This is a genomic window from Klebsiella oxytoca (assembly GCF_009707385.1).
Lineage (GTDB): Bacteria > Pseudomonadota > Gammaproteobacteria > Enterobacterales > Enterobacteriaceae > Klebsiella > Klebsiella oxytoca_C.
In genome coordinates this window covers 3,677,459-3,735,129 of the sequence record NZ_CP046115.1, presented here as the reverse complement: position 1 = coordinate 3,735,129, position 57,671 = coordinate 3,677,459, and the positions used below count along the sequence as shown (strand labels likewise).

At 53.7% G+C, this 57,671-nt stretch carries 51 protein-coding genes, 1 tRNA gene and 1 pseudogene (2 of these 53 running past the window's edge); 27 read left to right on the top strand and 26 right to left on the bottom strand.

Annotated elements, in window-relative coordinates; genetic code table 11:
* From GJ746_RS17340 to mgtE, 6 genes are all read left to right on the top strand, one after another.
* A protein-coding gene (locus GJ746_RS17340) for a porin OmpC (protein ID WP_154681316.1) crosses the window boundary here: on the top strand, positions 1-779 show its 3' portion. 349 nt of this gene lie to the left of the window's left edge; the window shows 779 of its 1,128 coding nt (coding positions 350-1,128); its start codon lies beyond the left edge, outside the window; its stop codon occupies positions 777-779.
* Between the two features lie 104 nt (positions 780-883).
* Positions 884-1,936 (top strand): FAD:protein FMN transferase ApbE, encoded by a 1,053-nt coding sequence (apbE, locus tag GJ746_RS17335; RefSeq protein WP_154681315.1) that lies wholly within the window; start codon positions 884-886, stop codon positions 1,934-1,936.
* 72 nt (positions 1,937-2,008) lie between these two features.
* Positions 2,009-3,073, top strand: coding sequence for a bifunctional DNA-binding transcriptional regulator/O6-methylguanine-DNA methyltransferase Ada (gene ada / locus GJ746_RS17330; protein WP_154681314.1), 1,065 nt, complete (start codon positions 2,009-2,011; stop codon positions 3,071-3,073).
* Positions 3,073-3,723: a DNA oxidative demethylase AlkB gene (gene alkB, locus GJ746_RS17325; protein ID WP_154681313.1), complete on the top strand. Its 651-nt coding sequence runs from the start codon at positions 3,073-3,075 to the stop codon at positions 3,721-3,723. Before ada ends, alkB begins: the two co-directional genes overlap by 1 nt.
* Positions 3,724-3,799: 76 nt before the next feature.
* Positions 3,800-5,443: a multidrug ABC transporter permease/ATP-binding protein gene (locus GJ746_RS17320; RefSeq protein WP_154681312.1), complete on the top strand. Its 1,644-nt coding sequence runs from the start codon at positions 3,800-3,802 to the stop codon at positions 5,441-5,443.
* 168 nt (positions 5,444-5,611) lie between these two features.
* The gene (gene mgtE, locus GJ746_RS17315) at positions 5,612-7,048 is read left to right on the top strand and encodes a magnesium transporter (RefSeq protein WP_154681311.1); all 1,437 of its coding nucleotides are present in this window, start codon (positions 5,612-5,614) and stop codon (positions 7,046-7,048) included.
* Here the strand turns inward: mgtE and GJ746_RS17310 are convergent.
* On the bottom strand, positions 7,011-8,186 hold the full coding sequence (locus GJ746_RS17310) for a SulP family inorganic anion transporter (protein WP_195908874.1): 1,176 nt from the start codon (positions 8,184-8,186) through the stop codon (positions 7,011-7,013). The genes mgtE and GJ746_RS17310 overlap by 38 nt on opposite strands.
* Before the next feature lie 349 nt (positions 8,187-8,535).
* Here GJ746_RS17310 and mqo point away from each other — a divergent pair, with 349 nt between their 5' ends.
* Positions 8,536-10,170 carry a malate dehydrogenase (quinone) gene (mqo, locus tag GJ746_RS17305; RefSeq protein WP_154681309.1) on the top strand — a complete coding sequence of 545 codons (1,635 nt, stop codon included), beginning with the start codon at positions 8,536-8,538 and terminating at the stop codon, positions 10,168-10,170.
* A 44-nt stretch (positions 10,171-10,214) separates the two neighbouring features.
* Here mqo and eco read toward each other — a convergent pair whose 3' ends face one another.
* Positions 10,215-10,706, bottom strand: coding sequence for a serine protease inhibitor ecotin (gene eco, locus GJ746_RS17300; RefSeq protein ID WP_154681308.1), 492 nt, complete (start codon positions 10,704-10,706; stop codon positions 10,215-10,217).
* 337 nt (positions 10,707-11,043) lie between these two features.
* Between eco and GJ746_RS17295 the strand changes: the two genes are divergently transcribed.
* Complete coding sequence (locus GJ746_RS17295) at positions 11,044-11,466, top strand: hypothetical protein (protein ID WP_154681307.1); 423 nt, start codon at positions 11,044-11,046, stop codon at positions 11,464-11,466.
* A 65-nt stretch (positions 11,467-11,531) separates the two neighbouring features.
* Here GJ746_RS17295 and GJ746_RS17290 read toward each other — a convergent pair whose 3' ends face one another.
* Entirely contained in the window at positions 11,532-12,638 is a 1,107-nt protein-coding gene (locus GJ746_RS17290) for an AI-2E family transporter (RefSeq protein ID WP_154681306.1), read from the bottom strand.
* 234 nt (positions 12,639-12,872) lie between these two features.
* On the opposite strand from GJ746_RS17290, the gene GJ746_RS17285 reads away from it, so the two are divergent.
* Both GJ746_RS17285 and GJ746_RS17280 read left to right on the top strand, forming a co-directional pair.
* Complete coding sequence (locus GJ746_RS17285; RefSeq protein WP_154681305.1) at positions 12,873-13,298, top strand: VOC family protein; 426 nt, start codon at positions 12,873-12,875, stop codon at positions 13,296-13,298.
* Between the two features lie 145 nt (positions 13,299-13,443).
* Positions 13,444-13,992 carry an AAA family ATPase gene (locus tag GJ746_RS17280; protein WP_154681304.1) on the top strand — a complete coding sequence of 183 codons (549 nt, stop codon included), beginning with the start codon at positions 13,444-13,446 and terminating at the stop codon, positions 13,990-13,992.
* 74 nt (positions 13,993-14,066) lie between these two features.
* On the opposite strand, the pseudogene GJ746_RS25455 reads toward GJ746_RS17280, so the two are convergent.
* The 4 genes and pseudogenes from GJ746_RS25455 to GJ746_RS17265 form a co-directional block, all read right to left on the bottom strand.
* Positions 14,067-14,219, bottom strand: a pseudogene (locus tag GJ746_RS25455) (SOS response-associated peptidase family protein); the annotation flags it as partial.
* A gap of 203 nt (positions 14,220-14,422) precedes the next feature.
* Positions 14,423-14,499, bottom strand: a tRNA-Pro gene (locus GJ746_RS17275).
* A gap of 77 nt (positions 14,500-14,576) precedes the next feature.
* Positions 14,577-16,337, bottom strand: coding sequence for an LPS biosynthesis-modulating metalloenzyme YejM (gene yejM, locus GJ746_RS17270; RefSeq protein ID WP_154681303.1), 1,761 nt, complete (start codon positions 16,335-16,337; stop codon positions 14,577-14,579).
* A gap of 19 nt (positions 16,338-16,356) precedes the next feature.
* Positions 16,357-16,584 carry a YejL family protein gene (locus tag GJ746_RS17265; RefSeq protein ID WP_004133900.1) on the bottom strand — a complete coding sequence of 76 codons (228 nt, stop codon included), beginning with the start codon at positions 16,582-16,584 and terminating at the stop codon, positions 16,357-16,359.
* 178 nt (positions 16,585-16,762) lie between these two features.
* On the opposite strand from GJ746_RS17265, the gene yejK reads away from it, so the two are divergent.
* Positions 16,763-17,770: a nucleoid-associated protein YejK gene (gene yejK, locus GJ746_RS17260; protein ID WP_154681302.1), complete on the top strand. Its 1,008-nt coding sequence runs from the start codon at positions 16,763-16,765 to the stop codon at positions 17,768-17,770.
* 49 nt (positions 17,771-17,819) lie between these two features.
* Here yejK and GJ746_RS17255 read toward each other — a convergent pair whose 3' ends face one another.
* Positions 17,820-18,578 (bottom strand): DeoR/GlpR family DNA-binding transcription regulator, encoded by a 759-nt coding sequence (locus GJ746_RS17255; RefSeq protein WP_154681301.1) that lies wholly within the window; start codon positions 18,576-18,578, stop codon positions 17,820-17,822.
* A gap of 80 nt (positions 18,579-18,658) precedes the next feature.
* Between GJ746_RS17255 and GJ746_RS17250 the strand changes: the two genes are divergently transcribed.
* Positions 18,659-19,255 (top strand): NUDIX domain-containing protein, encoded by a 597-nt coding sequence (locus tag GJ746_RS17250; protein ID WP_154681300.1) that lies wholly within the window; start codon positions 18,659-18,661, stop codon positions 19,253-19,255.
* A 58-nt stretch (positions 19,256-19,313) separates the two neighbouring features.
* Here the strand turns inward: GJ746_RS17250 and rplY are convergent, their stop codons facing one another.
* Both rplY and GJ746_RS17240 read right to left on the bottom strand, forming a co-directional pair.
* Positions 19,314-19,598 (bottom strand): 50S ribosomal protein L25, encoded by a 285-nt coding sequence (gene rplY / locus GJ746_RS17245; RefSeq protein WP_154681299.1) that lies wholly within the window; start codon positions 19,596-19,598, stop codon positions 19,314-19,316.
* Positions 19,599-19,735: 137 nt separating this feature from the next.
* Positions 19,736-21,493: a DEAD/DEAH box helicase gene (locus tag GJ746_RS17240; protein WP_154681298.1), complete on the bottom strand. Its 1,758-nt coding sequence runs from the start codon at positions 21,491-21,493 to the stop codon at positions 19,736-19,738.
* Between the two features lie 148 nt (positions 21,494-21,641).
* Here GJ746_RS17240 and rsuA point away from each other — a divergent pair, with 148 nt between their 5' ends.
* The 3 genes from rsuA to GJ746_RS17225 all read left to right on the top strand — a co-directional run bounded on the left by rsuA (position 21,642) and on the right by GJ746_RS17225 (position 24,228).
* The gene (gene rsuA, locus GJ746_RS17235; protein WP_154681297.1) at positions 21,642-22,361 is read left to right on the top strand and encodes a 16S rRNA pseudouridine(516) synthase RsuA; all 720 of its coding nucleotides are present in this window, start codon (positions 21,642-21,644) and stop codon (positions 22,359-22,361) included.
* Positions 22,358-23,554, top strand: a complete 1,197-nt coding sequence (locus GJ746_RS17230; protein WP_154681296.1) for a Bcr/CflA family multidrug efflux MFS transporter — start codon at positions 22,358-22,360, stop codon at positions 23,552-23,554. Before rsuA ends, GJ746_RS17230 begins: the two co-directional genes overlap by 4 nt.
* Before the next feature lie 329 nt (positions 23,555-23,883).
* Positions 23,884-24,228 (top strand): YejG family protein, encoded by a 345-nt coding sequence (locus GJ746_RS17225; protein WP_154681295.1) that lies wholly within the window; start codon positions 23,884-23,886, stop codon positions 24,226-24,228.
* Positions 24,229-24,231: 3 nt separating this feature from the next.
* On the opposite strand, the gene yejF is transcribed toward GJ746_RS17225, so the two are convergent.
* The 10 genes from yejF to yeiP all read right to left on the bottom strand — a co-directional run bounded on the left by yejF (position 24,232) and on the right by yeiP (position 36,776).
* On the bottom strand, positions 24,232-25,821 hold the full coding sequence (gene yejF, locus GJ746_RS17220) for a microcin C ABC transporter ATP-binding protein YejF (RefSeq protein ID WP_154681294.1): 1,590 nt from the start codon (positions 25,819-25,821) through the stop codon (positions 24,232-24,234).
* Position 25,822: 1 nt separating this feature from the next.
* Positions 25,823-26,848, bottom strand: coding sequence for an ABC transporter permease (locus GJ746_RS17215; protein ID WP_154681293.1), 1,026 nt, complete (start codon positions 26,846-26,848; stop codon positions 25,823-25,825).
* Positions 26,848-27,942 carry a microcin C ABC transporter permease YejB gene (locus GJ746_RS17210; protein WP_154681292.1) on the bottom strand — a complete coding sequence of 365 codons (1,095 nt, stop codon included), beginning with the start codon at positions 27,940-27,942 and terminating at the stop codon, positions 26,848-26,850. The genes GJ746_RS17215 and GJ746_RS17210 overlap by 1 nt, the downstream gene beginning before the upstream one ends.
* Positions 27,943-27,951: 9 nt before the next feature.
* On the bottom strand, positions 27,952-29,757 hold the full coding sequence (locus GJ746_RS17205) for an extracellular solute-binding protein (RefSeq protein ID WP_154681291.1): 1,806 nt from the start codon (positions 29,755-29,757) through the stop codon (positions 27,952-27,954).
* A gap of 70 nt (positions 29,758-29,827) precedes the next feature.
* On the bottom strand, positions 29,828-31,390 hold the full coding sequence (locus GJ746_RS17200; protein ID WP_154681290.1) for a cyclic di-GMP phosphodiesterase: 1,563 nt from the start codon (positions 31,388-31,390) through the stop codon (positions 29,828-29,830).
* 188 nt (positions 31,391-31,578) lie between these two features.
* The gene (gene mepS / locus GJ746_RS17195; RefSeq protein WP_154681289.1) at positions 31,579-32,148 is read right to left on the bottom strand and encodes a bifunctional murein DD-endopeptidase/murein LD-carboxypeptidase; all 570 of its coding nucleotides are present in this window, start codon (positions 32,146-32,148) and stop codon (positions 31,579-31,581) included.
* A 425-nt stretch (positions 32,149-32,573) separates the two neighbouring features.
* Positions 32,574-33,287: a phosphatase PAP2 family protein gene (locus GJ746_RS17190; RefSeq protein ID WP_195908873.1), complete on the bottom strand. Its 714-nt coding sequence runs from the start codon at positions 33,285-33,287 to the stop codon at positions 32,574-32,576.
* 36 nt (positions 33,288-33,323) lie between these two features.
* Complete coding sequence (locus tag GJ746_RS17185) at positions 33,324-34,301, bottom strand: CobW family GTP-binding protein (protein WP_154681287.1); 978 nt, start codon at positions 34,299-34,301, stop codon at positions 33,324-33,326.
* 118 nt (positions 34,302-34,419) lie between these two features.
* Positions 34,420-35,886 (bottom strand): mannitol dehydrogenase family protein, encoded by a 1,467-nt coding sequence (locus GJ746_RS17180; protein ID WP_154681286.1) that lies wholly within the window; start codon positions 35,884-35,886, stop codon positions 34,420-34,422.
* 317 nt (positions 35,887-36,203) lie between these two features.
* A complete protein-coding gene (gene yeiP, locus GJ746_RS17175) occupies positions 36,204-36,776 on the bottom strand; it encodes an elongation factor P-like protein YeiP (RefSeq protein ID WP_004103935.1) in 573 nt (190 codons plus the stop codon).
* Positions 36,777-36,924: 148 nt separating this feature from the next.
* Between yeiP and GJ746_RS17170 the strand changes: the two genes are divergently transcribed.
* Complete coding sequence (locus GJ746_RS17170) at positions 36,925-37,176, top strand: YkgJ family cysteine cluster protein (protein ID WP_154681285.1); 252 nt, start codon at positions 36,925-36,927, stop codon at positions 37,174-37,176.
* A gap of 23 nt (positions 37,177-37,199) precedes the next feature.
* Here GJ746_RS17170 and GJ746_RS17165 read toward each other — a convergent pair whose 3' ends face one another.
* Complete coding sequence (locus GJ746_RS17165) at positions 37,200-37,898, bottom strand: transcriptional regulator YeiL (protein ID WP_154681284.1); 699 nt, start codon at positions 37,896-37,898, stop codon at positions 37,200-37,202.
* A gap of 135 nt (positions 37,899-38,033) precedes the next feature.
* On the opposite strand from GJ746_RS17165, the gene rihB reads away from it, so the two are divergent.
* Together rihB and GJ746_RS17155 are read left to right on the top strand one after the other, a co-directional pair.
* On the top strand, positions 38,034-38,966 hold the full coding sequence (gene rihB / locus GJ746_RS17160) for a ribosylpyrimidine nucleosidase (RefSeq protein ID WP_154681283.1): 933 nt from the start codon (positions 38,034-38,036) through the stop codon (positions 38,964-38,966).
* A gap of 140 nt (positions 38,967-39,106) precedes the next feature.
* The gene (locus GJ746_RS17155) at positions 39,107-40,357 is read left to right on the top strand and encodes a NupC/NupG family nucleoside CNT transporter (protein WP_064362385.1); all 1,251 of its coding nucleotides are present in this window, start codon (positions 39,107-39,109) and stop codon (positions 40,355-40,357) included.
* A 46-nt stretch (positions 40,358-40,403) separates the two neighbouring features.
* Here the strand turns inward: GJ746_RS17155 and setB are convergent, their stop codons facing one another.
* Positions 40,404-41,585, bottom strand: coding sequence for a sugar efflux transporter SetB (gene setB / locus GJ746_RS17150; protein WP_154681282.1), 1,182 nt, complete (start codon positions 41,583-41,585; stop codon positions 40,404-40,406).
* A 331-nt stretch (positions 41,586-41,916) separates the two neighbouring features.
* Between setB and fruB the strand changes: the two genes are divergently transcribed.
* From fruB to GJ746_RS17120, 6 genes are all read left to right on the top strand, one after another.
* Positions 41,917-43,047 carry a fused PTS fructose transporter subunit IIA/HPr protein gene (fruB, locus tag GJ746_RS17145; RefSeq protein ID WP_154681281.1) on the top strand — a complete coding sequence of 377 codons (1,131 nt, stop codon included), beginning with the start codon at positions 41,917-41,919 and terminating at the stop codon, positions 43,045-43,047.
* The gene (gene fruK, locus GJ746_RS17140; protein ID WP_154681280.1) at positions 43,048-43,986 is read left to right on the top strand and encodes a 1-phosphofructokinase; all 939 of its coding nucleotides are present in this window, start codon (positions 43,048-43,050) and stop codon (positions 43,984-43,986) included. It abuts the gene before it with no gap.
* Positions 43,987-44,002: 16 nt separating this feature from the next.
* Positions 44,003-45,688, top strand: a complete 1,686-nt coding sequence (gene fruA / locus GJ746_RS17135; protein ID WP_154681279.1) for a PTS fructose transporter subunit IIBC — start codon at positions 44,003-44,005, stop codon at positions 45,686-45,688.
* 315 nt (positions 45,689-46,003) lie between these two features.
* Positions 46,004-46,939, top strand: a complete 936-nt coding sequence (locus GJ746_RS17130; RefSeq protein WP_154681278.1) for a pseudouridine kinase — start codon at positions 46,004-46,006, stop codon at positions 46,937-46,939.
* Positions 46,932-47,867 carry a pseudouridine-5'-phosphate glycosidase gene (locus GJ746_RS17125; RefSeq protein ID WP_154681277.1) on the top strand — a complete coding sequence of 312 codons (936 nt, stop codon included), beginning with the start codon at positions 46,932-46,934 and terminating at the stop codon, positions 47,865-47,867. The genes GJ746_RS17130 and GJ746_RS17125 overlap by 8 nt, the downstream gene beginning before the upstream one ends.
* Positions 47,868-47,963: 96 nt before the next feature.
* Positions 47,964-49,214, top strand: a complete 1,251-nt coding sequence (locus tag GJ746_RS17120) for a NupC/NupG family nucleoside CNT transporter (protein ID WP_154681276.1) — start codon at positions 47,964-47,966, stop codon at positions 49,212-49,214.
* Between the two features lie 36 nt (positions 49,215-49,250).
* On the opposite strand, the gene GJ746_RS17115 is transcribed toward GJ746_RS17120, so the two are convergent.
* The 3 genes from GJ746_RS17115 to GJ746_RS17105 all read right to left on the bottom strand — a co-directional run bounded on the left by GJ746_RS17115 (position 49,251) and on the right by GJ746_RS17105 (position 52,340).
* Positions 49,251-50,339 (bottom strand): sugar kinase, encoded by a 1,089-nt coding sequence (locus GJ746_RS17115; protein WP_154681275.1) that lies wholly within the window; start codon positions 50,337-50,339, stop codon positions 49,251-49,253.
* 1 nt (position 50,340) lies between these two features.
* Positions 50,341-51,198: a deoxyribonuclease IV gene (gene nfo, locus GJ746_RS17110; protein WP_154681274.1), complete on the bottom strand. Its 858-nt coding sequence runs from the start codon at positions 51,196-51,198 to the stop codon at positions 50,341-50,343.
* Between the two features lie 92 nt (positions 51,199-51,290).
* Entirely contained in the window at positions 51,291-52,340 is a 1,050-nt protein-coding gene (locus GJ746_RS17105) for a YeiH family protein (protein WP_154681273.1), read from the bottom strand.
* Positions 52,341-52,512: 172 nt separating this feature from the next.
* On the opposite strand from GJ746_RS17105, the gene yieE reads away from it, so the two are divergent.
* The 3 genes from yieE (at position 52,513) to cirA (ending at position 57,283) form a co-directional block, all read left to right on the top strand.
* Positions 52,513-53,379 (top strand): DNA-binding transcriptional regulator YeiE, encoded by an 867-nt coding sequence (yieE, locus tag GJ746_RS17100; RefSeq protein ID WP_154681272.1) that lies wholly within the window; start codon positions 52,513-52,515, stop codon positions 53,377-53,379.
* Between the two features lie 159 nt (positions 53,380-53,538).
* Positions 53,539-55,008: an amino acid permease gene (locus tag GJ746_RS17095; RefSeq protein ID WP_154681271.1), complete on the top strand. Its 1,470-nt coding sequence runs from the start codon at positions 53,539-53,541 to the stop codon at positions 55,006-55,008.
* A gap of 301 nt (positions 55,009-55,309) precedes the next feature.
* Positions 55,310-57,283, top strand: a complete 1,974-nt coding sequence (gene cirA / locus GJ746_RS17090; RefSeq protein ID WP_154681270.1) for a catecholate siderophore receptor CirA — start codon at positions 55,310-55,312, stop codon at positions 57,281-57,283.
* 239 nt (positions 57,284-57,522) lie between these two features.
* On the opposite strand, the gene fghA is transcribed toward cirA, so the two are convergent.
* Positions 57,523-57,671, bottom strand: the 3' end of a protein-coding gene (gene fghA, locus GJ746_RS17085; RefSeq protein ID WP_154681269.1) for an S-formylglutathione hydrolase. The gene runs 688 nt beyond the window's last position; 149 of the gene's 837 nt are visible here — the last part of the coding sequence; the start codon falls outside the window, past its right edge; its stop codon occupies positions 57,523-57,525.

Below are 57,671 nucleotides of genomic sequence, written 5' to 3'. Positions count from 1 at the left end.
GCGTTGTTTACGACGTAACTTCCTGGACCGACGTTCTGCCGGAATTCGGCGGCGACACCTACGGTTCCGACAACTTCCTACAGTCTCGTGCGAACGGCGTTGCAACCTACCGTAACTCTGACTTCTTCGGTCTGGTTGACGGCCTGAACTTTGCTCTGCAATACCAGGGTAAAAACGGCAGCTCAAGCGGTGAGTACGATGTGACTAATAATGGTCGCGATTTCCAGAAACAAAACGGCGACGGTTTCGGTACCTCTCTGACCTATGATATCTACGACGGTATCAGCGCTGGTTTTGCGTACTCTCACTCTAAACGTACTTATGATCAGAGCAACAGCAGATATAATGATGAGAACAATGTTTCTCGCCGCGTTTTGGGTGAAGGCGACAATGCTGAAACCTACACCGGCGGTCTGAAATATGACGCCAACAATATCTATCTGGCAACTCAGTACACTCAGACCTACAATGCGACTCGTACTGGTAAGATCGGTTTTGCAAATAAAGCGCAGAACTTCGAAGTTGTTGCCCAGTATCAGTTCGACTTTGGCCTGCGTCCGTCCGTGGCTTACCTGCAGTCTAAAGGTAAGGACCTGGGCCGTTATGGCGACGAAGATCTGCTGAAATATGTTGATGTAGGCGCGACCTACTACTTCAACAAAAACATGTCCACCTACGTTGACTACAAAATCAACCTGCTGGACGCAAACAACTTCACTCGCACCGCCGGTATCTCTACCGACGACATCGTTGCTCTGGGCCTGGTTTACCAGTTCTAAGCACGCTGAAGTTTGAAAAAAAGGCGCCGATGGCGCCTTTTTTTATGCCCGGTTTAATCTTGCTGGTGTACTCTTTGGGTCCCAGAAAGAGGAAGCCAATTTTTATGGATATCACTTTTTTCCGCGCCGCCCTGTTAGGCGCCTGCGTATCGCTTTTCGGCTGTGATTCAGCCACTACTCCACAGACGCCAAAACCCGTTGCTACCGTGATGGATGGTAAAACCATGGGCACATTCTGGCGGGTCAGCGTGATAAACATGGATGAGGCGAAGGCCGAGACGCTGCGTCAGAAAGTTCAGGCTCAGCTGGATGCTGACGATCGCCTGCTTTCCACCTGGAAGAACGATTCAGCGCTGATGCGCTTTAATCATTCACCGAGCACCGCGCCCTGGCCGGTTAGCGAAGCAATGGCGGATATCGTTACGCTGTCGCTGCGTATTGGCGCTAAAACCCATGGTGCAATGGATATTACCGTCGGGCCGTTAGTCAATCTATGGGGCTTTGGCCCGGATAAACAGCCGGTAAAAACGCCGGATGAGCAGCAAATTGCCGCCGCGAAAGCGCGCAGTGGGCTACAGCATCTGACGGTAATTAACCAGGCTAATAAGCAGTTTCTGCAAAAAGATATTCCGGATCTGTTTGTCGATCTCTCTACCGTCGGTGAAGGCTATGCCGCCGATCACCTGGCGCGTCTGATGGAGCAGGAAGGGATCGCGCGCTATTTGGTTTCGGTGGGTGGGGCGCTGGTGAGTCGGGGCATGAACGCGGAAGGACAGCCGTGGCGTGTGGCGATCCAGAAACCCACCGATCGTGAAAACGCGGTACAGGCGATCGTTGATATTAACGGCCACGGCATCAGCACCTCCGGCAGCTATCGCAATTACTTTGAGCTGGACGGTAAGCGCATCTCGCACGTTATCGATCCGCAAACCGGGCGACCTATCGAGCATAAACTGGTTTCGGTTACCGTTATCGCCCCCACGGCGCTGGAGGCCGACGGCTGGGATACCGGGCTGATGGTGCTGGGGCCGGAAAAAGCCCAGAACGTGGTTCGTGAACAGGGGCTCGCAGCCTATATGATTATCAAAGAAGGAGACGGGTTTAAAACCTGGATGTCGCCGCAGTTCCGCGCTTTCCTCATCGGTGAGAAAAATTAAACAGCAAGATTTCGGGTTTTTGCTAACGGACTTCGGCGCAGAGTGAGGATACACTTATAGCAGGAGTCCGTTATGAAACCGAGAATGATTGATACCGATGAGCATCGCTGGCAGGCGGTATGCGAACGCGATGCTTGTGCTGACGGTCAGTTTGTTTTTGCCGTGCTGACCACCGGCATTTGTTGCCGCCCGTCCTGCCGCTCGCGTCGTGCTTTGCGCGAAAATGTGCGTTTTTATCCTGACGTAGAAACCGCGCAGGCGGAGGGCTTTCGCCCCTGCAAACGTTGCCAGCCGGAGAAAATCGCTCCCCAGCAGCAGAAGTTAGAGAAAGTCGCCGCCGCCTGTCGTCTTCTGGAGCAGGAGGCGCCGATAACTCTGGAAGCTCTGGCGCGCCAGCTTGCAGTCAGTCCCTATCATTTTCATCGCATCTTTAAGTCCGTTACCGGCATGACTCCTAAAGCCTGGCAGCAGGCATGGCGCGCCCGGCGTTTACGCGAAGCGCTGGGACAGGGGGAGAAAATTACCGATGCGGCTCTTGCCGCCGGTTTCCCGGATAACAGCAGCTATTATCAGCAGGCTGATGCCATGCTGGGGATGACCGCCCGCCAGTTTCGGCGCGGTGGAGAGAATACCGATATTACCTGGGTATGCGACGACAGCCCGCTAGGACGCTGCCTGGTGGCTGAGAGCGTACGGGGAGTATGCGCAGTGCTGCCGGGCAATGACGATGCTTCGCTCTATGAAGAGTTAGCCAGTATATTCCCTAATGCGCGCCTGCATCCGGGCGATGACGCTTTTCGCCTGCGGGTGGCGCAGGTGTTCTCTCATCTTGCGGATCATCGACATCCCGTTTCTCTGCCGCTGGATCTGCGCGGTACGGCTTTTCAGCTTCAGGTCTGGCAAATGCTGCGCCAGATCCCGGCGGGAGAAACCCGCAGCTATCGTCAGGTGGCGCAAAGTATTGGCCGCCCTGGAGCGGTCAGGGCGGTGGCAAGCGCCTGCGCCGCCAATAAGCTGGCGCTGGTTATCCCATGCCACCGGGTGATTCGCGAGAACGGGGCGCTATCCGGCTATCGCTGGGGAACGCCACGAAAGGCGCAGCTGCTGGCGCGAGAAGCGCAGTCCGAGGAGAACTAATGCTCGATCTTTTTGCCGATACGCCGCCATGGCAGGAGCCGCTGGCCCCGGGGGCGATAATTTTACGCCGCTACGCCCGTGGGCGCGCCGTACAACTCCTGCAGGCAATCGGCGATATTGCCAATCGTTCTCCTTTTCGCCAGATGGTTACTCCCGGCGGCTATACGATGTCGGTGGCGATGACCAACTGCGGCAAGCTGGGCTGGAGCACGGATCGGCGCGGCTATCTTTACGCTGCCGACGATCCGCTGACGGGCAAGCGGTGGCCGCCGATGCCGCTACTTTTCCACGAGCTGGCGGCGGAGGCTGCGGCTGCGGGCGGCTATACGCGCTTTAACCCGGATGCTTGTCTTATCAATCGCTATCAGCCCGGTACAAAGCTGTCGCTGCATCAGGATAAAGATGAACGCGACCTGCGGGCGCCAATCGTGTCCGTCTCGCTGGGGCTTCCGGCGATATTTCAGTTTGGCGGCCTGCGGCGTAACGATCCGCTACAGCGGGTGCTGCTGGAGCACGGCGACGTGGTGGTCTGGGGAGGCGAGTCCCGGCTGTTTTACCATGGTATTCAGCCGCTAAAAGAGGGGATCCATCCAGATACCGGCTCCTGTCGTTACAATCTCACTTTCCGTCTGGCTGGTAATGAAGAATAAAAATAAGAATTATTCTTGCTGTCATCGCCGGGCAGTTTAAACTGCTGGCTGTTTTTGCTTGCCCGGATTATGCGTTATGGAACTTCTTCTTCTTGTCTGGCGCCAGTATCGCTGGCCGTTTATCTCCGTTATTGCCCTGAGTTTGCTGAGCGCGGCGCTGGGGATTGGGCTTATCGCCTTTATTAATCTGCGCCTTATTACTATTGTCGATACCTCCTTGACGGTGCTGCCGGAGTTTCTGGGACTGCTATTACTGTTGATGGCGGTTACACTTGGCTCGCAGCTGGCTTTGACCATCCTTGGGCACCATTTTGTTTATCGCCTGCGCGGCGAATTTATTAAGCGCATCCTGGATACGCAAATTGAGAAGATTGAGAAGATCGGCAGCGCATCGCTGCTGGCCGGATTAACCAGCGATATCCGCAATATCACGATTGCGTTCGTGCGTCTGCCGGAGCTGGTGCAGGGAATTATTCTGACTTTAGGCTCCGCCGCTTACCTGGCCTGGCTTTCGGGAAAAATGATGCTGGTCACCGCGCTCTGGCTGGCGTTGACCATCTGGGGCGGTTTTATACTGGTATCGCGGGTCTATCGGCATATGGCGTCGCTGCGGGAGACTGAAGATAAGCTGTATCAGGATTACCAGACGGTTCTTGAAGGGCGTAAAGAGCTGACGCTTAACCGCGAGCGCGCTGAATATGTGTTTAACCAGCTCTATCTCCCGGATGCGCGCGAATACCGGCACCATATTGTTCGCGCCGATACTTTCCATCTGAGCGCGGTCAACTGGTCGAATATTATGATGCTGGGCGCGATTGGTCTGGTCTTCTGGATGGCCAATAGCCTGGGATGGGCCAATACTGCGGTGGCGGCGACCTACTCTCTGACGTTGTTATTCCTGCGTACGCCGCTGCTATCCGCGGTTGGCGCATTGCCTACCTTGCTCAGCGCGCAGGTGGCATTCAACAAGCTGAATAAGTTCTCTCTTGCGCCGTATCGCGCTGAATTCCCGCAGGCGCAGGGGCATCCCGGCTGGCATACTCTCGAGCTGCGCGATGTGACGTTTCATTATTCCGATAATAGCTTTGCGGTAGGGCCGATTAACTTGACCCTCAAACGCGGCGAGCTGGTGTTTCTGATTGGCGGCAACGGTAGCGGAAAATCGACGCTAGCTATGCTGTTAACCGGCTTGTATCAGCCGGTTTCCGGACAGATACTCGTCGACGGTCAGCCCCTGGCAGCGGATAAACCGGAAGATTATCGTAAGCTATTCTCAGCGGTATTCACCGACGTCTGGCTGTTCGACCGGCTGCTGGGGCCGGAAGGGAAGGCGGCCGACACGGCGCTGGTGCGTAAGTGGCTGGATTACCTGAAAATGAACCATAAGCTGCAGTTGGATGACGGCAAAATCCTCGATCTGAAGCTGTCAAAAGGGCAGAAAAAGCGCGTGGCGCTGCTGCTGGCGTTAGCGGAGGAGAGAGATATCATCATGCTTGATGAATGGGCGGCGGATCAGGACCCGCATTTCCGCCGTGAATTCTATCAGGTGCTGCTGCCGCTCATGCAGCAGATGGGTAAAACTATCTTCGCCATTAGCCATGACGATCACTACTTTCAGCATGCCGACAGGCTGCTGGAAATGCGCGGCGGCCAGCTGTCGGAACTGAGTGGTAAAGAGCGCGAGCTGGCGACCCGCGATGCCGTCGCCCGTACCGCCTGATCGCATTAGTCCAGCCCGGAGGCATTTGCCACCCTCCGGGTTTCCCGCTGGCTGCTGTTTTTTCCGTCGACTAAATTCATAACGGTTATTATTTCTGCCTCCTCGCGCTATGCTTATGGCTTCCGGCCTGCTGGTCTGACAGATATTTTTACAAGGATTGCCTGACCGATGTCCGTTTTGCACAAAAAAAGCGCCAGATTGCGTGACGAAGAGCGCGCCCGTCTCATATGGCTACTCAGTACCGATAAAGCTGTCACCTCTTCACTGCTGGGTAAATTAACCCTGGCTGAACGCTATGATGACAGTACGCTTGATGACGATCTGGCAGAAGTGGAAGTGCTGGTTTCACACCTACCGCCGCCTGACCTTGCGGATGCGCTCGAAGCGCTACCCTATGACGCGCGTAACGCGCTCTGGCGGCTGGTGGCCGACGATAAACGCGGTGAAGTGCTGCTGGAAGCGTCGGAAAGCGTCTGGGGCGACCTCATCGAAGAGATGAGCGATCACGACCTGCTGTTTGCATTACAAAACCTTGATATTGACGAACAGGTCTACCTGCTGCAACACCTGCCGCGCGATTTGACCGGTCGTCTGCTGGCGACGCTACCAGCCGATAAGCGCGCGCGTATTCGCCAGATGATGCGCTATGCCGACAACACCGTCGGCGCGATCATGGAATTTGAAGTCATCACCGTTCGGCCGGAAGCCACCCTCGCGGCGGTACAGCGCTACCTGCGACGGCTAGGCAAAATGCCGGAAAACACCGACAAACTGTTTGTGACGACCCGCAATAAGCTGCTGCTTGGAGAGCTCGAGCTGCAAACCATTCTGCTTAACGATGCGCAGAAGCGGGTAGGGGAGGTGATGGAGGGCGATCCGGTGACCTTCCAGCCGACCGAAGAGGCGGAAAAAGTCGCGCGTACGTTTGAACGTGATGACCTGCTGAGCGCCGCGGTCATTGACGCTGACGGCAAGCTGATGGGGCGTCTGACCATCGATGAGATCGTTGATGTGGTGTATGAAGAGACGGATAACGATTTACGCCGGATGGGCGGACTGAGTAACGATGACGACGTATTCGCTCCGGTGAGCAAAGCGGTGAAGACCCGCTGGGCCTGGCTGGCGGTGAATCTGTGTACCGCTTTTATCGCTTCCCGCGTTATTGATGGTTTCGAGCACACCATTTCTCAGCTGGTGGCGCTGGCGTCGCTGATGCCGATTGTCGCCGGAATCGGCGGTAATACCGGCAACCAGACGATCACCATGATCGTGCGGGCAATGGCGTTACAGCATATTCAACCGGGAAGCTTTACCTTTTTGATCCTGCGAGAGATGGGCGTAGCGCTGATCAACGGCATCGTCTGGGGCGGTATCATGGGGGCCATTACCTGGTGGCTATATGACGACCCGCAGCTTGGCGCGGTGATGACGCTGGCGATGATGCTTAATTTGCTCATGGCAGCGATGATGGGGGTGATTATCCCAATGGTGATGGTCAGGCTCGGACGTGACCCGGCGGTCGGCTCCAGCGTAATGATTACCGCCATTACCGACACCGGTGGATTCTTTATTTTTCTTGGGCTGGCGACGATTTTTCTGCTGTAGCCCGCGCCTGAGTACGCAGACGGCGGGGGATCAGGACCATGGAGATCAGTCCCGCCAGGACGCCTATCGCCAGATTGCTGGTACCGACGGTTGCGCCGACGGTCACCAGCATCACCAGCGTTTCTGGCCATGGATTGTGCGCCAGTTCCGCCGGACGAATGCTGTGCCAGCTGAATGTTTTTACCGCTACTATCACCATTACACCAGCGAGGACGGCCATCGGAATTTTCGCCATCACTTCGCTTAATCCGGTCACCAGCAGTAGCAGAACCACTCCTGCGACAATGGTCGAGATGCGGCTGCGCGCTTTGCCCATTTCAACGTTAACGATGGTCTGACCGATCATTGCGCATCCGGCTATACCGCCATAAAACCCGGCGAGGATGTTGGCGATGCCCAGACCGGCGCTTTCGCGTGCTTTACTGGACGGAGTATGGGTCAAATCATCGACCAGCTTTGCCGTCAGAAGCGATTCCATCAGGCCGACAAAAGCGATGCTCAGCGCGCAGGGCCAGATAATGTTTAGGGTAGTGAAGTTCAGGGGCACCATCAGGCCGTTGAGTCCGGGCAATCCGCCGCTCATCGAGCCTTCATCGCCGACGGTCGGCAGCAGCTGGCCGCTGAAAACGGTAAACAGCGTCAACAGAACAATAGCAATCAGCGGAGAAGGTATAGCCTTAATATAGCGCGGCGCCCACAGCACAATTAGCAGCGTTAACACAAACAGGCCGATAATCAGCGGCTGCTTGCTCCAGAAATGCGGTACCTGGGCAAAAAAGATGAGAATACCCAGCGCGTTAACAAACCCGGTCATCACCGGCTGCGGGATAAAGCGCATCAGGCGCGCCATGCCGCAAATGCCAAACAAAATTTGAATAACGCCGGCCATTATGACCGCCGGGAGAATATAGCCGGCACCGTATTGATGCACCATCGGACCGATAACCAGCGCCACCGAACCGGCGGCGGCGGTAACCATCGCCGGTCTGCCGCCGAGAACCGACATTGCCAGGCACAGTACTACGGAAGCGATAAGGCTAACTTTCGGGTCAACGCCAGCGATGACGGAGAAAGAGATGACTTCAGGAATCAGAGCCAGCGCGGTGAGCACGCCGGCCAGCGTTTCACGTGTCAGCATCGCGGGCGAACGCAGTATCTGGCCTAATGAGCCATGGTGAGCGGAAACAGCGGAATCAGAAACTGGAGGCATAAAAAAAATTCGCGCAATTTAAAATTTTGTGGACAGCTTCCACCGACTTAACGTGCGGTTGGTCACAAAACAGGGGATGATAGCGCGTTAATCTGGCCGATACCAGTACAAAATGTGATTTGTGATACACATTTATTAAACATTTTTATAACAGATCTCAAAACTCAACTTAAAATTTAAACAATATTTAAATTTTTTTTCTTCAGTGTTACCTTTGAAGCCGAGAATCGTTTCACCTGCGCTAAATATAAAGCGAGTAAAGTAAGGCTCAAATCCGATGAAGAAAAAGATGGCCGTACCCAGCTCACAGGCGGTTGGTTCCAATAACACTCGGACCAACACCCGCCATGAGCAAGAGACGGATGTATTGTTGATTGGCGGCGGTATCATGAGCGCCACGTTGGGAACCTGGCTACAGGAACTGGAGCCAGATTGGTCTATTACCATGGTCGAGCAGATGTCCAGCGTGGCGGAGGAGAGCTCGAACGGTTGGAACAACGCGGGCACCGGCCATGCGGCATTGATGGAATTGAACTATACGCCGCAAACCGCTAACGGTATCAATATCGATAAAGCGGTCGATATCAACGAATCATTCCAGATTTCTCGTCAGTTTTGGGCTCACCAGGTGACCCGTGGCGTTCTGAAAAAGCCGAAATCCTTTATTAATAGCGTGCCGCATATGAGCTTCGTGTGGGGGGAAGACAACGTTAACTTCCTGCGCGCCCGCTATGCGGCATTACAGCAAAGCGAGCTATTCCGCGGTATTCGCTACTCTGAAGATCATCAACAAATAAAAGAGTGGGCGCCGCTGGTGATGGAAGGGCGCGATCCGCAGCAGAAAGTGGCTGCCACCCGTTCGGAAGTTGGCACCGACGTCAACTATGGTGAAATCACTCGTCAGCTGATTGCCGGTCTGCAAACCCACGATAATTTTTCTCTCCAGCTGGGGACGGTGGTCCGTCGCTTTAAGCGCAATGCCGACAAGAGTTGGACCGTAACGGTTGCGGATGCTAACAATCGTCACCAGAAACGGGTTATCAAAGCTAAATTTATTTTTATCGGCGCCGGCGGCGCCGCGCTGACCCTGCTGCAGGAAACCGGCATTCCGCAGGCGAAGGAGTATGCGGGCTTCCCGGTCGGCGGACAGTTCCTGGTTTGTGAGAACCCGGAAGTGGTTACTCACCATCTGGCAAAAGTCTATGGCCAGGCTGAAGTCGGTGCGCCGCCGATGTCGGTTCCGCACATCGACACCCGTATCATCGACGGTAAGCGCGTGGTGCTGTTTGGGCCGTTCGCCACTTTCTCCACCCGCTTCCTGAAAAACGGTTCGCTTTGGGATCTGCTGGCGTCCACTAATACCTCGAATATTATGCCGATGCTCAACGTGGGGCTGGATAATTTCGACCTGGTAAAATACCTCATTAGCCAGGTGCTGCAAAAAGACAAAGATCGCCATGCGGCGCTATGCGAGTACTACCCGGAAGCGAGTAAAGAAGACTGGCGTTTATGGCAGGCAGGCCAGCGCGTGCAGATTATCAAACGCGATAAGAAGAAGGGCGGCGTGCTGCGTCTGGGAACCGAGGTTGTCAGCGATGATGAAGGCACCGTGGCCGCGCTGCTGGGCGCCTCGCCGGGAGCTTCCACCGCAGCGCCAATCATGCTGCAGCTGATGGAGAAAGTGTTCAAAGACAAGATTAACTCAGCGGAGTGGCAGGCGAAGCTGAAAGCGATAATACCGAGTTACGGTTCGCGTCTGGACGGTAATGCCGCGGAGATTGAAAAGGCGCTGGCGTGGACCAGTGAAGTTCTGGAACTGCATTATGAGCCGCTTACGGTCGCTGATGATGTGCCACAGGCGGAGCTGAAGCCGCTGCCGGAAGGTAAACCTATCGCGGATATTGCGCTGTAATCCCTTTTCCGGCGGCTTATGCCGCCGGATTCTCTCTTGAGGGATTAACGCTCAACGGCAGCGCCGATGGTTTCGTCCGCTCTCCAGATACGATATTTCACATCAATGTTGTCCGGGGTATAAACCACGATGGGCAGCTTGCTGTTATAGCGCAGCATCCCCGCATCGCCGAGGCCCGCCGTCACAAACTGCTTCTCTTTCTTCCCGTCAGGGCAGGCCATCATCGTTGAGACCGGTGAGGTTACTTTATCAAATACATAGTAGTCATAGCCCCAGCCTTCAAGGGTTTTGCTTTCCAGCTGGCCGCCAAGACGATGACGGTTGCAGTCAACTTCCAGCGTCTGGCCAATCATCAGTTCTACTTTAAACGCGGATTCATCTTCCTGCTGCGGCAGCTGAATCACCTGGCGCTTCATGCCCTTCTCGGCCTGAGGATAAGGGGCGATCTTTTCCAGGGGCTGTTCTGCCGCCAGGGCGCTAGTGGAGACGCAGGCAACGGCCAACAGGGAAACGGCAAAAGTGGTGATTTTTTTCACGTGGGTAATCCTTTTTTATCAATCCTGATCAGCATAATGTTAGCATTAAATGGATGAGATGGTGGTGGTATTTACCAAATTTTTCATAATTATCAGTTATAAATTCTGCTGCCGTAGTGGGCTGAAAGCGCATCACGAGCAACAGTTTCTCACCCTTTAGCCTGAGTTTAGTATTGATTATACGAATATTTGGAATGACCAGGGTCAATAAAATAATTGATTTACATATGAAATTATTTCATGCGATATATTTGTTATCAATCATTTAGAATGATTGATAAGGGAAATTAATTGAAAGGAAATCGTCAATACAAGCAATTGATAAGAGTGATGGTAGATGAAATTTAACACGGTTTTACTGGTTCTGGCCTGGGGCGCTTGCTCGCTATTAGTGGGATGTACTTCCGAGTCACAGCGCCTGGCTAACTGCGAGGCCAAAGGTATTTCCCGGGATACTTGTTATTTAGCGGAACAAAATCGTCAGGCCTCGATAAATGCGGTTTACGAGAAACAGGCTCTGGAAAACGCTGCGGCTGCGGTTCAGCACGGGCAAAATGCGAAGGTTAAGATGAAGCATTTTGCCGGTATGGAAATTAAAAACACCAGTACCGGCTTGAGTATTGATGGTAAACCTGCGGCGGTCATTGAGAAAAACAAAGACGCGACCGTTTATCAGCAGGGGCTCTACAACTTCATTGTTTACGCTAACGGTAAAATCGCCGTCACTCAGGAGGGCGTATTTAAAGGTTACGCCAAATAAAAAGCGTTAATCAGGGGGATGTTTCCCCCTGTGTTATTTTGCGGCAGATGTTCAGCTGAAAATCGCTACTCCTCGTGATTCCTGCCTTCTTCCAGAAAATCCTCATCAAGTTCATCAATGTTTCCGGCATGATCGCGTCCCGAGAGAAGGTTCCAGCAGGCGATAAACAGCGCGGCAATAAGCGGACCGATAACAAAACCGTTGATGCCGTAGATTTCCATCCCGCCAATAGTGGTGATAAGGATCAGGTAGTCCGGCATTTTGGTATCTTTGCCAACCAGTAAAGGACGAAGAATGTTGTCGACCAGGCCTACAATTATCACAAAGAAACCGACGATAAAGGCCCCCTGCCAGAGCTGGCCGGTAGCGAAGAGATAGATTGCGGCAGGCACCCAGATGATTGCCGAGCCTACCGCCGGAATAAGCGACAGGAACGCCATTAGCGCGCCCCACAGGATGCTGCCATCAATACCGACAATCCAGAAAGCAAGTCCTCCAAGCGCCCCCTGCGCAAGCGCGACCGCCACGGTGCCTTTTACCGTCGCCCGGGCGACGGCGGCGAATTTCGCGAAAAGATGCTGCTTAACGTGATTCGAAAGCGGCAGGGATTCAAGGATCAGCCGGACCAGGTATGGGCCATCTTTTAGCAGGAAAAATAGCAAATAAAGCATGATGCCGAAGCTAATGGTAAAACCGAAGGTGCCTTTACCAATCAGGAAGGCGCTGCCGGCCAGGTACTGGCCACCTTTGAGCGCAACGTCAGAAAGCTGCTGCTGAATTTGTTCGGCGCTATCGAGATTATGCTCAGAGAGGAAGCTTCTGGCCCATTCCGGCAGGTGAGCGAACAGGTTCGCGACAACCGTCGGAAACTGGGTGTCATTGTGCTGAAGCTTGGTGTAAACCACGTTTAGCTCGAAGGCCAGAGACGAGAGAATGATCGCCAGCGGGGTGAACACGATCAGGCAGATAATCACGATTGTCAGAAACGCCGCCAGGCCGTTGCGTTCACCGAGCCGATCGCGGAGTTTATTCTTCACCGGGTGGAAAATCACCGCCAGGATCGTTGCCCATAAAATAGCTGAATAATAGGGGGAGAGGACATCGAAAAAAGCCAGGGTAACGATCAGCACGATCAGGATAAAAAATCCTTTCGTAAGTCCATTAACTCTCATGTAAATCCTTCAGAAAAATGACGTGTACAGTCAAATAATAGAAGCTTTTCCATGATTTACAATCAAAGCGAGAATTGGGTTTTTTATAGCAAATTGAGTCAATATGGCATTTTATGCCGGAACCGCCGGTGCCATAGTTTCAAAGCGGCGACTGCCACATCAGGGGAAATAGTTCCTTGCTACTCTGAGAGGTAGAATGTCAGTTCAGATAAACGGCAAAAAGGATGTAATAAGATGCTGACTTATATCACTATAGGTACAAATAACTTTCAGCGCTCCGTAGACTTTTATGACGCTGTTTTTAAGGTTCTTGGCTACTCACGTCTGCCTGCCTGGACAGAAGACTGGGCAATGTGGGGAGATGAAAATAATCCGAATGAGGGGTTCACCTTCTGTATTTGTCCTCCTTTTGACCGTCATCCTGCAACGGCGGGAAACGGGACAATGTTCGCATTCAGAGCAGATAACGCGGACACCGTCAGACGGTTCCATGCAGCCGGTCTTCTTGCGGGAGGGAAGAATGAAGGGGGGCCTGGTACACGAACCGCGTACGGACCTGACTTTTATGTTGCCTATCTGCGCGATCCTGACGGGCATAAGCTGGCATGCGTTTATCAGCATTATTCTCCGGAGGCAGATAAGTTCGTAGACGCAGAATAACAGTCCTCTTCTGGCACCAGGACGTCATCAAGGATTCTTAGCCCGCCATAAAACAAAAAGCGGACACACGGATGAAGATAATCCGGGTTAGTCATGCCATCTATATTGCAGCATCATCGTGTCTAAAAAGATTGGGGAGGGTTCAATGTCATCAGCTTTTCAACATCGGTTCATTCTTACAGGCGGCCCGGGGTCGGGTAAAAGCACAATAATTGATGCGATTATAGAACGAGGGTATTGGTGTTCGAAAGAAGCTGGAAGAGGTGTTATACAAGACCAGGTTAACATCGGTGGTGAGGCATTGCCATGGGCCAACCAGACCGCATTTGCGGAGCTGATGCTATGCTGGGAAATGCGTTCGTGGCACGAGGCGGAAGGGCAAACACCACTCTGCTTCTTCGACCGTGGCGTTCCTGATGTTGCAGGTTATTTACGTTTCTCAGAGCTTACCATACCGAGACATCTGGAAAACGCCATAGAGAAATTTCGCTATAATCGTACCGTATTTATTGCACCACCCTGGCGTGACATATATGTACAGGATACAGAGCGTAAGCAATCTTTCGATGTCGCCGTCGCGACATATCATGCGATGGTGAAAACATACCGCATGTATGACTATCAGTTGCTTGAATTACCACGTGGTTCTGTAGAAGAGCGTGTGGATTTTATCTTTTCCAATATAGTACGTTGATAAACTTGCAGCTGCGCGTAACGCTGAATCACCATCCATGAGTCTGCAAAATTCTGTTGGATAGACAACCTGAGCTTGCCATTTTTCTGGCGCATGAAATATATCTGTTTCTTGTCATCTTCTCGCCTCCATTCAAACCAGCCATCAGCAAAACAAGTCGCCCGCCCGCGCAGCCATAGTGGCTTACATTTTGCTTATCGACGCGTTTCTACACGAGCATTGATGAGTGCTCTTCACGGGTTTGTGAGTGAGCAAATCGTCCCTACAGCAATCAGACGGAAAGTATAGAATATTGGACGAGTAGCTTTATTTTTCAGGGGAGGTGAGGCTCGATGAGGGAGCATTGACGGTGTTTCACCCCCATGACATCCCGTTTGAAAAACAGGCATAAAAAAAACCAGCCATAAAAGGCTGGTTTTATTGGGATTTTTGGTCGGCACGAGAGGATTTGAACCTCCGACCCCCGACACCCCATGACGGTGCGCTACCAGGCTGCGCTACGTGCCGATTTGTGGGGAACAATATTACCCGTTCCCCAACTGAATGCAAGCCGGGAAATGACTGATTGATTTATAAATAATCAATCAGTTAGCGATAAAGCGTTTTTCATCGGTCAGCACCTGCAGCAGCAAGCTAAGCTGCGGTTTTTGATCTTTAATTTTCTCGCCGTCGCTGTTCCATGTTTTGTAAGTGCCGTTGTGATTAAGTACCACCGTCACTCTCGGCGTAGTAATGGCCAGCGTGTCGCTGTTGGCCGCGGTTACCCAAACCCGGCGACGGGCGGCGCTAAACAGGTCTTCACCCTGCGAATATTCGTTAGCCGGGGTGGAGACGTGGAGCAAACGCTGCATCAGGGTTGTCATCACGTCTTTATTATCCGTTAGCGTCGCAATCTCCTGGGCCGGGGTGCCAGGCCAGTGGATGACCAACGGAACCTGCAGCTGCTCGCGCGACCAGCCAAACTGGTCATGCTGCGGGTTCAGCGGCATACCGTGGCCCGCCGTCACGATAACCACCGTGTTGTTCAGCTTGCCCGCCTCGCGCAGCGCGTTCAGCACACGACCAATTTGCGTATCAACCTCTCCGGCAGCGCTGCTGTAACGACGGACAAAGTTCTGCTGCTGCCCGTCATTGAACGTGGTGCCGTTAAGCGAAACCCATGAGAACCAGCGATTTTCATCCTGGGCGTAGCGCTCCAGCCAGTTAATCCACTGGTTGGCGGTCTGCTCGTCGCTTTGCGCTTTCGCGGCGGGCAGGGAGAAATCGGATAGCAGCGCCTGGCGATAGAGAGGGCTGCTAAAGCCGTCAGATGAGAACAGTCCCAGCTGATAGCCCTGCTGATTCAGGGAGGTAATCAGCGCCGCCGGAATGCGCGCTGACAGAACCCCGTCCATATAGCTCGGTGAAATGCCGTAGAACAGGCCAAACATCCCGCTGTCTGCGGTGTTACCGGAACTCATATGCTGGGTAAAGTTAACGTTTTCTTTGGCGAACCCGGCCAGCGCCGGCATGTTTTGCTCAAAGCGGGAGTAATTAAGGTTATCAACGGTAATAAGCAGCACGTTATAACCTGTACCGAGATCGCGATAACGCAGTTCGCTAAGCGGGTACTGCACCGAGACGGCTTCCGGCGAGCCTTGCTCGACCAGGCGGCGCTGGTAGTCCTGTGCGTCCAGCAGGCCGTGTTTTTCCAGAAAACGGCGCGCCGTCATCGGATAGGAAAGCGGTAGATTGGCCCGCTGCATGGTTATCGGACGATAGAAATTCGCATCAGCCCAGATATAGACCAGGTGGCTACTGATAAAGGAAATAAAGAAGAACCAGGCAACGGGACGGGCATAATGGCGGCGACGCGTCAGGCTGCGCAGCTTCTGCCAGCTCCAGGTCGCAAAAAGCATTTCCAGGAGAAAGATGATCGGGACGCTGATAAACATCAGCTGCCAGTCGCGTGCCATCTCGTTCTGATCGGGATTAATGACCAGTTCCCAGACAAAGGGATTAAGATGCAGGTGGAAACGGGTGAAAACTTCGCTGTCGATCAGCAGCAGCGTCATGCCCACGGTCGCCAGAATAACCGAGATAAAGCGCATTAAGCGCTGGGATATGACGATGAAAGTCAGCGGAAAGAGGATCAGGACATAGCTGGTAAAGACCAGGAAGCTGAAGTGACCAACGAGGCTGACGTATGAGAAAAGGCGTCCGGCAAGCGTCGTTGGCCAGTCGGCGACAAACAGATAGCGACTGCCGAGCACCATAGCCAACAACATGTTGAAAAGGGCGAACCAGTGTCCCCAGCTGACCATCTGGGAGACTTTTTCTCGGTAGGGCTGACGAAGAGTCACCATATACTGTTGTTCGTTATCCTTAGTGCGCCGGATCGTCGTTAATAGATGACTGCAACGCCTGGGCAAAAGAACGGGCGATGGCCTGACGCTGCGCCGGCGCGACGCTACTATTGATCAGGTTAGTCACCATATTGCCCAGAACCATCAGTGAAAGGTCAACGGGCGCTTTATGTGTTTCCAGAACGCTCGTCAGCTCGCTGAGCAGCTGTTCGACGTGTTCATCGCTATAGCGGGATAATTGCGGCATAAACTCAAAATCTGTTTGTTCGTGAAAGGGCAACATATTACCGTAGCAGCAGCTTTTTTTCCGCATTTTTTCGCCACGAGGCAAAAGCGCGCGGCTGTGCTCGCAAAGAGTCACGCGGCGGTTGCGTCGTCGTCCCGGCGGTGGTTGAATACCGCCCGGTCTAAAAGGAGAGTTTAACATGAGTCTGGATATCGACCAGATTGCCCTACATCAGTTAATCAAACGTGATGAACAAAATCTGGAGCTGGTGCTGCGCGAATCATTGCTGGAGCCGACGGCGACGGTGGTTGAGATGATGGCTGAACTACATCGTGTCTATAGCGCAAAAAATAAAGCCTACGGCCTGTTTAATGAAGAAAGCGAGCTGGCTCAGGCGCTGCGCGGGCAGCGTAAGGGCGAAGAAGAGTTTCTGCCTTTCAGCCGTGCTGCTACCGGCCGCCTGCGTGACGAGCTGGCAAAATATCCCTTTGCTGAAGGCGGGATCGTGCTGTTTTGCCAGTATCGCTATCTGGCGGTGGAGTATCTGATGGTGGCGGTGCTGAATAACTTAAGCAGCATGCGCGTCAACGAAGAGCTGGATATCAGCTCTACTCATTATCTGGATATCAATCATGCGGATATCGTCGCGCGCATTGACTTAACCGAGTGGGAAACCAACCCGGAGTCAACCCGCTATCTGACGTTCCTCAAGGGGCGGGTAGGGCGCAAAGTGGCGGATTTCTTTATGGATTTCCTCGGCGCCAGCGAAGGGCTGAATGCGAAAGCGCAAAACCGCGGTCTGCTGCAGGCGCTGGATGATTTTGCCGCCGATGCGCAGCTGGATAAATCTGAGCGTCAGAACGTGCGCCAGCAGGTCTATAGCTATTGTAACGAACAGCTGCAGGCCGGTGAGGAAATCGAGCTGGAGTCGTTGTCAAAAGAGCTGGCGGGCGTCAGCGAGAAAACTTTTCAGGAGTTTACCGCAGAACAAGGCTACGAGCTGGAAGAGAGCTTCCCGGCGGATCGCAGTACTCTGCGTCAGTTAACCAAGTTTGCCGGCAGCGGCGGCGGGTTAACCATTAACTTTGACGCCATGCTGTTAGGCGAGCGGGTATTCTGGGATCCGGCGACGGATACCTTAACTATTAAAGGCACGCCGCCGAACCTGCGCGATCAGCTGCAGCGCCGTACCTCCGGCGGAAATTAAAATTAAAAATCCCGACCAGGTGTCGGGATTTTTTTGCATGGGATTTGAGCTATAAAGCGTAGACGATTTCTACCCCATCTATAGCTAGCTGCTGCCGCAGCGCCTCGTCTAAGGTTGTATCGACGATAAGCGTACTGGCCAGGCCCAGATCGCCGATGGCAAATGCCGAGGCGGAGTTAAGCTTTTCTTGTGACGCCATCACCACCGTTTCAGCGGCCCGTGCAGCAAGCGCGCGCTTGATACCCGCTTCTTCATAATCGCCGGTGGTTAATCCTGCGCGGTGGTGCACGCCGGTAACGCCCATGAAAAACAGATCGGCATTGATGCGGGAAATGCTTTCCAGCGCCGCGGAACCGACGCTGACGACCGAATGTTTAAACAACCGGCCGCCAATTAAAATCACTTCAATTAGCGGTTTTTCCACCAGAGCGACGGCGATGCCCGGGCTATGGGTGACTACCGTACATGCCAGGTTCTCCGGCAGTAGCCGCACCATCTCCCCGGTAGTGGTACCGCCGTCAATAATGACCACCTGTCCGGGCTGGATAAGCTCAACCGCGCGCTGGGCTATGGTCTGCTTTGATACAATTTGCACGTTTTTTCTTGTTTCGATTGGCGCGATTGCCTGGGAAACCGGCAACGCGCCGCCGTGAACGCGCTGAAGTTTACCTTCTGCTGCCAGCTCGCGCAGGTCACGGCGAATCGAATCTTCCGAAATACGAAAACGCTGGCTGAGATCGCCCGACATCACCTGTTTTTCCTCGGCGAGGATGTGCAAAATCTGCTGTTTTCTCTGGCTGGCGAGCATCAAAATACCTTCATGAGTGATCTTGTTTGTGCACGATTATGCATGTTATGTTGCTCGCTGTCACCTAAAAGGGGAAAAACATGCACGCTGATGCACCGCGCGTTCGCCATATCCGCGAAACGCTATTATCGGACAACTGGTACACGCTCAAGAAATATACCTTTGAACTATTGCGCCGTGACGGGCGCTGGCAGGAGCAGAGTCGGGAAGCTTACGATCGCGGCAACGGCGCGGTGATCCTGCTCTACAATCGTGAAAAGCAAACGGTAGTGCTGGTCCGTCAGTTTCGCTTTCCGGTATGGATTAACGGTCATGATGGATTTTTGATCGAAGCCGCCGCAGGACTGCTGGATAACGCTTCTCCGGAAGCGCGTATCGTTACCGAAGCCGAAGAAGAGACCGGTTTTCGCGTCACCCGGATTGAGCCGGTATTTACTGCTTACATGAGCCCCGGTTCGGTGACGGAGAAGCTTTACTTTTTCATCGCTGAATACTCTGCCGACGATCGGCGCAGTGACGGTGGCGGCCTGGCGACGGAAGGAGAGGATATTGAAGTACTGGAGTGGCCGCTGGAGCAGGCTCTGGAGGCTATACGCCGCGGGGAAATCGTCGATGCGAAAACGATTATGTTGTTACAGCATCTGGCGCTGAATGCATCAACCTTGTTATCCCGTTAAACAAAACGCCCCGGACCTTGCGGAACGGGGCGCTTGCCATACAACTTTCAGTCGGCGATCAAGCGCGAACGAAGTCGATGTGGGACAGCTTCGGCTTGAACGGGTGACGCTGAACAGCCTGAGCTTTAACTTTTTCTTCTTTGCCATCAACAACGATGGTCAGAACTTCACTGTAGAACTCAGCGTTGTTCTGCATGTTCCACACTTTGTCGTGATCCAGTTCGATTGCTACTGGCGCAGCTTCGCCGCCATAGATGATGGCCGGGAATTTGTTAGCTGCACGCAGGCGGCGGCTCGCACCCTTACCCTGCTCTTTACGTACTTCTGCGTTGATAGTAAACATTGATGTCTCTCTATATATAAATCCTGCTACAGGCGACCCAGCAGCAGGCAGATTATCTGCTTTGCGAATGCAAAAGCGGGCGGCATTATAGCCGCCATCCGTTTTGGCAGCAACCAAAACCTCAGGTGTCAGGGGGATTAGCGCAGTTCATTAGCCCGGCGGAAACGGCCCTGATAATCAAATATTTTCTCCCGCACCTGCCAGTATTGCCCCTTCAGGCGGGCAACAACAAAGTCCGGATGGCGCAAAAGTGCCTGCTGGGCAAGGATATCGCCGGGCGTTATCCAGCGTAGCGGCACCCCCGGAGTTCTGGTATGCGGGCGAATAAATAGCTGCTCAAAGGCGGTACGCTGGGCGGGCGTATGCAGGCGGAAGCGCTCGCTGACATCGGCGCCGTCTTCATCATAATAGGTGATCTTCAGCCAGGCGCCTTTATCATCGGCGCCGTGCTGCAGATCCATGCCGCTGCAGCGAAGCACCAGCGCATCTTTAAGCTTAAGCGCCGCCTTAAGCATGTCATCGGGGTCGACCAGAATGGTGTCGCACTCGCGGCAGCGGCGGGCGGCGATATCGTTCTCCGCGTTACACTGCGGGCAGTTTTTAAAGCGAAAGCGAAAATCGCACTGTTCACGATGGCCTTCGTCATCTTCAAACCAGCCCTGACAGCGGCGGCCAAAGTGTTCGATTAGCGTACCGTCGGCGGTGGTTTTTCCCCAGAAGGTATTCGCAAAACCGCACGCCGGGCAAAACACCTGAACCGGGACATTGTCGCTTTTTCCCTTCGGCGTACCCACTTCAGGAGCGTAAAGATCGTGCGGATTACCGGCGTAATCAAGGATCAGGCAGTCGGTTTTACCCGGCGCCAGGCGCAGGCCGCGGCCGACGATCTGTTGATAAAGACTCACCGACTCGGTAGGGCGCAGTATGGCGATCAGATCGACGTGCGGTGCATCAAAGCCGGTGGTCAGCACCGCGACGTTGACCAGATAGCGATAGCGCTGAGCTTTGAACTCCTCAATGATACGGTCGCGCTCCGCACCCGGCGTTTCACCGGTGATTAAGGCCGCTTCACCCTGCGGAAGTAAGCCGGTCACTTCACGAGCGTGTTCGACGGTGGCGGCAAAAATCATCACCCCTTTACGCGCTTGGGCGAACTCAACGATTTGGCTAACGATATGCGGCGTAACCCGCTGCTGCTTTTTCAGTTCGTGGTTCAGGTCGGCCTCGCTGAACAGGCCGTTACTTTGTGGCTGGAGGCGGCTAAAGTCGTACTGTACTACCGGCATATCCAGCCGCTCCGGCGGCGTCAGATAACCGTTTTTGATCATATAGCGTAGCGGCAGCTCGTAGATACAATCGCGAAAGAGCGCTTTTTCATCGCCGCGCACCATACCGTGATAATGGAACTGGTATATCCACCCCTTGCCGAGACGAAAAGGCGTTGCGGTCAGGCCGAGCAGGCGCAGTTGCGGATTGACCTGCTGAAGATGGCTGATGATCTGCTGGTACTGGCTGTCATCATCGTCGCTGATGCGGTGGCACTCATCGACAATCAGCAGCGAAAACTCTCCCTGAAAGCAATCAAGGTTACGGGCCACCGACTGTACGCTGCCAAACACCACTTTACCCTGGCTCTCTTTACGTTTGAGGCCAGCGGCAAAAATATCCGCTTCCAGACCGAGCGCGCGATACTTGGCGTGGTTTTGCGCCACCAGTTCTTTTACGTGGGCCAGCACCAGTACGCGGCCGCGGGCCAGGCGCGCCAGTTCGGCGATGACCAGGCTTTTACCCGCTCCGGTGGGCAGAACAATAGCGGCAGGTTCATGGTGGTGACGAAACCAGGCGAGCGTGGCATCGACCGCCTCTTTTTGGTACGGGCGTAGTGTAAAAGTCATGAATTTATAGCGGTTAATTAACTCGCGAACAGTATGACACGAATCTTTTCCCTTGAGTGGTGTTAATAGCTCGTTATACTACCTTTTGAAATTCTTCTTTTTCGGGCGCGTTGCCCGCTCCAGCACTCTTACAGGCTAAAAAAATCTCATGCGACTTGATAAGTTTATCGCTCAGCAACTTGGCGTTAGTCGGGCTATTGCCGGGCGTGAAATCCGCGGCAGCCGCGTTACCGTGGACGGCGAAATTGTAAAAGATACTTCCTTCAAGCTTCTGCCGGAGCATGACGTCGAGTATGACGGCAATACGCTGGTTCAGCAGAACGGCCCGCGCTACTTTATGCTTAACAAGCCGCAGGGTTACGTTTGTTCAACCGACGATCCGGATCACCCGACGATACTTTATTTCCTCGACGAACCAGTGGCGCACAAGCTCCATGCCGCAGGTCGTCTGGATATTGACACTACCGGTCTGGTACTTATGACCGATGACGGCCAGTGGTCTCACCGCATTACTTCCCCACGTCATCATTGCGAAAAAACCTATCTGGTGGAGCTGGAAAATCCGGTCGATGAGACCACCGCCGAGCAGTTCGCTAAAGGCGTACAGCTGCATAACGAGAAAGATCTGACGAAACCGGCGGTGCTGGAAGTTGTCACCCCGACTGAAGTCCGTCTGACCATCAGCGAAGGGCGCTACCATCAGGTGAAGCGGATGTTTGCCGCGGTGGGTAACCATGTGGTTGGACTGCATCGTGAACGTATTGGCGATATTAAGCTCGATGAGTCGCTGGAACCCGGTGAATATCGTCCGCTGACGGAAGCTGAAATAGCCAGCGTCGGCGGCCAACAGGCGCGGAGTAAAACGTGACGGCAAAACAGAATTCTTCATTAGGGATTGTATTTATTCTTGGCCTGCTGGCCATGCTAATGCCGCTGTCGATTGATATGTATCTGCCGGCTCTGCCGGTGATTGCGGCGCAGTTCAATGTGCCGGACGGCAGCGCTCAGATGACGCTCAGTACCTATATACTGGGCTTTGCCGTCGGTCAGATTTTATACGGTCCGATGGCGGACAGCGTTGGACGTAAGCCGGTTATTCTTGGCGGCACGCTGGTTTTTGCCGCGGCGGCGGTGGCCTGTGCGCTCTCGCAGACCATCGACATGCTGATCACCATGCGCTTTTTCCACGGCCTGGCGGCTGCGGCGGCAAGCGTGGTTATTAACGCCCTGATGCGCGATATCTATCCCAAAGAGGAGTTCTCGCGGATGATGTCGTTCGTCATGCTGGTGACTACCGTCGCGCCGCTGGTGGCGCCGATAGTCGGTGGGGCGGTATTAGTGTGGTTTAGCTGGCATGCGATCTTCTGGATCCTCGCGCTGGCGGCGCTATTTGCGTCGGCGATGATCGCCCTCTTTATTCGCGAAACCCTACCGCCGGAACGCCGGCAGAAGTTTCATATCCGCACTACGCTTGGCAATTTCGCAACCTTGTTTCGCCACAAGCGGGTGCTGAGCTATATGCTGGCGAGCGGTTTTAGCTTCGCCGGGATGTTTTCGTTCCTGAGCGCCGGTCCGTTCGTCTATATCAATCTCAACCATGTTTCACCGCAGCACTTTGGTTACTATTTTGCGCTGAACATCGTTTTTCTGTTTGTCATGACCATGATCAATAGCCGCTTTGTGCGGCGGGTTGGGGCGCTGAATATGTTCCGCGCCGGGCTATGGATCCAGTTTGCGATGGCGGTATGGATGGTGGTGTGCGCGCTGTTAGACGTCGGTTTCTGGTCGTTGGTGTTTGGGGTAGCGGCTTTTATCGGCTGCGTTTCGATGGTCTCTTCCAACGCGATGGCGGTTATTCTCGACGAGTTTCCGCATATGGCCGGAACCGCCTCCTCGCTGGCAGGTACGTTCCGTTTTGGCATCGGCGCAATTGTTGGCGCACTGCTGTCAATGGCCACGTTTACTACCGCCTGGCCAATGCTGATTTCCATTGCCTTCTGCGCCAGCAGTTCTGTGCTCTTCTATCTTTATGCCAGTCGACGGCGCAAAACCGTACGATAAGCGACATCAAGGGGCGATATCGCCCCTTTTTTTGATGCATATCAACCAGAACGGGCTTCTCAGTACTGCAACTTGTTTCTTTTATGTAAAATCAAATCGCTAAATAAGTCGTATTATTGCGATAAAAAAGTTGTTTTAGATCACAGAAACGGGTACATATAGCCCGAAGGTGTTCTAACTGCACAATTATAAACTTTTACATTACAAACCAATAACACTGTCATGCTGACGGTGTAAGCGTTTTCTGTGCAGTAAGAGGACTATTTGTCAATAATGTGTTAGTATTAATGTAAAATTATTGTGAAATATTTTGCTTCCGGGGAAAACACGTGAATACACTGCAACTTTCTATTGTACACCGTCTGCCGCAGAGCTATCGCTGGCTGGATGGTTTTGCAGGTTCAAGAGTTGAACCGATTCCGCAAAACGGCATTCAGAGCGAAAACAGCCTTGTGGCGTTAAAATTACTCAGCCCTGATGGCGAAAAGGCGTGGCCGGTTATGCATAAACTCAGCCAGGCGCTCAGCGACATCGAGGTAGACAGTTCTATTGTTGAATGCGAAGGAGAACCGTGCCTGTTTGTTAATCGTCAGGACGAATTCGCGGCAACCTGTCGCCTTAAAAATTTCGGCGTGGCGATTGCTGAACCCTTTTCTGGTAACAATCCATTCTGACCGTCAGCTTAACGCCAGCAGCTGGCGGGTATACTCCTGTTGTGGAGCGGTAAATACGCGCTCGCACTCACCCTGCTCGATGACTTCTCCCTGCCGCAGCACCATTACCTGATGACACAACGCCCGCACAACGCGTAAATCATGGCTGATGAAAATGTAAGCCAGCTGATGCTTTTGCTGTAACGCCTTCAGCAAAGCCAGGATTTGCGCCTGCACGGTCTTATCCAGCGATGAGGTGGGTTCATCCAGCACGATAAGCTGTGGCTTGACGACCAGCGCCCTGGCGATGGCGATGCGCTGGCGTTGTCCGCCGGAGAAGGCTGCAGGATAGCGATGGCGTGATTGCGGATCGAGTCCGACCTCTTGCATTACCTGAATGACCGCCTGCTCCCGCTCGGTTGGCGTAAGCGTCGGCTGATGGACGCGCAAACCTTCTTCAATAATTTGCAGTACGTTTAGCCGCGGATTTAGCGATGAGTTAGGATCCTGAAAGACAACCTGCATGCGACGACGCAGCGGCAGCATCTGCCGACGGTTGCGTCCCTGAAGCGCCTCTCCGGCAAAAGTAATTGCGCCTTCGGAATGAATCAGGAGCAGAAGCGCCAGGCCGGTGGTACTTTTGCCCGAGCCGGACTCACCGACCAGCCCCAGCGTTTCACCGGCGCGTAAATGGAAGCTGAGGGCGTTAACCACTCGATTGTGATCGACGACTCGCCGCAGAATCCCTTTACGTATCGGGAAGGCGATACTCAGATTTTCCGCCCGCAGCAGTTCTGGCGCATCGGGCGGGAGCGGTACGGGATCGCCTGACGGCTCGCTGTCCAGCAGGCGGCGGGTATAGGGGTGTTCAGGCGTGGAAAACAGCGCCCGGCAGCCGTTTTGTTCGACACAGCGGCCGTTCTGCATCACCGCGACGCGGTCGGCGAGCTGGCGAACGATGCTCAGATTATGGGTAATAAACAGCAGACCCATGTTTAACTCTTGTTTCAGTTCACGCAGCAACGCGAGGATTTGTGCCTGCACCGACACGTCCAGCGCGGTAGTGGGTTCGTCGGCGATAAGCAGCTCCGGGCGGGTCAACAGTGCCATGGCGATCATCACCCGTTGACGCTCGCCGCCGGAAAGCTGATGCGGATAGTCGGCCAGCCGCCGGGGCGCGTTGCGGATCCCGACGCGCTCCAGACAGTCGAGGATTTCTCCGCGCGCCGCTTCTTTACGCATCCCGCGGTGTAATGAGAGAACTTCGTACAGCTGTTTTTCCAGATTATGCAGCGGATTGAGCGAAACCATCGGCTCCTGAAAGATCATGGCGATGCGGTTGCCGCGCACGCCGCGCAGGGTACGCTCATCGGCGTGAAGCAGCGACTGGCCGTGGAAACGGATGTCGCCGTCAGGATAGCTGACCGGCGGCGAGGGCAGCAGCCGTAGTATCGATAGCGCTGAAACGCTCTTACCGGAGCCGGACTCGCCGACCAGCGCCAGGGTCTCACCGACGTCAATCTGTAGCGACAGCTCTCTGACGACGGTAGTGGTTTCACCTTGCTGGTGAAAGGCGATGCTGAGGTTATCGATATCTAACAGAGGTTGCGTCATGCTACACCGCCTTACTTGGGTCAAAGGCGTCGCGAACCGCTTCACCAATAAAAATCAGTAACGTCAGCAGTACCGCCACTGACAGAAAAGCGGCGATGCCCAGCCAGGGCGCCTGAAGGTTATTTTTCCCCTGCAACAGCAGCTCACCCAGCGAAGGGGAGCCCAGCGGCAAACCAAAGCCGAGGAAATCCAGCGAGGTTAGGGTGGTTATTGAGCTGCACAGAATAAACGGCAGGAAGGTCAGGGTGGCAACCATGGCATTAGGCAGCATATGGCGCAGAATAATCGCACGATCGCTGACGCCGAGCGCCTGGGCAGCGCGGATGTAGTCATAGTTACGGGTGCGCAGAAACTCGGCGCGCACGACTCCGACCAGCGTCATCCAGCCAAACAGCACGGTAATCGCCAGCAGCCACCAGAAATTGGCCTGCACGACGCTGGAGAGCAAAATAATCAGAAACAGCGTTGGCATCCCCGACCATACTTCAATAAACCTCTGCCCCCACAGGTCTATCTTCCCACCGTAATATCCCTGTACGGCGCCGGCCATCACCCCCAGTACGCTGGAGAAGAAGGTTAGCAGCAGGCCGAAGAGTATTGAAATTCGCGTGCCGTACAGAATACGCGCCAGCACGTCGCCGCCGTTGGCATCGGTGCCCAGCCAGTTAAGCCGCGACGGCGGTGAAGGGAAGGGGCTGTCGGTGGCGAAATTAATGGTTGTCGCACCGAAACGAATCGGCGCCCACAGGGCCCAGCCGTTATCGTCCAGGCGTTTTTGCAGCCATGGATCCTGATAGTCGGCGGCGGTGGCGAAGCTGCCGCCGAAGGTGGTCTCGCTGTAGTTTTTTAATAGCGGGACGTAAAGGCTACCGCGATAGTGAACCAGCAGTGGTTTATCGTTAGCAATCAGCTCAGCGCACAGGCTACAGGCGAAGAGGGCTAAAAATAGCCAGAGCGACCAGTAGCCGCGACGGTTGTGGCGAAAGCGCGCCCAGCGGGCCTGATTGACGGGACTCAAAAATGCCATTAGCGACCCTCAAAATCGATACGCGGATCGACCAGCGTATAGCTGATATCGCTGATGATATTCAGCAGCAGGCCAATCAGGGTAAAAATATACAGCGTGCCAAACATAACCGGATAATCGCGAGAAACGGTGGCTTCATAGCCCAGCAGCCCCAGTCCGTTTAGCGAGAACATCACTTCAATCAGCAGCGATCCGGTAAAAAACATACTGATAAAGGTGGCCGGGAAACCGGCTATCACCAGCAGCATCGCGTTGCGAAATACGTGCCCCCAGAGGATCTGCTTTTCGCTTACGCCTTTGGCGCGGGCGGTGACGACGTACTGTTTACGGATCTCATCAAGAAAGCTGTTTTTGGTCAGCATCGTTAGAGCGGCGAAACCGCCGATCACCGTTGCCAGTACCGGAAGGGTAATGTGCCAGAGATAGTCGAGAATTTTTTGGTACCACGGCAGGCTGTCGAAGTTGGCTGATACCAGCCCGCGTAGCGGAAAGAGATCGAAATAGCTGCCGCCGGCGAAGATAACGATCAGTAAAATGGCGAACAGGAACGCCGGGATCGCGTAGCCGATAATAATCAGCGTGCTGCTCCAGACATCAAAATGGCTGCCGTTGCTGACGGCTTTACGGATCCCCAATGGAATCGACACCAGATAGATAATCAGCGTACTCCATAAGCCCAGGGTGATGGAGACCGGCAGGCTGTCTTTAATCAGCTGCAGTACCGATGAGCTACGAAACAGGCTATCGCCAAAATCAAAGCGCAGATAATCTCCGAGCATTTTAAAATAGCGCTCGTGGATTGGTTTATCGAAGCCGTAGCGGTGGGTTATTTCGGCAATAACCTCTGGATCCAGTCCGCGGCCGCCGCGATAGTGGCCGTCGCTGATGTTAGTGACTCCGGTACGCGCATGGCTGGCGGCCATGCCGCTGTCTCCGGCGCCGGGCAGGCCGCCGCGATCGCCGAACTCAATCGCCGCAATCGCCTGATCGACCGGACCGCCGGGGGCGATCTGCACAATAAAAAAGTTAATGGTGATGATTGCCCACAGGGTCGGGATTATCAGCAATAGTCGGCGGAGCAGATATGCACCCATCTTGATTCCTTAACGTCTGTCCGCGGGGAGTCTGGCCGCTTTATTTGCGTCGTACCACCAGTTTTCGAAACCGGAGGAGTAAACGGCACGGGTCTGCGGGAAGGAGAACTTATCCCAGTATGCGGTTCGGTCCTGCGCCATATACCACATCGGCAGCATGTAATAGTTCCACGTCAGCACGCGGTCGAGGGCCCGGCCCAGCGGCAGCAGCTTTTCTTTATTACCCTGCCAGCGAATAATCTGCGCGATGAGCTGGTCGACGGCCGGGCTTTGCACCCCTGAAGCGTTGTAGCTGGAGTTTATGTATTCAGAGTCCCAGGAAATTTGCAGATCGGTGCCCGGCCACGGCGTCGCGCGCCAGACGCTTGGCATCATGTCATAGTCGCGGCTGCGCTTGCGGTTGCTGTACTGGGAGTTATCGACCTGGCGTATGTCCATGACGATACCGAGCCGCTGAAGATTGTGCTGAAAGGGGAGAACCCAGCGATCGCTACTTCCGGAAGGGAGCAACAGTTCAAAGCGTAACGGTTTGCCGTTCTTCGCATTAACCCGCCGCTGGTTTTTTACTATCCATCCCGCCTGGTTAAGAATGGCATCCGCTTTAAGCAAATTTGCCCGTTCGAAACCGTCACCGCTGGAAACCGGCGGTCGGTATATCTGAGTAAAAACTTCGGCCGGGATCTCTTTTTTCAACGGGGTCAGCAGGGCGAGTTCATCGGCATCAGGATAATCGCGCGCCGCGTATTCTGTATTCTGAAAGAAGCTGTTGGCGCGGCTGTAGGAGTTATAAAACAGCGCCTTGTTCATCCATTCAAAATCAAAAGCGAGCGTGATTGCCTCGCGTACCCGGCGGTCGCTAAACACCGGACGCTGAATGTTAAAGGCCAGCCACTGCGTGTTTTGCGCCGAGGTATTGGTGTATTCATCCTTAACGATATAGCCGTGGGCAAAGTTACGCCCGACGTAACGCGTAGCCCAGTTCTTGGCGACGTTTTCTTCGCGGCGATCGACGGCGCCGGCCTTAAAGGCTTCGAAAGCGACGTTATCGTCCAGATAATAGTCGTAGCGCAGGGTGTCAAAATTCCAGCGTCCGCGGTTGACCGGCAAATCGGCAGCCCAGTAATCCTTCACCCGTGAGTAGGTAATGTACTGGCCCATCCGCCAGGCGGTGATTCGATAAGGACCGCTGGCCAGCGGCGGCGAAGAGAGCGGGTCGCTGAGCTTATGGCTTTTCCAGAATTTTTCCGGCATGACGGGCAGCGTCATCAGGCTGAGCATGTTCTCTTTACCCGGCGTGGCTAAATCAATGCGGACGGTGAGCGGGGCGATGGCTTTTACGGTGGTGCCTTTATAAAAGAGGCGAAACTGCGGTACCCCTTCGGTCATAAATTTCTGGAAGGTAAAAGCGACATCGCTGGCGGTAATGGGGCTGCCGTCGTGATAGCGGGCGCGTGGATTGAGCGTAATCTCTATCCACGAAAAATCATCGGCATAACGCGTGTGGCTGGCGATCAGCGGATAATAGCTGCCGGGCTCATCGTCAGAGGTGGTGAACAGCGTATCGTATAACGCTTCGGTACGAATACCCGGATTGCCGCGCATAGCGTAGCGGTTGAAATTATCAAAGGTACCAATGGCCGCCAGGGTAATTGCGCCACCTTTAGGCGCGGCGGGATTGGCGTAATCGTAGTGGTCGAATCCAGCGGCGTATTTTGGTTCACCTATAATCGCGAACGTATCGCTCTCTTTAATACCCTGCGCCTGACTGTGCAGGCTAAATAAGGTCAGCAATATCAGGCTGATGCGTACAAACATAACCAGGATAACGTCCTCCAATGACAGGCCTGAGGCGGCCTGACCTCTGAGAGCAAATAATAAAGGACACTCAGCGGCTTGTGAAATATTTCGCTGGTTCATCGTGGGCGGCGACCAGCGCCTCCAGCGTCAGCGGACGGCTTAACCAGTAGCCCTGCAGATAGTTTACCCCATGGTCACGCAGCCATTCCGCCTGTTCCTGCGTTTCCACGCCTTCGGCGACGGTGGCGAGCTGCAGACGGCGGCTCAGGGAGATAACGGCATCGAGTACCGGCGAGGTCACCGTCTCCGTCCCGATCGCCTGTACGAAGCCGCGGTCTATCTTCAGATAATCAAAGCTATAGCGCTCGAGATAAATTAGCGCGCTGTGGCCGGTACCAAAATCATCAATCGCGATTTCAAAACCCTGCTGATGCAGCCAGTCGAAGTTCTCCAGCGACCGGTGCTTGTCGAGCATCGCGCGTTCGGTGATTTCCAGCACCACGCTAAAATGGCCGGCGGGCATGGCGGCGTTGAACTGCTGAAGATCCTCCTGAAAGCTTACCGCGTGGAGATGCAGCGGTGAAATATTAATTCCAAGCTTGCACCCTGCGGGCAGGATGCTTTGCAGGATGGGGCCATCATCGGCAATCAATTTTAATAGGTGCCGGGTAAGCGGAATAATTATCTGCTGGGTTTCAGCAAGATTGATAAAAACATCGGGAGGGATCTCTCCGGCCACCGGATGTCGCCAGCGCATCAATACCTCAACGCCGCTAATTTGCAGCGTCTCCGACCTCACTACCGGTTGATAGACCACGTAAAACTGATCGTTTTTAATCGCCAGCAGCAGCTCTTTGCGCGGGTCCGATTTAATGGTGAGGATGTAGTAGCTTAATAGTCCGGCCAGCAGCCCGCATACGACGCCCAGCAGCAGGGCAAACTGGGTATTTTCCGCCAGCCAGCTGTTAGCGTAGAGATAGATTTTCAACGGCAGACCATCTATTTGCGTCTGGCGAATAGGCGGGGCGAGCATGGTCTGCGGGTCGATAAGCCGGTTGCTGAAGGTGGATATGGCGGTGTGCTTTATGGCCAGCGCCAGGCCGCTGAAATCATTCTGCCTGGCGGAGTAGAGAATATAGGGCGTCAGATTGGCATTAATCGAGACAAAAATGCCGTCTTTTCCACCGTGCGGGCTCCGGACCCACATCGCCAGCGCGGCGCTTTTTGGCATCATCGGCGTTCCCGGCAGAATGGCCATATCGACCGCTTGCGTAATATCCAGCTGCGGAATGAGCTGGGTTAAGGGCGTATTCATGGCGCCAGTCGCGGAGGAACAAAACGCGAGGCCATTCTTTACCAGCAGGAAGGCGCGAACGTTTGGACTGAAGGCGGCGTGGGCGGTTAAGCCTGAGGCGACGTTTTCACAGGGCTGATCTACCAGAGGCTGCAGGCCGTTAATCGTCTGATTAAGATCGTGAAAGTAGTCTTTCAGATAATTATGAACGTTATTAATAATGACGTCGAAACGCTCCGCGCGGTTATGATAAATCACCATAAACTGGATGCTACCGGCCAGCAGGGCAAAGGCTATCCCAACACATATACTGGTCAGCCAGATTTTTCGTCGGGGAGAGAGATGACGGGTGGGCATAGGCTTATATAGTCAGTCCGTGTTGTTGATTCACGCCAAAATGCTGATAGAAAAATGCTTTTCTATCTCCGCTTAAAGACATAGCTTATTTTACGAAGTTTATTGACCGACGAGCAAAAAAAAACACCGCCGCGGCAGTGTTTTTTATTTCTTCCGCTGGCCAAGGGATTAACCAACGGCAGAAGAGGTTACGAGCGGCTCAGAACTCGTCGCGCTTCGTTATAGCGCTTTTTCCAGTACGGCTCATCCATGCTCGAAATCGTCACACCGCTGCTGGTGGAAGCATGAACAAACTGATTGTTGCCGATGTAGATACCTACATGGCGACCCGTGGAACCTGCACGGAACAGAACTAAATCACCGGTACGCAGCTGTGAACGGCTGATGGATTTTCCGGAACCCTGCTGCTCTGAAGTTGAGCGCGGCAGTTCCAGACCAAACTGTTCACGGAAAGTACGTTGCACGAAGGCAGAACAATCGATGCCTTTACGAGTGCTGCCGCCGAGGCGGTAACGCACGCCCTTCCAGCTGGCATATTGATCCATCAAACGGGACTTTACGTCCAGGTTACGGACCATTGTTTCAAATTCATCCTGAGAGGCTTGCAGTGATGATAAATCGCCACTACCCACAGCAAGCGTCTCAGAATGCATATTTCTGGCGGTACTATTTGAACTACACGCGGAGAGCAAAACCGCAACTGCAATCGCGGGCGCGACCCGCAAAATATATCTCAAAATCGGCTGAGATTTGACCATGCTGTGTGTTATCCCTTGTTGTCCTTAACGACAATGTCGTTATAAAAAATGCCAAACGTGTTAGAGCCTAATTACCTGGTCGCAATGAGACAATTCCGTAAGCCTAAAAGTGTGGGCTGACGCACAAATTTATTCATTCACTGAATGGATATCGCGAACCAGGCAAAACGAGATTGAGGTTACCCGATCGCACGGGGGATGGCGAGCGGTTTTGTTCATTTTCTTATAAGTATTTTTGCGACAAAAAGTGAATCATTGGCAAAGGGTAAAATATCGTCATTGATGGGTAAAAAATACGCAATTTACTCATTTTTAACATGATTAGTGTGACAGAAAGATGATGAGGAATGAGAAAAAATGCGCGGATAAAAAAAGGACCCAGAACGATCCCTTATGGATGATATTAATTATTTGTAAATAGTATTTTAATTTTTTGCATTTCCACCGGGAAGATAACGTTCAAATAAGGCAATAACGTTGTCGCTTGCCGAGGTCAACAATACCCAGGGAGCGCCAATAAGCACGGCCGTTAATGAGCCGACGGCAATATCGGTAAACCAGTGGGCGCCAATCATCACTCGTGGGAAAGCGAACACGACGAATATCACCAGCGCAATGGCAAACGCGCGGCGGCCAAAATAGCGCCACATGAAGGAAGCAAAAATAAGCAGCATCATGCCGTGATCTCCCGGAAAGCTATCTTTAGAAGCATCTTTAGTGGGAAATGAGATCACATCGCTGACTTTGGTGATGTCGGTGAAAGCGAGCGAAGGGCTGGCGCGCTTAACCGGCATCAGATGCTGGGCCAGCTGGTTGATGATAACGGCGGCCAGCAGCATCACCAGGCCGATGATAATCACCCGGCGGCGTCCGGCACTCTGTTCTTTAAACCAGAAGCTCAGCATCAGGCTGCCCATCGCCAGCAGCGAGCAGGCGTCAAATGCGCGGTTATTTATAATAGCCAGCAGCCAGGTATAAGCGGTGCTCACGCCAACCAGGTGGTTAAAGAAATAGAAGATCGCCGAGTCCAGCGGATTCCAGAAACCATGGTTAACGGGGAGGTACCATGAACAAAAAAGCACAACACCCGCCGCGTTCAGCAGCAGGATCAGGGGAATTCGATTTTTAATCATAACTATCGCGTATTGTGTAAAACGACGGCAACCATAGCCGCCTTAACTTAAACGAATCCTCAACAAGGAGGCCTGCAGCGTATTCCAGTCCGTCTCGGTATCGGCAATCAGCTCGATACGACTGTCCGGCGGGGCGACGTTTTGCGTCTCAATATGCAAATCAAGCTGCTGGCGATTGATACGTATCAGTCCTTCCGCAATACGCATGACGCCTTTAACGCGTCCGACCGGCGCCAGCCGGGCCCATTCTAGCAGGCCAACGGTATCGAAGACGGTTTCAGCGTCAAAAATCCAGCCGCAGGCGTGATAGCCCTGCCCGCTGTTGAGACTACGGCGCCAGCGTTGATGGGCAGGGAGAGTTAGCGCGGCAAGACCTTTTTTCTCGCCGTGATGATGCGCATGCTCGGCGCTTTTGGGAAGCGGGGCAAGATTGCGGCGCGGCGAATCAAGCAGTGCCGGATCGATATTACCCTGCGTGGCGTTGACGAACTGACGACCATTCGCATACGCCTGCCACCATGCGGCAAACGCCTGCTGGCTTTCTTCAGTCGAACGATCGGCCTTATTGCTGATAATGACATCAGCGGCAGCCAGCTGGTCGCGAAAGTTTTGGTTGGCTACCACTTTTTCGTCCAGAAGCTGACGCGGATCCAGTACGCACAAGGTGGCGCGCAGGTCGAGCCACGGTTCGTATACCGCGGCGGTCAGTATATCGAGGATCTGTTTTGGATGGCCAAGCCCGGTAGGTTCTATCAGCAGGCGATCGGGTTTGCCCTGACGCAGCAGGGTATTTAATCCAACCTGCATCGGAAGACCGTTAACGCAGCACATGCAGCCGCCGGGGATCTCTTTAAGCAGCGCTCCGCTTTCCGCCAGCAGCGCGCCGTCAATACCGACCTCGCCAAACTCGTTGACCAGTACGGCCCATTTTTCATCCGCAGGCTTGCTGGCCAGCAGATGCAGAATTGAAGTCGTTTTGCCGCTGCCGAGAAACCCCGTGATCAAATTCGTTTTGGTCACCTTCTCTCCAGGATAAATGTAATGTTGTAACAGTTGGACTATCCTGACGAAAAAAGGGGGAAAAGAGAAGTCTTACTGCGGACAGAAGGGGACTCTGTCCGCTTAAAGGCAGAAATTGTTAAGAATTCAGCGCGTCGGCAATCGCATTACGCGCGCCTGAGGCTGCGAGCCGCTGCCACGCGGCGGAAATATCGGCGACAAACTGCGAGTTTCGCGGCAGGTCGTTGCCAAAGATCTCTTCAAGCGTAAGCAGGGCCGTCACGCGCTGTTGCTCATCACTGTTGGAAACGAGTTTGCTTATCTTGTCAGCCAGCGGATCGCGAATATCGATAGGGTTTCCGGCATCGTCATTCCCGCTGACGTAGCGCATCCAGCCGGCGACGCCCAGAGCCAGAAGCGGCCACTGGCTGCCCTGCGCGAGATGGGTGCGAATGCTATCAAGCATCCGCTGTGGCAGCTTCTGGCTACCGTCCATGGCGATTTGCCAGGTGCGATGCTTCAGCGCCGGGTTGCTGAAGCGTTCGATCAGGCTGTCAGCGTAAGCCGTCAGGTCCACTTCCTGTATAGATAAAGTGGGTGCCTGTTCGTCGAGCATTAGCCGGCAGGCGGCGCTGCGGAAAACCGGGTCCTGCATACAGTCGCTAATATGCGCGTGGCCGGCAAGATAGCCCAGCCATGCGAGGAACGAGTGGCTGCCGTTGAGCATCCGCAGCTTCATCTGTTCCCATGGCAAAACGTTATCCGTCATCTGTACGCCTGCTGTTTCCCAGTCTGGCCGACCGGCAACGAAGTTATCTTCAATGACCCATTGAATAAAGGGCTCGCAGCTAATCGCGCAGGGATCTTCGACTCCCAACGTGGCGCTAATTTCCGCCAGCGACTCCTCTGTAGCGGCGGGCACAATGCGATCAACCATGGTGCCGGGAAAGCTGACGCGTTCAGCAATCCACTGCGCAAGGTCCGGATCGCGTTTTTCCGCCATTCCCAGTACGGCGTTTTTCACCACATGTCCATTATCAGGGATATTGTCGCAGGAGAGGACGGTAAACGGTGTTAATCCGCGCTGACGGCGGCGCGCCAGCGCTTCGACAAGGATACCGGGGACCGATTGCGGCTGCGTTGGGTTTTGCAGATCGTGAATAATGCGCGGCTGCGTCATATCCAGCAGACCGCTGGCCGGATCGATGCAGTAACCTTTCTCGGTGATGGTCAGCGAGACAATGGCCACCTGCGGTTCGCAAAATTTATCAATAATGGCAGCCAGCGAATCCAGCTTCGCATTCAGACATTCATGCACGGCGCCGATAACAATCGGCTGATTACCTTCGCCACCTTTTTCCAGTACGGTGAACAGGTGGTTTTGTTGGCGCAGCTGGGCCATCAGCCGATCGCCGCTGAACAGGCTGATCTCGCAAATCCCCCAATCCCCGCCTCTGGCGTTGAGCACCCTGTCAGTGAGTAGCGCCTGGTGCGCGCGATGAAAGGCGCCGAAACCGAAATGCACAATGCGCGAACGGAGCTGGCTGCGGTCATATTGAGGTAGCTGTACGCCTTCCGGCAGCGTAGCCGTAGCAATGGTTGTCATTCTTAGTACACCTGATTAACCAATAATTAACATCGGTAGTGTAAAGATATATGACAACAAATTAAATTGGTGAGCCTTATTTATCCGCTTAATGTGAACTTGATCAATCAAAACCCTCTCTCGCGGCGCCTGATGTTGAATAAGTCATCAGGGGAACGGTGCTATCAGGGCAATATAAGTAATTTTTGGTATAACAACTTTACGGCGGAGGTAAGGGAGAAAAAGAGGCATTGTCTGGAGCCAAAAGGCGCTAGCTGCGGAAGGGGGCTAATAAAAAGGACAGCCGCTGGCTGCCCTTTGTGTTGCATTCGCAGAGTTTAGTCTGCACGGCCCATATAGCGGCTCTCTTCGATATGGATGCGGATGCGTTCGCCTGCGCTCAGGTATTCAGGCACCTGAACCACCAGGCCGGTGCTCAGGGTCGCCGGTTTGTTACGGGCGCTTGCGGATGCGCCTTTGATACCCGGTGCCGTTTCGATGATTTCCAGGTCAACGGTCTGCGGCAGCTCCAGCGCCAGCAGCTGGCCGTCCCAGGTCAGAACCTGCATGTCCGGCATTCCGCCTTCCGGCATAAACAGCAGCTCTTCTTCGATTTGCTCTTTGGTGAAGATATACGGAGTGTAATCTTCTTTGTCCATAAAGACGTATTCGTTGCCATCGATATAGGAGAAATCAACGAAGCGGCGGGTGAGGGTGACGGTATCGACGATATCGTCGCCTTTAAAGCGTTCTTCCACTTTCAGCCCGGTACGGACATCGGAGAAACGCATTTTGTACAGCGTCGCTGCGCCGCGGGCGCTCGGTGACTGAATATCAATATTTTTAACAATCAGCAGTTTGCCGTTGTAATTCAGCACCATACCTTTTTTAATTTCATTCGCTCTTGGCATTGCAGTAATCCTGTCACATAAAGGGTCGAAAATATCGCGTAAAACTACTCGCGCCGGGCCTTTCAGGCAAGTGGAATTCGTGAGTTTTGCTATCTTCAGGTAAAACGTTTAGGCTAGGCCGCCACTAGCGTTATCGGAAGAGTCGATTATGGAATGCCGCCCTGAATGCGGAGCTTGCTGTATCGCTCCTTCTATCTCCAGCCCTATCCCGGGGATGCCGCAGGGCAAACCGGCTAACACCCGCTGCGTACAGCTATCGGAAAATAATCTGTGTAATATTTTTGGCTCGCCGTTAAGGCCTAAAGTGTGTTCCAGCCTGAAGCCGGAAGCGGAAATGTGTGCGACAAACCGCGATGAAGCGATAACCTGGCTTCTTCACCTCGAACAGAGTACCGCCTGAAGCTATAAGTTTCTTTTGATAGCTCAATACAATAAATCAGAAAAATTATTATCTGGATCCATTTCGCGCGCGAGGGCGATAAGTTTTTGCTTATTGCCAAGAATGTAGCCAGACTTCTGTTTGATCAACAAGCCTTCCTGGCTAAATTGCGCAATCACATATAATAAGTGGCGATATGACACGCCCATATATTCTGCCGCCTGTGTATGTTTTTCGTGATAAATATCACAGTGCTGAGTTAATAAGATAAATGCTGCCAGACGATTAACCAGCGGAAATGATTGATTCTGGGTCAGAGAAACAATATTGCGATAATTTTTCTGACTTAACGCAATGCAAAGATTACGTAGAAAAACGACATCGTTAAGCAGTCTCGGCCGAAAGGTCGCTATCGGCAGAGCCAGGCACCAGCACTCCTCTATGGCCTGCACGCCGCGCGGATGGTGATGTTGATCGATGAGCTCTATCTCTCCTGTAAAGCAGGGAGCGCCAAAGAAATCTATCAGTGAAACCCGACCATTAGCCGATGTGGTATAAAGCTTTGCCCGTCCGCGCGCGAGGTAAAAAAGGTACGCGGGCTGCGCCCCCTCTCTGATGATGTAATCCCCGGCAACCACGTGAAATAAGCGCGTATCCGCCATCACTTCTACAGAAAATTTATCCTGATAGCCTGATTCGCTAATCAATTGCTGTTTGAGCTTTTCATTTTGAATTTCTTTCACGGTCGCGTCCCGGTATGAGATTTCTCATATTCAGCAGCGGTTTTAGCCTTGTATGCTGCAAATGCTAATCCACTACCTGCTTAACCCTGCTGTAATAACATAAAAATGCTCTAAAAGCGAAAAGAGGAAATAAAAATGGAAAAAAGAAAAATTATACTCGATTGCGATCCAGGCCACGATGATGCTATCGCTATAATGATGGCAGCCCGACATCCGGCAATTGATTTATTAGGCATTACAATCGTTGCTGGCAACCAAACACTGGATAAAACCTTAGTTAATGGATTAAATGTCTGTCAGCATTTAGATATCACTGTACCGGTATATGGCGGAATGCCGCAACCCATTATGCGCCAACAGATTGTTGCCGATAATATTCATGGGGAAACCGGTCTTGACGGCCCGGTATTTTCTCCGTTGACCCGAAAAGCAGAAGAGACGCATGCGGTTAAATATATTATTGATACGCTGATGGCCAGCGAGGGGGATATTACTCTGGTACCCGTTGGGCCGCTGACTAATATTGCCGTAGCGATGCGTATGCAGCCAGCGATCCTGCCTAAAATTCGTGAAATTGTGCTGATGGGCGGCGCTTACGGTACCGGAAACTTTACACCATCGGCGGAGTTTAATATTTATGCTGACCCTGAAGCGGCACGGGTTGTATTCAGTTCCGGTGTTCCTTTGGTAATGATGGGCCTGGATTTAACTAACCAGACCGTATGTACCGCAGATGTGATTGCCCGCATGGAAAGGGCCGGTGGTCCGGCGGGACAATTATTCAGCGATATCATGAATTTTACGCTTAAAACACAGTTTGAAAACTACGGTCTGGCAGGCGGTCCAGTACACGATGCCACCTGTATCGGTTATTTGATCAATCCTCAGGGTATCAGGACCCGGGACATGTACGTGGAAGTTGATGTTAACAGCGGCCCCTGCTATGGCCGCACGGTATGCGACGAGCTGGGAGTACTTGGTAAAGCGCCGAATACTAAAGTGGGCATCACCATTGATACTAACTGGTTCTGGGACCTGGTTGAAGAGTGCGTAGGGATGTACCGCTAAGTCACATAGCATCAGGCGCATGAAATATCTTTTATCACCTGATAAAAACAGGCGGGCAGTAAGCTGTCGCCCGTAATAAAATCAGTCCTACCAAAACCTGGCATAAATGCCGGGTTTACTGGCATCAAGAGATAATCATTATGGATATAATGAGAAGCGTTCTGGGGATGGCGGTATTATTGGCAATTGCTTTTCTACTGTCAGTAAATAAAAAAAGAATTAGTTTGCGTACCGTTGGCGCGGCGCTGGTGCTGCAAATTGCCATTGGCGGCATTATGCTCTATTTCCCGCCGGGAAAATGGCTGGCGGAACAGGCGGCTTTGGGCGTGCATAAAGTGATGACCTACAGCGATGCCGGCAGCGCTTTTATTTTTGGTTCCCTGGTTGGGCCTAAAATGGATGTTCTGTTTGATGGTTCAGGGTTTATTTTTGCCTTTCGAGTATTACCGGCGATTATTTTTATCACCGCGCTGGTGAGCCTGCTTTATTATATTGGCGTGATGGGGATACTCATCCGAATTCTTGGCGGTATTTTCCAGAAAGCGCTCAATATCAGTAAAATCGAGTCCTTCGTCGCCGTAACCACTATTTTTCTTGGACAAAACGAGATCCCGGCAATCGTTAAGCCGTTTATTGATCGCTTGAACCGCAATGAGCTGTTCACCGCGATTTGTAGTGGAATGGCGTCGATTGCGGGCTCGACGATGATCGGTTATGCCGGTCTGGGTGTTCCCATTGATTATCTGCTGGCGGCGTCGCTAATGGCGATCCCCGGCGGGATTCTGTTCGCGCGTCTCCTTAGCCCGGCGACAGAGTCGTCGCAGGTCACGTTTGAAAATCTCTCATTCACCGAAACGCCGCCAAAAAGCGTTATTGAAGCAGCAGCGACCGGCGCCATGGCAGGCGTAAAAATTGCCGTGGGCGTAGCGACGGTGGTGATGGCGTTTGTGGCAATCATTGCTCTCATTAACGGTATTATTAGCGGTATTGGCGGCTGGTTCGGTTTTGGGCACGCCACGCTGGAGGGCATTTTCGGCTATGCTCTTGCGCCGCTGGCGTGGCTCATGGGCGTTGACTGGAGCGATGCGACGCTGGCCGGAAGCCTGATAGGCCAGAAGCTGGCGATTAACGAATTTGTCGCCTATCTCAACTTCTCGCCTTTTCTGCAAACGCCGGGGGCGCTGGATGTAAAAACGATTGCGATTATTTCGTTTGCGCTGTGCGGCTTTGCTAATTTTGGCTCTATCGGCGTGGTGGTTGGCGCGTTCTCAGCGATTGCGCCGCAGCGGGCGTCTGAAATAGCCCAGCTAGGAATGCGGGCGCTGGCCGCGGCAACGCTATCGAATCTGATGAGCGCAACGATTGCTGGATTTTTTATTGGTCTGGCCTGACGAGCAGGTGCGCCGGCAGGGCGGCGCGCCGTTTTACCAATGGCCCTTAAACGTCTTTAATGCGCCACAGGCAGACCTGTGTGACAGCACCCATCACAAGAGCAATCCAGAATACGGCATGATAGCTCCAGATTTCCGCGACGACGCCGGCCAGCGAGCCGGCGATAATCCAGCCAACGCGAGTGGTATTGGTATACAAAGTGGTGGCCGCTCCGGCCTGCCCCGGCATCAGATCCTGAAAATAGAGCATCCCGATACCGGCCAGAATACCGATAAAAATGGCGTTCAGCGCCTGCAGAGCCAGCAGCAGGCCTGGGGTATGCACGGTTAACATACCTATATAGAACAATACGCCGGCTACCGCAGAGAGCCGCATCAGGAAACGTTTGCCGAAGCGTTTGGCGTAATAACCCGCAATCAGCATCGTTGGAATTTCCAGTCCGGCGGCGGTTCCCATCATGACGCCCGCCAGTTTCTCCGACAAATGCAGTTCATTGATAATAAACAGCGGCATATTAATGATGTACAGGCTATTAATCCCCCACATCAGCGTACAAATGATAAACAGCAGCAGCGCATCGCGACGGTTGGTTCGCGGCGCTTCAAGATGACCGGTAACCGCCTTTGGCTCCTTGCGCATGCTCGGGAGGAAAAACCAGACCATCGCGCCGCAGACCACAAAGGCAATTGCCGCGCTGAGATACATCACCGTAAAACCAAATCCCATCGCCAGCGCGTAGGCCAGCGGGGGGCCGATCACCCACGCCAGAGATACCTGAGCGCGCAGAATTGAGCTGAACATGACCGCCTCGCGCCCCGTTTTGTCCGCATGTTCACGGGCGAGGGCAAACATCTGCGGGTTAGCGGTGGAACCAAAGCTGCTGAGAAACACGCCGACAAACAGCAAAATAAAGTAGTTACGGTTCCAGGCGAACAGCGCGCAGGCCAGCACGCCCATCAGGCAGCAGAAGACGATCAGCTGTTTACGGTCGCCTTTGCGATCCGATCGCCCGGCAAGAAACTGGCTCACCAGGATGCCAATCACCGCGCTGCCGGTAAAAAAGAAGCCGACCATCGCCGGCCGTACGTGAACTTCGTTAGTCAGAAACAGGCTCAGAGTAGGCGTCTGTAACGCCCCGGCGATACCCGTCAGGAAGGCGACGATCAGGAAGGCGGAAGACGTTAAATCAAACCCACGTCGTGGCAGGGCGGCGCTACTGTTTTGCATGTCGGCTTTCATCGGTTTCAGGAGTTGCGGAGTTTACGCCGTCAGTCAGAAAATGAACAGCACCATGGCACAAAAAAATCAAAAAGTCGTTTCAAAATTTAACTTCAGCAAAATGCTGAAGTTTAGCCGTGTTGCTCATCCACGCGTCAGCAAAAGTGTGCTGTATCTCTAATTTCTGTTATCAGGATGCTAACTTTTCTTGCGCGGTGGGTAATAAAGGTACAGACTTCTTGAAACGTTTCAGCGTCATCGGGAGATTCTCCGGCAGGACAGATGACGCATTTTTTCTCAAAGTAGCTGAAACGATTCAATTCAGCAGGAGAGGAGAACCATGTTCCAGTTATCTGTGCAGGATATTCATCCCGGTCAGCAGGCCGGTAATAAAGAAGAGGCTATTCGTCAGGTTGCTTCCGCGCTGGTAAGCGCGGGCAATGTGGCGGATGGCTACGTTAACGGGATGCTGGCTCGCGAGCAGCAAACCTCCACTTTTCTTGGCAACGGCATTGCGATTCCGCACGGTACCACCGACACGCGCGATCAGGTGCTTAAAACCGGCGTTCAGGTTTATCAGTTTCCGCAGGGCGTGACCTGGGGCGAAGGGCAGACCGCCTATGTCGCCATCGGTATTGCCGCCAGCTCGGATGAACACCTTGGTCTGCTGCGTCAGCTGACCCACGTGCTGAGCGACGACTCGGTTGCTGAACAGCTTAAGTCGGCGACCACGGCGGAAGAGCTGCGCGCCCTGCTCATGGGTGAAAAGCAAAGCGAAGCGCTGAAGCTGGATAACGATACGCTGACTCTGGACGTGGCTGCCAGCGATCTGCTGACTCTGCAGGCGCTGAACGCCGCGCGGCTGAAAGAAGCCGGCGCCGTGGATGCTTCCTTTGTGACTCGTACTATTAACGATAAACCGCTGAATCTCGGCGAAGGGATCTGGCTGAATGACAGCCCTGAAGGCAATTTGCGCAGCGCCGTAGCCGTCAGCCGCGCAGCGACTCCTTTTACCAGCGATGAGCAGCCGGTATCGCTGCTGATAACCGTTGCGATGGCCGACGATCGGCCAACCGCGGTGCTTAACCGCCTGAGCAATTTGCTGCTCGATAAAAAAGCTGACCGTTTGCTGAAGGCTGATGGCGCCACGCTGCTGGCGTTGCTGACCAGCGATGACGCTATTGCTGAAGATGTTCTCAGCGCTGAATACGTTATCCGCAACGAGCACGGGCTGCACGCGCGTCCGGGCACTATGCTGGTTAATACAATTAAACAATTTTCCAGCGACATCACCGTCACCAACCTTGATGGTTCGGGTAAACCGGCAAACGGCCGCAGCCTGATGAAAGTTGTGGCGCTGGGCGTGAAAAAAGGTCACCGCTTGCGTTTTACCGCACAGGGTGAAGATGCGCAGCAGGCGCTGGATGCGATTGGCGAAGCTATCGCCGCAGGCCTTGGGGAGGGCGCATAAATGAGCAGACGTGTCGCAACGATTACTTTGAATCCGGCCTATGACCTGGTGGGTTTTACCCCGGAAATTGAACGTGGCGAGGTTAACCTTGTTCGCACGACCGGTTTGCACGCCGCAGGGAAGGGGATCAACGTTGCAAAAGTGCTGAAAGATCTTGGTATTGACGTCACCGTAGGCGGTTTTCTCGGTAAAGATAATCAGGATGGTTTTCAGCAGTTGTTCAGCGAGCTGGGGATCGCTAACCGTTTTCAGGTGGTGCAGGGGCGTACCCGTATCAACGTCAAGCTGACTGAGAAAGATGGCGAAGTAACCGACTTCAACTTCTCGGGATTTGAAGTAACGCCTGGCGACTGGGAGCGCTTTGTTAATGATTCTCTCAGCTGGCTGGGACAGTTCGATATGGTCTGCGTGAGCGGCAGCTTACCGTCAGGCGTGAGCCCGGAAGCGTTTACCGACTGGATGACCCGTCTGCGCAGCCAGTGCCCGTGCATCATTTTTGACAGCAGCCGCGAAGCGCTGGTAGCCGGTCTGAAAGCGGCGCCATGGCTGGTTAAGCCCAACCGTCGCGAGCTGGAGATCTGGGCCGGCCGCAAGCTGCCCGAGATGAAAGACGTGATTGATGCCGCACATGCGCTACGCGAGCAGGGGATTGCCCACGTGGTTATTTCCCTTGGTGAAGAGGGCGCCCTGTGGGTTAACGCATCCGGAGAGTGGATTGCCAAGCCGCCTGCGGTAGACGTGGTCAGCACCGTTGGTGCCGGTGATTCGATGGTTGGCGGCCTGATTTACGGCCTGCTGATGCGTGAGTCCAGCGAACATACGCTGCGTCTGGCAACCGCCGTTGCCGCGCTGGCGGTGAGTCAGAGCAATGTAGGTATTACCGACCGTACCCAGTTGGCCGCAATGATGGCGCGCGTCGACTTACAACCCTTTAATTAACAGCAGGAGAGGCATAATGAAAACGCTGCTGATTATTGATGCCGGGCTTGGACAGGCTCGCGCCTATATGGCGAAGACTCTGTTGGGCACCGCGGCGCAAAAAGCGCAACTCGAACTGATTGATAACCCGAACGACGCTGAGCTGGCGATTGTGCTGGGCACGGCGCTGCCGGCTGACAGCGCGCTGAATGGCAAAAAGGTCTATCTCGGCGATATTAATCGTGCCGTTGCCCATCCGGAGCTGTTCCTCGGGGAAGCCAAAAGCCACGCAACGCCTTATACCGCTCCGGCTGCTGCTTCACCGGCTGCCGCTAACGGTCCAAAACGTATTGTGGCGGTCACCGCCTGCCCGACCGGCGTCGCGCATACCTTTATGGCGGCGGAAGCGATTGAAACCGAAGCCAAAAAACGCGGCTGGTGGGTAAAAGTTGAAACGCGCGGCTCCGTGGGCGCGGGCAATGCCATCACTGCGGAAGAGGTTGAACAAGCAGATCTGGTCGTAGTCGCTGCTGATATCGAAGTGGATCTGGCGAAGTTCGCCGGTAAGCCGATGTATCGCACCACTACCGGTCTGGCGCTGAAAAAAACGGCTCAGGAGCTGGATAAAGCCGTTGTTGAGGCGAAACCGTATCAACCTGCGGGCAAAACCCAGCAGGCGGCGGAAGGTAAAAAAGAGTCCGCCGGCGCCTATCGTCATCTGCTGACCGGTGTGTCATACATGCTGCCGATGGTGGTGGCGGGCGGCCTGTGTATCGCGCTCTCCTTTGCTTTTGGGATTAAAGCCTTTGAGGTTAAAGACACCCTGGCCGCAGCGCTGATGCAAATCGGCGGCGGCTCCGCTTTCGCGCTGATGGTACCGGTACTGGCGGGTTTCATCGCCTTCTCCATCGCCGATCGTCCGGGCCTGACGCCGGGTCTTATCGGCGGTATGCTGGCGGTAAGCACCGGGTCTGGCTTTATCGGCGGCATCATCGCCGGTTTCCTGGCCGGTTATGTCGCGAAAGCGATTAGTACCAGGCTTAAGCTACCGCAAAGTATGGAAGCGCTGAAACCGATCCTGATTATTCCGCTGGTTTCCAGCCTGATCGTCGGTCTGGCGATGATTTACCTGATTGGTAAACCGGTTGCCGGGATCCTTGAAGGTCTGACCCACTGGCTGCAAACCATGGGGACGGCGAACGCGGTTCTGCTCGGTGCGATCCTCGGCGGTATGATGTGTACCGATATGGGCGGTCCGGTGAACAAGGCGGCCTACGCCTTTGGGGTTGGCCTGCTGAGTACCCAAACTTATGCACCGATGGCGGCAATTATGGCTGCGGGTATGGTTCCACCGCTGGCGCTGGGCCTGGCAACGCTGATTGCGCGCAAAAAGTTCGACAAAGCGCAGCAGGAAGGCGGCAAGGCGGCACTGGTACTTGGCCTGTGCTTTATCACCGAAGGTGCGATTCCGTTCGCTGCCCGTGACCCGATGCGCGTCCTGCCTTGCTGCATCGTTGGCGGTGCGGTGACCGGGGCGATGTCCATGTGGGTTGGCGCGAAACTGATGGCGCCGCACGGTGGCCTGTTCGTCCTGCTGATCCCTGGCGCGATTACGCCGGTGCTCGGATATCTGCTGGCGATTGTTATCGGTACGCTGGTCGCAGGTCTCTCTTATGCGGTACTGAAACGCCCTGAAGTCCAGGCGGAAGAAAAAGTAGCCTGATTGACTTTCTGAACGCTTTCCAGGGCAGAGTCTTCTCTGCCCTTTTTTATGCGCTTTCCTTGCTCTGCTCACCCGGGCCGATGTGCTCTCCTTCGCATTTTTAAACTGTTTAAAAACCATACTGCGCAAATTTTGTGATTTTGTTCATATTCACATGAAAACCCTCCTTGACGCCTCTTTACTTTAAAAGTAACTCACTTAACATAAACACATGTTCAAATATAAACATGTGTTCAATTGAGGGTGAGGTGCGTATATTTAAAAATATTGAATAACTCTACTGCCATAGCATTTTTTCTGTTGGAGGGTATTTTTATGCCTGAAAATGATTACGTTGTAATTATTGGATCAGCAAATATGGATGTTGCTGGCTATTCCAGTGTTTCGTTGAACTATGCTGATTCTAATCCCGGAAAGATAAAATATACCCCCGGCGGCGTGGGGCGGAATATTGCACAAAACATTGCCTTGTTGAATAAACCAGCGTGGTTGTTATCCGTCGTGGGTGATGATTTTTATGGACATTCGCTATTAAAGCAAACGGCCCAGTCCGGGGTCCATGTTGATAAATGTCAGATCGTTAAGGGGGAGGGCACGTCGAGCTATTTATCGCTGCTTGATAATACCGGAGAAATGCTGGTGGCGATAAATGATATGAGCATTACTGAGCATATTACGCCGGCATTTCTGAGCCAACATTATGATTTTATCCAAAATGCTGCGGTCATTATCGTTGATTGTAATATTAGCGAATCGGCGCTGGTCTGGTTGATGGAAAACACTGGCTCAACGCCTGTTTTTGTTGACCCGGTTTCAGCCTGGAAATGCGTAAAAATCAGTCAGCACCTGGGCCGTATTCACACGCTGAAACCGAACCGAATTGAGGCTGAAACCCTGAGCGGAATCGCGCTGTCCGGCACTGATGACGTGGCCCGCGTTGCCGATTGGTTTCACCGGCACGGCCTGAAGCGCCTGGTGCTTAGCATGGGGGGCGACGGGGTTTACTACAGCGAGAAAGACGGCGAGCGGGGCTGGTCTGCGCCGCTAAAAACCCAGGTTGTTAACGTGACCGGCGCCGGTGATGCCATGATGGCCGGTCTTGCCTGCTGCTGGCTTGATGGTTGTTCATTTTCGCAAGCGGTGAAGTTTGCGCAGGGATGTTCTTCTCTGGCGCTTTCATCGGAATTTACCAATAACCCTGAATTATCTTACGCAAACGTAAAAAAATTAGTGGAGAAAGAATATGTCTGAATTAAATATTTCCCCTGAATTATTACAGGTTTCTGCGGAAGTCCAGCAGGCATTAAAAAATAATCAACCGGTTGTGGCGCTGGAATCAACTATTATTTCCCACGGTATGCCGTTCCCCGAAAATGCACAAACGGCGCTGGAAGTTGAAGAAACTATTCGCCGTCAGGGTGCAGTGCCGGCAACTATCGCAATTATACATGGCGTAATGAAGGTCGGTTTGAGCCGTGAGGAAATTGAATTGCTTGGACGTGAAGGGCATAACGTCACCAAAGTTAGCCGTCGTGATTTACCTTTTGTCGTCGCCGCGGGATTAAACGGCGCGACTACCGTAGCTTCTACCATGATTATTGCTGCAATGGCCGGAATAAAAGTCTTTGCTACCGGCGGTATTGGCGGCGTTCATCGTGGTGCTGAACGTACTTTTGATATTTCTGCAGATTTGCAGGAGCTGGCAAATACTAACGTCACCGTGGTTTGTGCTGGCGCAAAATCTATTCTCGACCTCGGGTTAACCACCGAATATTTAGAAACTTACGGCGTTCCGCTTATTGGTTATCAAACTTCGGCGCTCCCGGCTTTTTTCTGCCGAACCAGCCCGTTTGAGGTCAGCATTCGTCTTAATAGCGCCAAAGAAATCGCCAAAGCCATGGCGGTGAAATGGCAATCCGGCCTCAATGGCGGCATGGTGGTGGCGAACCCGATACCGGAACAGTTTGCGATGCCGGAAGCGAAAATTAACGTCGCCATCAACCAGGCTGTCAAGGAAGCGGAAGAACAGGGCGTAGTGGGTAAAGAAAGTACGCCGTTCCTGCTGGCCCGCGTTGCTGAGCTGACCGGTGGAGATAGCCTGAAGTCCAATATTCAGCTGGTGTTTAACAACGCCATTCTCGCCTGCGAAATTGCCAAAGAGTATCAACAAATAGCCTGACGACAGTTGCGGGCTGTTTGCGGTTGCCCGCCCCGATATCAGAGATACCGAAAGCCTGGCCTGACGCCGGGTTTTCCACCAGGTAAGGATATCATTATGGACATCATGAGAAGTCTTTTGGGGATGGTGGTATTGCTGGCCATCGCCTTTGTGCTGTCAGTGAACAAAAAACGCATCAGTATCAGAACCGTAGGGGCAGCGCTGCTGCTGCAGATCGTGATTGGCGGAGTTATGCTCTATTTTCCGCCCGGCAAATGGCTGGTAGAGCAGGCGGCGCTGGGAGTGCATAAAGTTATGTCCTACAGCGACGCCGGAAGCGCATTTATTTTTGGTTCGCTGGTTGGACCGAAAATGGATGTACTGTTTGACGGCGCCGGCTTTATCTTCGCTTTCCGCGTCCTGCCCGCCATTATCTTTGTTACCGCGCTGATAAGTCTGCTTTACTACCTTGGCGTAATGGGGCTGCTAATCCGTATGCTGGGTGGCATCTTTCAGAAGGCGCTGAATATCAGCAAGATTGAGTCTTTTGTCGCCGTGACCACCATCTTTCTTGGGCAAAATGAGATCCCGGCGATCGTTAAACCATTTATTGATAAGCTCAACCGCAACGAACTGTTTACCGCGATTTGCAGCGGAATGGCGTCAATTGCCGGCTCGATGATGATCGGCTATGCCGGGATGGGCGTGCCGATCGATTACCTGCTGGCCGCTTCGCTAATGGCTATCCCCGGCGGTATTCTGTTCGCCCGTATGCTGAGTCCGGCAACCGAAGTATCGCAGGTTACTTTTGATAATCTCTCTTTTACCGAAACGCCGCCAAAAAGCGTTATCGAGGCGGCGGCATCCGGAGCGATGACTGGACTGAAAATTGCTGCCGGAGTGGCAACGGTAGTCATGGCGTTTGTGGCGATTATCGCTCTGCTGAACGGTATTATCGGCGGAATTGGCGGCTGGTTTGGCTATGGTCATGCCACTCTGGAAGGGATTTTCGGTTTTCTGCTCGCGCCGCTGGCATGGATCATGGGCGTTGACTGGAGCGATGCGACGCTGGCGGGTAGCCTGATTGGGCAAAAGCTGGCGATAAACGAATTTGTCGCCTACCTCAACTTTTCGCCGTATCTGCAAACCGGTGGCGCCCTGGACGTGAAAACCATTGCGATTATATCGTTCGCGCTGTGTGGTTTCGCCAACTTTGGTTCAATCGGCGTCGTCGTCGGGGCGTTTTCTGCGATTTCACCGCAGCGTGCGCCGGAAATAGCCCAGCTTGGGCTGCGCGCTCTGGCGGCGGCAACCCTTTCTAACCTGATGAGCGCTACTATCGCCGGCTTTTTTATTGGTCTGGCATAAAAAACCATGCGTGCACCGCGACTGCGGCGCACGCTGTTACATCTGCGCAAGCAGGTTAAGCGCGTTATCAACCGATAAAGAGGGGTTGTTAATACCGCTGCTGGCGCGGGTAATGGCGGTACACGCCATGGAAAAGGCGGCGCTTTCTTTAAAGTCGCTGCCGTCGAGGTAGCTATAGAGAAGCCCGGCCATTAGCGCATCGTCGGCGCCGAAGCGGTCTATCGCCGTATGTTCAGGCAAACTCATCTGGAAACGTTCGCCGCTAGCTTCGCTGCAGAAAATCGTGTCATTCTCTGAACAAATCACCACGCGCTGAGTTCCCCGCTCGTGCAGCCAGGCCAGGGCCCGATCGCGATCCGCTTCGTTGTCAATGGGATGTCCCCAGAGGATCTGCAGTTCGCGCAGCGTCGGTTTGAGGGTATGAATTTTTCCCAGCCACGGTCTGATGCGGTGTGCTTTAAACTCCGACACGGTATCGACAAATACCGGAATAGCGCTTGCCAGCGTGAACACCCACTCCAGCGACTGTTCCGTTAAATTACAATCGACCAGAACGACGCCTGCATGAGTCAACAGATCGCGGTACTGATTCAGCAGCTGCGGGGTGAGCGACTGTAAAATATGGGTATCGTTAATCGCAAGGACCGTTTCTTCCTGCGGATTCGCGATGGATAGATAGGTGGCGGTGTTATGGCCGTGCAGGCGGATACAGCTTTGCACGTTAACGCCGGCCTGCCGGGTTTGCTCCAGCAGCGTTTCGCCGTAAAAATCGCTGCCGACGGCGGAAATCAAATGCACATCGCGGCCGAGCAGCGCCAGGTTATGTGCGATATTTCGCGCCACGCCGCCGGCTGAGCACTGGATATTACCCGGGTTGGAGACGGGCTGCGGATAATGGATATCGGCAATTCCGCGGATATCCATATTCACCGCCCCCAGCGAGACGCAATACTCCTGCTCGGTGAGGATATAGCCTTTGCCCTTGATGGCTCCCTTGCGGGTGAGATCCATGATGTGCGCGGCTACGCGGGAGCGGCTAATCTGCAGAATATCGGCAATCTCATGCTGCTGAATCAGCGGATTGCGCCGCAAAATTTTGAGGATCTGCTTTTCCCTGTCGTTCATATCAGACGGTGGCCTCTTCCGTTTGCTGAGCCCGTAGCCAGGCGATCTCTTCCGCCCAGATATCAGGATTGATCGTTTCCAGAATCAGCGGGATGCCGTCAAAACGGCGGTCCTGCATGATCCAGCGGAAGGCATCATGGCCGATATTGCCTTCCCCGAGGCTATGGTGACGGTCAACGCGACTGCCGAACGTGCTTTTTGCATCGTTCAGGTGCATACCGCGCAGATACTGAAATCCGACAATTCGTTCGAAATCAGCGAAGGTTTTTTTGCACTCTTCTGCGCTGCGCAGATCGTAGCCGGCGGCGAAAGCGTGGCAGGTATCAATGCATACGCCGACCCGCGATTTATCTTCCACGCCGTCGATAATGGCCGCCAGATGCTCAAACTTGAACCCCAGGTTACTCCCCTGGCCGGCGGTGTTTTCGATGACCGCCGTAACGCCTTCGGTTTTTGCCAGCGCGATATTAATAGATTCGGCGATACGCGCCAGACATTCGTCTTCCGGGATTTGCTGCAGATGACTACCCGGATGGAAATTTAGCAGCGTCAGGCCGAGCTGCTGGCAGCGGGAGAGCTCATCAATAAAGGCATCGCGGGATTTTTCCAGCGCGTCCGCAACCGGATGACCAAGGTTAATCAGATAGCTGTCGTGCGGCAGAATTTGCCCCGGTCCAAAATGATGCTTTTCACAGGCGGCTTTAAATTCAGCAATGGTTTCGTCGCTCAGTGGAGCGGCGCGCCACTGGCGCTGATTTTTGGTGAAGAGGGCAAATGCGGTCGCGCCGATTTCGGCTGCGCGAATGGCGGCATTGGCAACACCGCCGGAGGCGCTGACGTGCGCTCCAATATATTTCATAAAAAACTCCAGTTAAGCCGCTGGGGGGAGGGTAATGATAGCGGCTTAGCCGGAGAGTTACATCATCCTTAATACAACCTGAGCAGCGGGCTTCACGCCAGCAGGCTATGAATGGCCAGGTTAATTGCGCCGCCGCCGACAATCAGCCAGACGAAGAGCATCAGCGCCATCAGCAGCGGTTTGGCGCCGGCTTTTTTCAACGCGCTGACGTGGGTGGTCAGGCCAAGGGCGGCCATTGCCATTGCCAGCAGTACCGTATCCAGGGTCACCAGTAAATCGACTACCGCTTTTGGCAGCAGGTGGAAAGAGTTAAATACCGCAACCAGAATAAACAGGATCGCAAACCACGGAATGGTGATTTTGCTTTTTTCACCGCTGTTTGCCGGAGCTAATTGCTTAACGCGGGCGGCAAGGAACAGCAGGAACGGAGCCAGCATCATCACGCGCAGCATTTTGGCAATTACCGCCGCGTTTTCCGCGTCCGGGCTAACGGCGTGGCCAGCGGCGACGACCTGAGCAACCTCATGCATCGTCGAACCCATATAAATGCCGTAGGCTTCCGGCGTAAACCACTGCGTCAGGAACGGATAGATTGCTGGGTACAGGAAGATAGCAATGGTGCCGAAAATGACCACCGTCGCCACCGCGACCGTTACCTTGCTGGCTTCTGCTTTAACTACCGGTTCCGTCGCCAGTATCGCCGCCGCGCCGCAGATGCTGCTCCCGGCGCCAATCAACCAGCTGGTATGTTTATCCAGCCCGAATACCTTTTGCCCAAGAAAACAGGCGATAAAAAAGGTGCTGGAAAGCGTCAGAACGTCAATCACGATACCGCCGACGCCAACGTCGGCAATCTGGGCGAAGGTCAGGCGAAAGCCGTATAAAATGATGCCGAGGCGCAGCAGGTGCTGTTTGGCAAAGATTACGCCGCCGTCGCAGGGCTGCCAGATTTTCGGGTAAACCGTGTTACCGATGACCATGCCGAACAAAATGGCCAGCGTGAGGGCGCTGAAGCCCGCGCCGGCGATGGCCGGAAAACTACCGGCCCACAGCGCTGCGCCGGTGAGCACGGCGGTCAGCGCCAGTCCAGGTGCAAAATGCCGCAATGGGCGATGTTTAGTCGGAAGAGTGAGTGCTGTCATAACCTTCTCCTTTGTCTGGGAAAAGCATACGACTCGCTGGTTTAAATATAAAATTGATTATATATTTATAATTAATCGTAATAAGTGGTAAACGAGCGGTTTCGCGGTTTGGGCACGATGTACATAAGCCTCAGCGGCGGATGCCGGGTCGTCTATAAAGGCAGGAAAAATCATGCATATCACGCTACGGCAGCTGGAAGTTTTTGCTGAAGTTCTGAAAAGCGGGTCGACGACCCAGGCCTCGCAAATGCTGGCGCTTTCGCAGTCGGCGGTCAGCGCGGCGCTCACCGATCTCGAAGGGCAGCTGGGCGTCCAGCTCTTTGACCGCGTGGGTAAAAGGCTGGTGGTCAACGAGCACGGCAGGCTGCTTTATCCGCGCGCGCTGGCCCTGCTGGAGCGCGCGCTGGAGATAGAGCAGCTGTTTCGCGGCGACAACGGGGCGATTCGCGTCTACGCCAGCAGCACCATCGGCAACTATATTTTGCCGGAAATCATTGCGCGCTACCGACGCGACCTTCCGGATTTACCGCTGGAGCTCAGCGTGGGCAATAGCCAGGACGTGATCAATGCGGTGGCCGATCTGCGGGTGGATATTGGGCTGATTGAAGGTCCCTGCCACGCTGCGGATATTATCGCCGAACCCTGGCTGGAGGATGAACTGGTGGTCTTCGCCGCGCCGGATTCACCGCTGCTGGAAGGGGAGGTGACGCTGCAACGGCTGGCGGAAGCGCCGTGGATATTACGCGAGCACGGCTCCGGGACCCGGGAAATTGTCGACTATTTATTATTATCGCATCTACCGGCGTTTCATCTGGGGATGGAGCTCGGTAACTCTGAGGCTATCAAGCATGCGGTGCGCCACGGTCTGGGCATTAGCTGCCTGTCGCGACGGGTGGTAGCGGAACAGCTTGAAGTGGGGTCGCTGGTGGAGCTGGCGATTCCGCTGCCGCGTTTGACCCGTACCCTGTGGCGCATTCATCATCGGCAGAAGCATATTTCCAAGGCATTACAACGATTTCTGCATTATTGCGAAGTGTAGAAACGAACGGAATGGGCGCTGGCGTTTTCAGGTTTTCATGCTTTACTAATAATCCACGCTCGATCATGAAGCTCTCTTATAACTTTGCATTTGTATCGGATGGAGCCCGGACTGTCTGCTACAATCTCGCCTCGTTTTTTGGATGGATAGCATTTTCACATGGTTTCGGATACTAAAACCACAGAAGCGCCCGGTTTACGTCGTGAACTGAAGGCGCGCCACTTGACCATGATCGCTATTGGCGGTTCCATCGGTACAGGTCTTTTTGTTGCCTCTGGCGCAACGATTTCTCAGGCGGGCCCGGGCGGGGCGTTGCTCTCTTATATTCTCATCGGCCTGATGGTCTATTTCCTGATGACCAGTCTCGGCGAGCTGGCGGCGTTTATGCCGGTGTCCGGCTCTTTTGCGACCTATGGGCAAAACTACGTTGAGGAAGGCTTTGGCTTCGCGCTGGGCTGGAACTACTGGTACAACTGGGCGGTGACCATCGCCGTAGACCTCGTTGCCGCTCAGCTGGTGATGACCTACTGGTTCCCCGATGCCCCCGGCTGGGTATGGAGCGCGCTGTTCCTCGGTATCATGTTCCTGCTTAACTGGATTTCGGTCAAAGGCTTTGGTGAAGCGGAATACTGGTTCTCGCTGATCAAAGTTGCCACCGTCATTATCTTTATCATCGTCGGCGTGATGATGATCTTTGGCATCTTCAAAGGCGCTCAGCCCGCAGGCTGGAGCAACTGGGTTGTCGATGATGCGCCGTTTGCCGGTGGGTTTGCGGCGATGATTGGCGTGGCGATGATCGTCGGCTTCTCGTTCCAGGGAACCGAGCTTATCGGCATCGCGGCAGGCGAGTCGGAAAATCCGGAGAAGAATATTCCGCGCGCCGTGCGCCAGGTGTTCTGGCGTATCCTACTGTTCTATGTCTTCGCAATCCTGATTATCAGTCTGATTATCCCGTATACCGATCCCAGCCTGCTGCGCAATGACGTAAAAGATATCTCCGTTAGCCCGTTTACGCTGGTATTCCAGCATGCGGGACTGTTGTCAGCAGCGGCGATAATGAACGCGGTTATCCTGACTGCGGTACTGTCGGCGGGTAACTCCGGGATGTACGCATCGACCCGTATGCTCTACACCCTGGCCTGCGATGGCAAAGCGCCGCGAATTTTCTCTAAGCTGTCGAAAGGCGGTGTTCCTCGTAACGCGCTGTATGCGACAACGGTGATAGCGGGGCTGTGCTTCCTGAGCTCGATGTTTGGTAATCAGACCGTTTACCTGTGGCTGCTGAACACTTCAGGGATGACCGGCTTTATTGCGTGGCTGGGGATTGCTATCAGCCATTATCGCTTCCGTCGTGGCTACGTGCTGCAGGGAAATGACCTGAATAACCTGCCGTATCGCTCAGGTTTCTTCCCGCTGGGGCCGATTTTCGCTTTCGTCCTGTGTCTGATCATTACCCTCGGACAGAACTACGAAGCGTTCCTCAAAGACACCATCGACTGGGGCGGCGTTGCGGCCACCTACATTGGTATTCCGCTGTTCCTGGTTATCTGGTTTGGCTACAAGCTGGCAAAAGGAACGCGCTTTGTCCGCTACAGCGAGATGAAGTTCCCGGATCGTTTTAAAGGCTAAGCTTTGCTGGAGCATTAAATAAAACCCTCTCATCGAGAGGGTTTTTTTATTCCCGCGGTTCTTACAAATTGATACAGTTTTCCATAATTGTATTGATAATTGTAATCATTATCTTTATCATTTATGTCAAGTTCAGGATGAAGCCAATCCCCATATCTTGCAGACAATCGGACTGACAAGGGGCGACCAGCCACATCTACTGTAGAGAATTGCGCGCATATCGCCGTAGAGCGATAGGCCGACAGTACCTGTGAGCAGCACCTTTTTGTTTGTTTTGTTGTACACCTCATGGAGATATGGAATGTTCAGGCTAAACCCTTTTGTCCGGGCCGGATTATGCGCGTCCGTCGTATCCTTAGCGTTTCCGGCGCTGGCCGCCGTTAACGAAGAAACGCTGGTCGTCACCGCTGCGGCAACTGAACAGAGCGTAAAAGATGCTCCCGCCAGTATTAGCGTTATTACCCAACAGGATTTACAGCGTAGACCGGTACAGAACCTGAAAGATGTACTGCGGGAAGTGCCGGGCGTGCAGCTCACCAACGAAGGGGATAACCGCAAGGGGGTGAGCATTCGCGGCCTCAGCAGCGGCTATACGCTGATCCTCGTTGACGGCAAACGCGTTAACTCGCGCAACGCCGTTTTCCGCCATAACGACTTTGACCTCAACTGGATCCCGGTTGATGCCATTGAGCGTATCGAAGTTGTGCGCGGGCCAATGTCCTCACTCTATGGTTCCGACGCCCTCGGCGGGGTGGTGAATATCATTACCAAAAAAGTTGGTCAGCAGTGGACCGGAACCCTCAGCGCGGACACGACTATTCAGGAACATCGCGATCGCGGTGATACCTGGAATGGTCAGTTCTTTACCAGCGGCCCGCTGATTGACGGTGTACTGGGGATGAAAGCCTACGGCAGCCTGGCAAAGCGTGCTAAAGACGATCAGCAGGCTTCCAGCAACGCGGAAGGCGAAACGCCGCGTATTGAAGGTTTCACTAGCCGCGACGGTAACGTCGAATTCGCCTGGACTCCCACCGATAATCAGGACATTACCGCAGGCTACGGTTTTGACCGCCAGGATCGTGATTCCGACTCTCTCGATCGTAACCGCCTTGAGCGCCAGAACTACTCCCTGAGCCACAACGGCCGCTGGGATATCGGCAACAGCGAGCTGAAGTTCTACGGTGAGAAAGTGGATAACAAAAATCCGGGGCAGGCCGGCACGATAACTTCCGAGAGTAACTCCGTAGACGGTAAATACGTGCTGCCGCTGGGGATGATTAACCAGCTGCTGACTTTTGGCGGCGAATGGCGTCACGACAAGCTGAAAGACCCGGTCAACCTGAGCAGCGGCGGTAAATCCACCTCCGCCAGCCAGTACGCGCTGTTCCTTGAAGATGAGTGGCGGATAATCGAGCCGCTGGCCCTGACCACCGGTATTCGTATGGACGATCACCAGACCTATGGCGATCACTGGAGCCCGCGTGCCTATCTGGTCTACAACGCCACCGATACCGTCACCGTGAAGGGCGGCTGGGCGACGGCATTCAAAGCACCGTCCCTGCTGCAGCTGAACCCGGACTGGACCACCAACTCCTGCCGCGGCTCGTGCAGTATCATCGGTAACCCGGATCTGAAACCGGAAACCAGCGAAAGCTTCGAGCTGGGGCTTTACTACCGCGGTGAGGAAGGCTGGCTTGAGGATGTGGAAGGAAGCATCACCACCTTCCAGAACAACGTTGACGATATGATTGATATTCTGCGCACCTCCAGCGCCAGCGAAGCGCCGGGCTATCCGAACTTTGTCGGCTGGAAAACGGTGAACGGTAAACGCGTACCGGTCTTCCGCTACTTCAACGTTAATAAGGCACGTATCAAAGGCGTGGAAACGGAATTGAAAGTGCCGTTTGGCGACGAATGGAAGCTGACGGTGAACTACACCTATAACGATGGCCGCGATCTGAGTAACGGAGGCGATAAACCGCTGCAAACGCTGCCGTTCCATACCGCTAACGGTACTCTGGACTGGAAACCGCTGGACGACTGGTCCTTCTACGTGACCGCCAACTATACCGGCGAGCAGCGGGCGGTCAGCTCTACGGGCAAAACGCCGGGCGGTTACACCATGTTTGATATCGGCGCGGCGTGGAATGTCACTAAAAACGTTAAGCTGCGTTCCGGGGTGCTTAACGTCGGCGATAAAGATCTGAGCCGCGACGACTATAGCTACACCGAAGAGGGGCGTCGTTACTTTATGGCCGTCGATTACCGCTTCTGATTTGGGCGATAAAAGAGGGCTGGCAGGTTACCCTGCCAGCCCTCTTCTTTCTGCCTCAGCACAACGATAAAACTCAATCCTGCCCTGAGGCGAAAGCCTCAAGCGCCGCCAAAAATCATACCCCTCGACGGCAAGAAATACACTATCTCTCTGTATATATTAGTTTTTATGATTATTGGGCGGGGAAGCATTTTGTGTATCAATGCGCCGGGAAGGTGCTTCACGACGCATTGACAAGATCAGGAGAAGAGGTGCCGGGCATGAAAACGCAGGTGGTCCTCAATAAATGAGGCGATAAAGTAGTAGCTGTGATCGTAACCAGCCTGAATACGCAGGGTTAAAGGCCAGCTTTTCTGGCGTGCGGTTTCCGCCAGCACCGCCGGCTGCA

Bases quoted from the DNA above. Each gene is read 5' to 3' on its own strand.
- alkB (WP_154681313.1), top strand. From the start codon at position 3,073: ATGCTCGATCTTTTTGCCGATACGCCGCCATGGCAGGAGCCGCTGGCC.
- fruB (WP_154681281.1), top strand. From the start codon at position 41,917: ATGTTCCAGTTATCTGTGCAGGATATTCATCCCGGTCAGCAGGCCGGT.
- GJ746_RS17250 (WP_154681300.1), top strand. From the start codon at position 18,659: ATGCACGCTGATGCACCGCGCGTTCGCCATATCCGCGAAACGCTATTA.
- mqo (WP_154681309.1), top strand. From the start codon at position 8,536: ATGAAGAAAAAGATGGCCGTACCCAGCTCACAGGCGGTTGGTTCCAAT.
- fruA (WP_154681279.1), top strand. From the start codon at position 44,003: ATGAAAACGCTGCTGATTATTGATGCCGGGCTTGGACAGGCTCGCGCC.
- cirA (WP_154681270.1), top strand. From the start codon at position 55,310: ATGTTCAGGCTAAACCCTTTTGTCCGGGCCGGATTATGCGCGTCCGTC.
- GJ746_RS17240 (WP_154681298.1), bottom strand. From the start codon at position 21,493: ATGACTTTTACACTACGCCCGTACCAAAAAGAGGCGGTCGATGCCACG.
- GJ746_RS17180 (WP_154681286.1), bottom strand. From the start codon at position 35,886: ATGACAACCATTGCTACGGCTACGCTGCCGGAAGGCGTACAGCTACCT.
- GJ746_RS17095 (WP_154681271.1), top strand. From the start codon at position 53,539: ATGGTTTCGGATACTAAAACCACAGAAGCGCCCGGTTTACGTCGTGAA.
- GJ746_RS17285 (WP_154681305.1), top strand. From the start codon at position 12,873: ATGCTGACTTATATCACTATAGGTACAAATAACTTTCAGCGCTCCGTA.
- GJ746_RS17320 (WP_154681312.1), top strand. From the start codon at position 3,800: ATGGAACTTCTTCTTCTTGTCTGGCGCCAGTATCGCTGGCCGTTTATC.
- fruK (WP_154681280.1), top strand. From the start codon at position 43,048: ATGAGCAGACGTGTCGCAACGATTACTTTGAATCCGGCCTATGACCTG.
- yieE (WP_154681272.1), top strand. From the start codon at position 52,513: ATGCATATCACGCTACGGCAGCTGGAAGTTTTTGCTGAAGTTCTGAAA.
- GJ746_RS17255 (WP_154681301.1), bottom strand. From the start codon at position 18,578: ATGCTCGCCAGCCAGAGAAAACAGCAGATTTTGCACATCCTCGCCGAG.
- GJ746_RS17115 (WP_154681275.1), bottom strand. From the start codon at position 50,339: ATGAACGACAGGGAAAAGCAGATCCTCAAAATTTTGCGGCGCAATCCG.
- GJ746_RS17105 (WP_154681273.1), bottom strand. From the start codon at position 52,340: ATGACAGCACTCACTCTTCCGACTAAACATCGCCCATTGCGGCATTTT.
- GJ746_RS17265 (WP_004133900.1), bottom strand. From the start codon at position 16,584: ATGCCGCAATTATCCCGCTATAGCGATGAACACGTCGAACAGCTGCTC.
- GJ746_RS17280 (WP_154681304.1), top strand. From the start codon at position 13,444: ATGTCATCAGCTTTTCAACATCGGTTCATTCTTACAGGCGGCCCGGGG.
- GJ746_RS17215 (WP_154681293.1), bottom strand. From the start codon at position 26,848: ATGGCATTTTTGAGTCCCGTCAATCAGGCCCGCTGGGCGCGCTTTCGC.
- GJ746_RS17120 (WP_154681276.1), top strand. From the start codon at position 47,964: ATGGACATCATGAGAAGTCTTTTGGGGATGGTGGTATTGCTGGCCATC.
- GJ746_RS17130 (WP_154681278.1), top strand. From the start codon at position 46,004: ATGCCTGAAAATGATTACGTTGTAATTATTGGATCAGCAAATATGGAT.
- setB (WP_154681282.1), bottom strand. From the start codon at position 41,585: ATGCAAAACAGTAGCGCCGCCCTGCCACGACGTGGGTTTGATTTAACG.
- mepS (WP_154681289.1), bottom strand. From the start codon at position 32,148: ATGGTCAAATCTCAGCCGATTTTGAGATATATTTTGCGGGTCGCGCCC.
- GJ746_RS17290 (WP_154681306.1), bottom strand. From the start codon at position 12,638: ATGAGAGTTAATGGACTTACGAAAGGATTTTTTATCCTGATCGTGCTG.
- yejM (WP_154681303.1), bottom strand. From the start codon at position 16,337: ATGGTGACTCTTCGTCAGCCCTACCGAGAAAAAGTCTCCCAGATGGTC.
- GJ746_RS17295 (WP_154681307.1), top strand. From the start codon at position 11,044: ATGAAATTTAACACGGTTTTACTGGTTCTGGCCTGGGGCGCTTGCTCG.
- GJ746_RS17125 (WP_154681277.1), top strand. From the start codon at position 46,932: ATGTCTGAATTAAATATTTCCCCTGAATTATTACAGGTTTCTGCGGAA.
- GJ746_RS17155 (WP_064362385.1), top strand. From the start codon at position 39,107: ATGGATATAATGAGAAGCGTTCTGGGGATGGCGGTATTATTGGCAATT.
- ada (WP_154681314.1), top strand. From the start codon at position 2,009: ATGAAACCGAGAATGATTGATACCGATGAGCATCGCTGGCAGGCGGTA.
- GJ746_RS17200 (WP_154681290.1), bottom strand. From the start codon at position 31,390: ATGCCCACCCGTCATCTCTCTCCCCGACGAAAAATCTGGCTGACCAGT.
- apbE (WP_154681315.1), top strand. From the start codon at position 884: ATGGATATCACTTTTTTCCGCGCCGCCCTGTTAGGCGCCTGCGTATCG.
- nfo (WP_154681274.1), bottom strand. From the start codon at position 51,198: ATGAAATATATTGGAGCGCACGTCAGCGCCTCCGGCGGTGTTGCCAAT.
- yejF (WP_154681294.1), bottom strand. From the start codon at position 25,821: ATGACGCAACCTCTGTTAGATATCGATAACCTCAGCATCGCCTTTCAC.
- GJ746_RS17210 (WP_154681292.1), bottom strand. From the start codon at position 27,942: ATGGGTGCATATCTGCTCCGCCGACTATTGCTGATAATCCCGACCCTG.
- yeiP (WP_004103935.1), bottom strand. From the start codon at position 36,776: ATGCCAAGAGCGAATGAAATTAAAAAAGGTATGGTGCTGAATTACAAC.
- GJ746_RS17205 (WP_154681291.1), bottom strand. From the start codon at position 29,757: ATGTTTGTACGCATCAGCCTGATATTGCTGACCTTATTTAGCCTGCAC.
- rplY (WP_154681299.1), bottom strand. From the start codon at position 19,598: ATGTTTACTATCAACGCAGAAGTACGTAAAGAGCAGGGTAAGGGTGCG.
- rsuA (WP_154681297.1), top strand. From the start codon at position 21,642: ATGCGACTTGATAAGTTTATCGCTCAGCAACTTGGCGTTAGTCGGGCT.
- GJ746_RS17310 (WP_195908874.1), bottom strand. From the start codon at position 8,186: ATGCTGACACGTGAAACGCTGGCCGGCGTGCTCACCGCGCTGGCTCTG.
- rihB (WP_154681283.1), top strand. From the start codon at position 38,034: ATGGAAAAAAGAAAAATTATACTCGATTGCGATCCAGGCCACGATGAT.
- yejK (WP_154681302.1), top strand. From the start codon at position 16,763: ATGAGTCTGGATATCGACCAGATTGCCCTACATCAGTTAATCAAACGT.
- mgtE (WP_154681311.1), top strand. From the start codon at position 5,612: ATGTCCGTTTTGCACAAAAAAAGCGCCAGATTGCGTGACGAAGAGCGC.
- GJ746_RS17170 (WP_154681285.1), top strand. From the start codon at position 36,925: ATGGAATGCCGCCCTGAATGCGGAGCTTGCTGTATCGCTCCTTCTATC.